This is a genomic window from Polaromonas sp., from assembly GCF_029945685.1.
GTDB lineage: Bacteria > Pseudomonadota > Gammaproteobacteria > Burkholderiales > Burkholderiaceae_C > Polaromonas.
Map to the genome: position 1 here is coordinate 1 of NZ_JAQSDA010000028.1, position 55319 is coordinate 55319.

Below are 55319 nucleotides of genomic sequence, written 5' to 3' on the forward strand. Positions count from 1 at the left end.
TCAGCACCGCGTTGGTCTCTGTCAGCGCCGCTGTCGCGCTGGTCAGCGTCGAGACCGACCCAACAACGGCAGCATCGGACGCAGGAACGACAGAAGCAACAGGAGCGCCGGTCGCGGGAAGTGCAGCGGAGAAGCCCTGATCGCCAAGCTCAGACGCGCCCGCTGCATTGTCGGATCGCTGCACGCCGCCAGTTGGCAAATACCCCAAAGATTGCCTGCCAAGTGAAGCGTATTCATACGTTAACGGCGCAAGCTCCTCGGCTGTCCGTAACAACTGCACAAAACTGTTGCCATCGTCAGCCCGTATATTGGCGCCGCCGGCGTCAGAAGCCGAACTCACCCCGGATGACGTTTCCTGTAATAACCTGTCAAGGCTGCTGCCTTCGCTAATGGCACTGAGAATGCTGGTGAGTTCTCCAACACGCGGCAAAAGGGCGCCGCTATTCACATCCGGCAGGACGTTGCCAAAGACGGTTGAGTCAAGTGTTACGGTTTCCCTGGAACGGAGAAGAAACTTTCCGCCTTGATCGAAGGCGAGTTCTACACGGCCTCCGGCCGCCGTGACAATTACTTCCCCTTCAAAAACAGGATCACCGAACTTAAGAAGGCGCTGGTCACCATCACTGTTCTGCGCAAAGGCTATGCCTTCAATCAAAACGACATTGCCGACGACGTTGGCTTCTTTTGCCATAGCGAATCCCAGACCGAGTTAGTACATTGGACTTCAATGTAGTCCGTTTGACTGGCCAGAGGAACTGTACGGAGGTACTAGGCCGAACCCGGATTCTGAGGGCGTCCGGACGCCTGGCCGTTCACGACCAGCGACAACTGAAGGCGATCCCGCACATGAAGTTTTTCAAGAATGGCGCCCACATGCGCCTTGACGGTTCGCTCTGTAATGCCAAGTGCCCGGGCAATCTCCTTATTGCTGGCTCCGGCGGCGAGCGTGGCGGCAACCTCCTTCTCCCGGTCAGTGAGGTCTTCAGACCAGCCAGGCCTTACACCGGCATCAACCCTACTAGCTTGCGCCTGCACCTGCACCCGGCTGGTGGCGCTAACCAACCGCTGCATCAATGACTCCCCAATCCAGAGCCCCCCCTGCAACACGACCGCAGCAACCTGGATCAAAACATGAGGAAAGGCGTGCGTATTGCAGTATCCCCGCGCACCGGCCGAAAAAGCGGCAATCGCCTCCTCATCTGTCGGCAGATCACTCAATACCACGCAGGGGACCAGCTTCAAACGCGGGGCAAGACGTTCCATCTGCACAGCCACAGGCACGCCCTGCTCAAGCCGCAGCCAAACGAGATCAACCCTTCCCGCCTCCCAACCGGGTCTCACAGTGTGGACTTTGCCGGCTCTTCCCATCTTGAAAGCTTCACTCCAGCGAGGAAGCATGCGTCCGTACGGGCAGAGAAATAGATGTCCGGAGTCCTGAATTCCCACTGACGTCCCGATCTAGCGCTCTGTAAAGGCGGCTTGTTTTGCCTTCAATACAGGTTTGAGAAGATAGGACAGTATGGATTTTTGGCCGGTGATGATATCCACTTCAGCGACCATCCCCGGAATGATGGGAAGACCCTCGCCCAGCTTGGATTTTTCGGTACGAACACGCACCGTATAAAACGTATTGCCGCGCTCATCAGTGACCGAATCAGCGCCAATGAATTCCAGCTTGGCCTCGAGGCCGCCATAGATGGAAAAATCATACGCCGTGAACTTCACCAGAGCCCGATCCCCCGGTCGCAAGAAAGCGATGTCTTTTGGCAATACCTTGGCTTCGAGAAGAAGGTTTTCTTCAAGCGGCACAATTTCAATAATGTCCCTTCCCGGCTGAACCACCCCTCCCACGGTATTGACAAGAAGGCGCTTGACCGTGCCCTTGACCGGGGAGCGCAGCGAGGATTTATCGACTTTGTCTGCCAATCCGACCCCGCCAGCTGAACTCACGTTTAGCCTTGCCAAGGTATCGGACAACTCCTTGCGGGCTTCGCTCTGAAAATTCAAGGTGATTTCCTGAATTTTTCGTGAGGCCTCTTCGATCGCCGACTGAGTCTTTGAAATTTGGGCTGAGGCCATTTCCCGCTCACCCAGAAAACGCCCCGTTTCCCGCTCCAGTCGGAGTAATTCGACTTCTGATACAGCGCCATCCTTGAGCAAGGGCTTGGTGTACCCCAGCTCTTTGGCCGTCAATTCGTATGCACGCGACGCCTGCTCCCGCTTCGCCCGAACTTCAACCAGTTCCTGCTGACGCTGCGCCAGTTGCTGCCGGGCGATAGCCAGCTGTGCGTTCAAGGTGGATGTGCTGGCTTCGTAGGCACGAAGCTCCTCTCCGACTGTCTTCGGCGCCTCGGCAACGGCTTCAGGGGGTGGTACAAAAGCCACCCCTTCGGCAAGCGCACGTAGTCGAGCCGCCTTGGCCAGCAGGGCCAGATACTGGACGCGGTTTTCTTTCACGGAAGAATCGAAGCGCGTCGTATCGATGTTTACCAGCACTTGCCCAGGCTCAACAACCTGACCTTCCTGGACGAGAATCTCGGAAACAATACCGCCATCCAGACTTTGCAGGATCTGCAATTGCCTCGAAGGAATGACCTTGCCTTCGCCTTTCGTAATTTCATCAACTTCCGAAAGCCCTGCCCATAAAACCGCCAGAATAAAAACCACACCGAGGCTTTTAACGAGCATTCTGGCTCGCAACGGCTCTTGGGCAAGCATGGCGCGGTCTGCATCACCGCCAAATCCCGCATCCATGCGACGATCATCTTCTCGCCACGATGAGAGCGTGCGATCCAGCCCAGGCTGTAGCACTCGCCGGACAGCCTCCAGGCCTGCTATCAAGGGTCGAGCCCACGTGATCCATCGCGGCTTCATGAGGCCTTCCCAATGCGGCCGGCTTTCAGCGCCTCGATGACCTGCTCATAGGGACCATCGGCAACGATGCGGCCCTCGTCGATAACAATGATGCGGTCAGCCAGATCCAGTAAGGTATTTCTATGCGTCACCACGACCATCGTCTTGTGTTTGGCATAACTGCGCAAGCGTTCCTTGAACTGCGCTTCTGAAGAAAAATCCATAGCGCCCGTGGGCTCGTCCAGCAACAACACAGGTGGTTCCAGCAGAGCTGCACGGGCGATTGCCACGCCCTGTCGCTGGCCGCCGGAAAGCGACTCTCCCCGTTCGCCAATGATCATGTCAAAGCCTTGAGGATGGCGATTGGCAAACTCAATCAAACCGCCCACCTCGGCGGCAGCGAGAATGGCGCCGTCGTCGGCATAGGGCGCCGCGATTGCGATGTTGTCGCGCAAGGTGCCGTAAAAAAGCATGGCATCCTGCTCAACATAACCGACGTTGCGACGCAAATCCGCGGGGTCAAGCTGGCGAAGGTCGATGCCGTCCATGGTGATCGCGCCTTCAGAGGGGGTGTAAAGGCCCAAAATCAGTCTCTGCAGGGTCGTCTTGCCCGAGCCCACCCGGCCAATCACGACCACATTTTCCCCCGGCTTGATTCTGAATGAAACTCCTCGTAACGCTTCCTGGGTACGCCCGGGATAACTGAAGTGCACATCGTCAAATACGATTTCCCCGGCGATGTCCGGCCGGTGTACGAAATTTATTTCATCGGAGCGCTCACCCGGCTTTTTCATCGTATCTTCAAGCGAGGCCAGGGCTGTTCTTGCATTCTGGTACTGCATCAACAGCGCCACAATTTGACCCAGCGGAGCCATGGCTCGCCCGGACAACATCGTGGCCGCGATCAGGCCGCCCATGGTCAGTTTGCCCTCATGAATCAGATACACACCTGCCACGATCATCACGATGTTGATCAGTTGCTGCAGGCTTGAAACGACGTTGATCACCGACGACGACAACAACCGCAGCTGAGCACTGACACGAGCGAGAAACGCTGCAGTGTCCTCGAGCTTGGCCTGCATCTGACTTTCGGCGCCGTGTGCCTTGATAGCCTCCATGGCTGTCAATGTCTCAACCAAGGTTGCATTGCGCATTGCAGAGGCTCTGAAAGTGGTCTCCGAAAGCAGATGCATCTTGTGCTGAACAATGTAGCTGTAGATGACAACAACAATGACCCCGACCAGGGGCGGTATGACCAGCGGCCAGGATATCCAGCCGAGGACGAGAAAGAAGAGCAGGGCAAACGGGAGGTCAACCACAGCAGTGACGGTGGCAGATGCGATAAAGTCGCGCACCGATTCAAATGAGCGAAGTGTCGCGGCATAGGACCCCACTGAAGCTGGTCGCTCGGAAAGCCGCATCCCCAGCACCCGTTCCATGATCAGCGTGGAGAGCTTGATATCAATACGAGAACCCGCAAGGTCCACAAAATAACCCCGCATGATGCGAAGGAAATAATCAATAACCAGCACCAGCAACAGGCCGAAGGCCAGCATCCAGAGTGTCTCGACCGCGAAGTTCGGCACAACGCGGTCATACACATTCATCGAGAAAAGTGGCAACGCGAGCGCAAACAAATTGATGAGGAGCGCCGCCGCCAGAATATCCCGATAAAGCGGAAACTGGTCCCGAAAAGCGCCCCAAAACCAATGTCGCTGGGGGATGTCAGCCAGCTCAGGCGTCCGCTGGTCAAAACGAAAGTTTGGTCGAGAGAAAATCGCGATTCCGACATATCGGCCAAGCAGTTGTTCACGTGACAGCTGCACAACGCCTTGGCCAGCTTCCGGGAAAAGCAGATTTGCAGTTTGCCCCTGTTCATCCCAACCGAGCAGAAGACAGGCGCCATCCCCCTCAAGAAGCAGCACAACAGGCAACAGCGCCGAATCTATTTTTTCAAGGGGACGTCTCAATATCTTGCATGACAGACCAGCCCGCGCTGCAGCACGGGAAAAGAGCGACGGAGGAAGACCCGCCTTGGGCAGAGGAAGGCCGGCAGACAAAGCGGCCCGGGTGCTTGGGCGGCCATGTATGCGCGTCAACTCGACCAGACAGTCGAGCAAGGGATCGTGATGCAACAAATCCTCACGCAAGCCTTGGGCCAGGTGGCTAGCCTCGCTTTTCGGACTGGTCTGCAATGGCACGTTCATGTCACTCATTTCTCGATCTGTAGGCCAGCTCTTTCAAAATTGAAGCCAACACCGCAAGTAACCAATTGTAATAAAATCAAACACTTGCCGCTACATTTGCAAGTCAGATTTTGTGAGTTGGCATCATTTTTTTGGTGACATTGGCTGCTTAGTGTGGCGGCGCGACCCCATGACAGTTAAAAATCTGTGAGCTGCCCGCCGTTCGGGAACGCTCCAAGAGTTTACGCGACAGAGAGACCTACAGATTCGTCAATTGCATCACCCAAAAAAACAAAAGAGGTCCTACCGGCGCATGTTTGCCCCTGCAAGGGATGCCCGCCCGCGTCACAAGACACCAGCTTCTCATGGAAATCCCGAGCAACCCGCCAAAAAAGCAAATCGCCATCCTGAGTCCATGGACCAAGCCGTACCGAGAAAATCCCTCACCTACGTGGCAATAGCATATGAACAGCAGAAAGCAAAACGCCCACATCAAGTGGGCGTTTTGGCACCGGCATCATCAGCCGGAGAATGGTTGCGCGGGCAAGATTTGAACTTACGACCTTTGGGTTATGAGCCCAACGAGCTACCAGGCTGCTCCACCGCGCGATATGTTCTTATTATACCCTATTCCGACTTGGCGATGTCAGAAGTAGTGGCTTCAGCGATTTCCGGACGATCAACCAACTCAACCAATGCCATCGGTGCGTTGTCGCCGACACGAAATCCCATCTTGAGGATACGTGTGTAGCCACCAGGACGTGTCTTGTAGCGAGGGCCAAGCTCAGCAAAAAGCTTGACCACCATGTCGCGGTCACGCAGACGGTCAAAGGCCAGGCGCTTGTTAGCAAGCGTAGGCTCCTTTGCCAAAGTAATCATTGGCTCGACCACGCGGCGAAGTTCCTTGGCCTTGGGCAAAGTTGTTTTGATCGCTTCATGTTGAAGAAGCGAGTTCATCATGTTGCGTAACATGGCCAGCCGGTGTGAGCTGGTGCGGTTGAGTTTACGAAGTCCGTGTCCGTGACGCATGGTGCTGTCCTTTCATTTTGTAATTCAGATAGCCGTATCAGGTACTACCTGTGCACTGCCTCGCGAAAGAGGCTTGATTTTCAATTATCGCTTGTCAAGACCAGCGGGAGGCCAGCTTTCCAGGCGCATGCCGAGTGTCAGCCCCCGGGAAGCCAAAACTTCCTTGATTTCATTGAGGGACTTGCGGCCCAGATTCGGCGTTTTGAGAAGCTCGTTCTCTGTACGCTGAATCAGGTCGCCAATGTAGTAGATATTCTCGGCCTTGAGGCAATTGGCAGAGCGAACTGTCAATTCGAGTTCATCGACGGGACGCAGCAAAATCGGATCAAATTGCTGAGAACTGCGTTGCACAGGTGCATCAAAAGCAGCCAGTTCGTTCCCTTCAAGCTGTGCAAATACAGCAAGCTGCTCAACGAGGATTTTAGCTGAGGCTCGGACGGCGTCTTCCGCAGTCACTGCACCGTTGGTTTCGATTTCCAGAACCAGCTTGTCGAGGTCGGTTCGCTGCTCGACGCGGGCACTTTCGACCGTATAGCTCACACGTTTCACAGGGGAAAACGAGGCATCCAGGACAATCCGGCCAATCGATTTGGTAGATTCGTCGCCATAGCGGCGCATGGTTCCGGGCACATACCCACGGCCGTTTTCCACCTTGATCTGCATGTCTATCTTGCCGCCGTGCGACAAATTGACAATGACATGCTCTGGATTGATGATTTCGACATCATGGGGCGTCTGAATATCGGCGGCGGTTACGGGGCCTTCACCCTCCTTGCGCAAGCTCAGTGTCACTTCATCGCGGTTGTGCAGCTTGAAAACGACCCCTTTGAGATTCAGGAGGATATTGACCACATCTTCCTGGACGCCATCAATTGACGAGTACTCGTGCAACACGCCGGCAATCGTCACTTCGGTTGCGGCGTGACCCACCATGGACGAAAGCAAAACGCGGCGCAAGGCGTTGCCGAGCGTGTGGCCGTAGCCACGTTCGAAAGGCTCCAGAGTCACCTTGGCGCGATTCGCGGCAAGCTGCTCAACGTTGATGGTTTTCGGTTTCAATAAATTGGTTTGCATGCATTCTTCCTCTCAATACCCTCGGCTCGTTACACCGATAAGGCCGGGTGAAGCGACCCTGCGCCTACAGTGCCCCGTAAGCGCAGGAACGAAAATTAACGTGAATACAGTTCGACGATCAACGACTCGTTGACGTCCGCAGCAAACTCGTCGCGATCCGGCACTTTCTTGAAAATGCCCTCGCCTTTGTCTATGCTGACATCCACCCAGGCCGGCATGCCGACTTGCTGCGCCAGTTGCAGGGCTTCCGCCACGCGGGTCTGTTTCTTGGACTTGTCACGAACGGCGATCACGTCGCCCGTTTTGACCATGTAAGAAGGGATGTTGACGGAGCTGCCGTTGACAGTGATCGCCTTGTGCGACACCAGCTGGCGCGCTTCGGCACGGGTAGAACCGAAACCCATCCGGTAAACCACATTGTCCAGACGCGATTCCAGAATAAAAAGCAGATTGGCGCCGGTGTTACCCTTGCGACGATCAGCTTCTTCGAAATAACGGCGGAACTGCTTTTCCAGCACGCCGTACATGCGCTTGACCTTCTGCTTTTCGCGAAGCTGCAGACCGAAGTCCGAGGTCCGGGTACCGGAGGTTCGGCCGTGCTGGCCGGGCTTTGAGTCAAATTTGGCCTTGTCACCGATGGCTCTGCGAGCACTCTTCAGGAACAGGTCGGTGCCTTCACGGCGGGATAGTTTGGCCTTGGGGCCGAGATAACGTGCCACTTGAATTCCTTATGTCATCTGCTGCAGAAACTGCAGGAGCCGCAGGTAGTCACCTGGCGGCGGTGGGCTTGATAAAAACTCGCCCGGCTGACCTACGTGAAAACGAGGAACAAACCGGGAAAGCAGAACTTAAATTAAATACGACGGCGTTTCTGGGGACGGCAGCCGTTATGCGGCACAGGCGTGACGTCAGCAATCGAATTGATGCGGATGCCAAGAGCTGCCAGCGCGCGAACCGATGACTCACGTCCTGGACCAGGACCTTTGATTTCGACATCCAGATTCTTGATGCCCTGTTCAATTGCGGCACGACCAGCCACCTCAGAAGCGACCTGAGCGGCAAAGGGGGTCGACTTGCGCGAGCCTTTAAAGCCCTGACCGCCAGAAGATGCCCACGACAAGGCATTGCCCTGACGATCTGTGATCGTGATGATGGTGTTGTTGAAAGACGCGTGAACGTGAGCGACGCCGTCGGCAACGTTCTTGCGTACTTTCTTGCGAACGCGTTGTGCTGCGTTACTGCTGGGGGCTTTTGCCATAACTACCTCTTACTCAATTATTTCTTCAAGGACTGTGCCGCCTTGCGCGGACCCTTGCGGGTGCGCGCATTGGTGCGTGTGCGCTGACCGCGCATAGGCAACCCGCGACGATGGCGAAAGCCACGGTAGCAGCCGATATCCATCAAACGTTTGATGTTCATCGTGGTTTCGCGACGCAGGTCACCCTCAATGGTGAATTGCGCGATCTGGTCACGAATTTTTTCCAAGTCACCGTCTGTAAGATCTTTGACTTTTTTGGAATACGCAATGTCACATGCTTCGCAAATTTTGCGAGCACGAGTGCGACCGATGCCGAAAATAGCAGTCAAGCCGATTTCGGCGTGCTGCTGCGGCGGAATATTGATACCAGCGATACGAGCCATGTGCGTCCTCTAAAACTCTTGAAATCAGCCTTGACGCTGTTTGTGGCGTGGGTCTGTGCAAATCACGCGAACAACGCCCTTACGGCGGATGATTTTACAGTTGCGGCAAATTTTCTTGACCGAAGCTGAAACTCTCATTTCTTTCTCCTAAACTTCTGAACTGTACTTACTTGGCGCGAAACACGATGCGTGCTCGCGACAAATCGTAAGGCGTTAACTCAACCGTCACCTTGTCACCAGGAAGAATGCGGATGTAATGCATTCGCATCTTTCCCGATATGTGACCCAAAACAACATGACCATTTTCCAGCTTTACGCGAAACGTCGCGTTGGGCAAGTTCTCCACGACCTCCCCCTGCATCTGGATAACATCATCCTTCGACATCCCAATCAACCACCTGGTGACGTTTTAAAGTTCGCTTTCTTCAGCAGGGATTCATACTGCTGGGACATCATGTAGTTTTGAACCTGCGCCATGAAATCCATGGTGACAACCACAATAATCAGCAACGAGGTTCCACCGAAATAGAACGGCACGTTGTACTTCAAAATCAGGAATTCCGGCAACAGACACACAAAGGTGATGTAAATGGCACCCGCCAGAGTCAAGCGCACCAGAATCTTGTCAATGTAACGCGCCGTCTGATCACCGGGCCGAATGCCAGGAATGAATGCACCGCTCTTCTTCAGGTTGTCAGCTGTTTCCCGGCTATTGAAAACCAGTGCTGTGTAAAAAAAGCAGAAAAATATGATCGCACTGGCATACAGCAACACATAGATCGGCTGCCCTGGCGTCAGCGTACTGGCGATGTCCTTGAGCCAACGCGTACCATCCCCGGTACTAAACCAACCGACCACGGTTGCCGGCAAAAGGATGATCGACGAAGCAAAAATGGGAGGGATCACACCAGCCATGTTGAGCTTCAAAGGCAGATGGGACGATTGACCGCCATAGACCTTGTTACCGACCTGACGCCTGGCGTAGTTCACCAGAATCTTTCGCTGCCCACGCTCCACAAACACAACAAAATAAGTTACCAAAACAACAACGGCAACAATCACGATGGCCACCAGAATACTCATGGCACCGGTTCGGACAAGCTCAAGCAAACCGCCAAGAGCATTGGGCAGGCCTGCTGCAATACCCGCAAAAATCAGGATCGAGATGCCGTTACCCAGACCACGCTCGGTGATCTGCTCACCGAGCCACATCAGAAACATCGTGCCCGCGGTCAAACTGACCACAGCCGTCATGCGAAAACCAAATCCAGGAGCCAGCACCAGACCTGGAGAGCTCTCCAGTGCAACCGCAATACCCATCGACTGGAACAATGCCAGACCCAAGGTCCCGTAACGGGTGTACTGCGTGATCTTCCTGCGACCAGCTTCACCTTCCTTTTTCATCTGCTCGAATGTCGGAACGACATAGGTGAGCAACTGCATGATGATGGAGGCCGAGATGTAAGGCATGATGCCCAGCGCAAACACCGTGAACCGCGACAGGGCTCCTCCGGAGAACATATTGAACAAACTCAATATGCCGCCCTGCTGCCCCTTGAACAGTTGCTGCAATTGCCCGGGGTCAATTCCAGGAACCGGGATATGCGCACCAACCCGATACACCACCAGCGCAAGCAACAAAAACACAAGCCTGTTGCGCAGATCACCGAACTTGCCGGTTTTTGCAATTTGTGCAGAGCTGGTTGCCACTGGTGTTATCCGTGTATGAAAATTAAGCGAGCACGCCGCCAGCGGCTTCGATCACGGCCTTGGCACCTGCAGTCGCACCGATGCCATTGAGCTTGACAGCCTTGGTCAACGCACCCGACTTGATGACTTTGACGTTCTTTGCCAGCTGACCCACCAGACCGGCTGTTTTGAGCGTCAACAGATCCACCTCGGCCAAACCGAGCTGCTCAAGCGCAGCCAAGGTGACTTCCGCATTGAACTTGAGGTTGTGCGACTTGAAGCCACGCTTGGGCAAGCGGCGCTGCAAAGGCATCTGACCGCCTTCAAAACCCACCTTATGGTAGCCACCAGCGCGGGATTTCTGGCCTTTATGGCCACGACCGGCGGTTTTGCCAATGCCCGAACCGATACCGCGACCGACGCGGCGTTTGGCATGTTTTGCGCCTGCGGCAGGCTTGATTCCGTTTAGTTCCATCATAAGCTCCGCTTACAGCACCTTGACCAGGTAGCTGATCTTGTTGATCATGCCGCGCACCGCGGGCGTGTCCTGCAGTTCGCTCTTGCTGTTGATACCACGGAGACCCAGACCACGCACCGTGGCGCGATGGGATTCCTTGGTGCCAATCGGGCTGCGAACCAGCGTCACCGTAAGTTTTTTCTCTGTCGTCATTGGGTATCGCCTTAGCCGAAGATTTCTTCGACGGATTTACCACGCTTGGCTGCGATGTCCGAAGCCGTCGTGGAGTTATTCAGGGCGTCCATCGTTGCACGCACCATGTTGTACGGATTGCTGGAGCCATGGCTTTTAGCGACGATATCAGTGATACCCATCACTTCAAACACTGCACGCATGGGGCCGCCGGCAATAATGCCAGTACCTTTGGCCGCTGGCATCATCATGACGCTGGCAGCACCCCAATGGCCGAACACATTGTGATGAAGCGTGCCGTTTTTCAGGGACACCTTCGTCATGTTGCGACGCGCTTCTTCCATGGCTTTTTGTACGGCTGCAGGCACTTCTTTCGACTTGCCCTTACCCATACCGACACGACCGTCGCCATCGCCAACCACGGTCAGGGCGGCAAAACCCAAAATCCGGCCGCCTTTGACAACTTTGGTCACGCGGTTCACCGCGATCATTTTTTCCTTCAGACCATCGTCTGGAGCGTCGTTTTGTTGTTTTGCTTGAAACTTAGCCATACTTAATTCCAGTCTGCTTAGAACTGCAAGCCAGCTTCGCGAGCCGCCTCGGCCAGCGCTTTAACGCGGCCGTGGTACGCAAAACCAGCGCGATCAAACGCTACTTTTTCCACACCTGCCGCTTTTGCCTTTTCGGCAATGCGCTTGCCAATGGCCTGCGCAGCAGCAACGTTGGCACCTTTGCCCGAAGCGCCAAGATCCTTGCGAACTTCGACTTCCGCGGTCGAGGCAGATGCCAGGATCTTGGTACCGTCGCCAGAGATGACGCTGGCGTAGATATGCAAATTGGTGCGGTTCACCGTCAGACGGGCAACACCTTGGGTGGCAATGCGAATGCGGGTCTGGCGTGAACGACGAAGGCGCTGCTCTTTTTTGGTCAACATGGTGCAGCTCCTTATTTCTTCTTGGTTTCTTTGATCGTGATCTTCTCATCCGAATAACGGATGCCCTTGCCCTTGTAGGGCTCGGGAGGACGGACCGCACGAACTTCGGCAGCAATTTGGCCGACGCGCTGACGATCCGACCCCTTGATGACCACTTCGGTGGGCGTCGGTGTTGCCACCTGAATGCCGGCCGGCATATCCATCACCACAGGATGTGAATACCCAACCGTCAGGTTCAGCTTGGCACCTTGGGCCTGGGCCTTGTAACCCACACCAACCAGATTCAGCTTTTTCTCGAAGCCCTTGGTGACACCCGTCACCATGTTGTTAACCAGCTGGCGCATGGTTCCGCTCATGGCGTTGGCTTCACGCGACTCGTTGGCCGGCACAAAAGTCAGTTGGCCAGCATCAATCTTGATGGTCACCAGAGAATTCTGCGTCAGCGCCAGGGTACCGAGGGCACCCTTGACATTGATCTGGTCGTCTTTCATCGCCACGTCCACACCCTGAGGCACGACGACTGGCATTTTTCCTACACGAGACATTTCAGTTACTCCTCAATGCCCGTTAGGCCACATAGCAAAGTACTTCGCCACCGATACCGGTAGCGCGCGCCTTGCGATCAGTCATGACACCCTGGGGGGTCGTGACAATGGCGACGCCCAGACCGTTCATGACCTGGGGGATAGCGCCGTGGCCTTTGTAGACGCGAAGGCCAGGGCGGCTGACGCGCTCAATGCGCTCAATCACCGGGCGTCCTGCGTAATACTTCAGGGCGATTTCCAACTGCGGCTTGCCATCGTTGGCATTGACGGAAAAGCCATCAATGTAGCCCTCATCCTTCAAAACCTGTGCGATGGCAACTTTGACTTTTGAAGACGGCACCAGCACAACAGCTTTTTCAACCATTTGTGCATTGCGGATGCGCGTCAGCATGTCGGCGATAGGATCACTCATACTCATTTGCGGTTCTCCTATTGCTTACCAGCTTGCCTTGGTGATACCAGGGATATCACCAGCAAAAGCCAACTCGCGAATCTTGGCACGAGCCAAGCCAAATTGACGGAATGTGCCACGCGGACGACCCGTGATCGCACAGCGGTTGCGCTGGCGTGTCGGATTCGCATTGCGGGGCAACTTTTGCAACTCCAGACGGGCCAGTGCGCGCTCTTCATCGGAGCGCTTGGCGTCGTTGGACGTTGCTTTGAGTTCAGCGTGTTTCTTGGCGAACTTGGCCACGAGTTTGTCGCGCTTCAGTTCACGTTGCAATAAAGCCTGTTTTGCCATGCCCGCCTCAGTTCTTGAACGGAAAACGGAAGCCGGTGAGGAGCGCCTTGCACTCTTCGTCGGTCTTTGCCGTGGTGGTGATGCTGATATTGAGACCACGCAAGGCGTCAACCTTGTCGTACTCAATTTCAGGGAAAATGATCTGCTCTTTCACGCCGATGTTGTAGTTGCCGCGACCATCAAAGGCCCGGCCGGAGATACCACGAAAGTCGCGAACACGGGGCAGGGCCACCGTGACAAAACGATCAAGGAACTCATACATCTGGACGCCACGCAGCGTGACCATGCAGCCAATCGGAAGATCTTCGCGGATCTTGAAACCGGCAATAGCCTTCTTGGCCTTGGTCACCACCGGCTTCTGGCCGGCAATCTTGGTCATGTCGCTGACAGCATGCTCCATGACCTTTTTGTCGGCCACAGCCTCGCTCACACCCATGTTGAGGGTGATCTTTGTGATGCGGGGAACCTGCATCGGCGACTTGTAGCCGAATTTCTCCATCAGCGCGGGTGCGATTTTTTCGCGGAACTGGGCCTGCAGGCGAGCCTGGGCAGGTGCAGCTTGGGTAGGTGCGGTCTTTGCCATGCTCATGCAGCCTTAATTTCTTCGCCGCTGGACTTGAAGACGCGCACTTTTTTGCCGTCAGCCAACAACTTGATACCCACCCGATCCGCCTTGCCCGTTGCAGCATTGAAAATGGCCACATTGGACTGGTGAATCGGCATGCTTTTTTCAACGATGCCGCCAGTAGCCCCCTTGAGAGGGTTGGGCTTGGTGTGTTTCTTCACCAGGTTGATCCCGTCCACCAGCACATGGCTGTCGTCCTTGCGCAGCGAAATCGTGCCACGCTTACCCTTGTCACGACCTGCGATCACAATGATCTCGTCGCCTTTGCGAATCTTGTTCATGGCGCGTCCTTACAGAACTTCAGGAGCCAGGGACACGATCTTCATGAACTTCTCGGTGCGCAACTCGCGCGTCACCGGTCCGAAGATGCGGGTGCCAATAGGCTCCAGCTTGGCATTAAGCAACACGGCTGCGTTGCCATCGAATTTGACGAGTGAACCATCGCCGCGACGGATGCCCTTGGCAGTACGAACCACCACAGCACTGTAGACCTCGCCTTTTTTGACGCGGCCACGCGGAGCGGCTTCTTTGATACTCACCTTGATGACATCGCCGACGCTGGCATAGCGGCGCTTGGACCCGCCCAGCACCTTGATGCACATCACAGATTTGGCACCCGTGTTGTCAGCAACATCGAGTTTGGATTGCGTTTGAATCATTTAAATTAGTCCCAACTTGCACCAGCGCCTTTTCCCCAGAGGGAAGACTTGCCAGTCAGTCTTGGGCCCGTCGTCCACACCGCAAACCACTTGCGATGCTTCCGTTAGGCAGAATTCTCAGCTTTTTACAGCGAAGCCCACGATTATTAACAAATTTCGTCCGCCTGTCAACACCTGGTAATGCAAATTCTTCGACAAGCACGATTCCTGGCAGGACCATATGCCAAACTGGCGTCAGGCCCCTGATGGGTGGGCGCAAGCCGCTATCAAAAACAGAGCGCCAACCAGGCCTCAGCCCGTTTCAGAACGCCCCCGGTGGCATTCATTGCGGCAAAGTCAGGTACTGATCGGCCAAGGCAAGGAAATCCGCCAGCTGGGGATCCCGCTGGTTTTCCTCCACCAACAGGTCGGCCACGGTAGCCGCCAGGGTCCTGGCCAGGGCGGCGTCCAGAAACAGGAGCCGGGATCGGCGCGCCAATACATCCTCAACCGTGCGGGCGTACTCGTAACGCGCCGCAAAACGCACCATCGCCTCCGACAGGCCGCCGCCCAGCATTCTTTCCGCTCCCGGCAGGGCCTGGACGGCTGCCGCCTCGCTTCCATACAAATGCACACCCGGCTCATCACTTATCTTGTGGACGGAGGGCTGAGCCCCCACCAACTGGAGGCTGGCCGTGACGCCACCCGGGCGGTGTGCCAGCAACTCGGCTCCAACACAACTGTCCAGCACGTCTTCCGCCATCGCCCGGTAGGTCGTCCATTTGCCGCCGGTCACGGTGACCAGGCCGCTTTTGCTGACCAGGACGGTATGTTCACGGGACAGCGCCTGTGTGCTGTCGCCATCGTCTTGCGGTGGTTTGACCAGCGGACGCAAGCCAACCCAGATGCTTTTGATGTCGGCCGGACCGGGTGCCCGGCTCAGGTAGCGAGCCGATTCGCCGAGGATGAAGTCGACCTCTTCACGAAAGGCCAGCGGTTCACGCGCCAGGTCGTTGCGCGGCGTGTCGGTGGTTCCCAGGATGGTCTTGCCAAGCCAGGGCACGGCAAAGAGCACCCGTCCGTCCGCGGTTTTCGGAACCAGCAGGGCGTGGTCGGTGGGCAAAAACGAGCGATCAACGACGATGTGAACGCCCTGACTGGGTGCGACCATGGGTTTTGCCTCGCGGCCTATGGCCTGACCGTCGAGGAGTCTCAGCTGATCAACCCACACCCCAGCCGCATTCACGATACATTTGGCACGCAGTGTAAGTGCTTGCCCACTTTCACGATCCACCACATGCAGGCCCACCAACTTGCCGTCTTCATGGACAAGGCCGGTCGCAGCACAATAATTGACCAGCAAGGCGCCGGCTCGGGCGGCACTGCGCGCCAGCGCCAGCGCGAGCCGCGCATCGTCGAACTGGCCATCCCAGTACTTGACCCCGCCCCTGAGTCCGAGCGGGCGGGCCGTGGGCTGGAGTTGCAATGTTTCGGCGCGGTTGAGGAACTCGGTGGCACCCAGACCGGCCTTGCCGGCCAGCGCGTCATACATCTTGAGTCCGATTCCATAAAACGGAGCCTCCCAGAACTTGTAGGAAGGCATCACAAAAGGCAGGGGCTGCGCCAGATGCGGCGCATTGGCCAGCAGGCGCGTGCGTTCATGCAGGGCTTCGCGAACCAGGGAAATATTGCCCTGCGCCAGATAGCGAACCCCGCCATGGACCAGCTTGGTGGCGCGCGAGGAGGTGCCCTTGGCAAAGTCGTGTGACTCGACCACGACGACGGAAAATCCGCGTGCCGCGGCATCAAGCGCAACACCAAGACCGGTGGCACCGCCGCCGATGATCGCAATGTCGTAAGTGTGGGAGGCCTTGAGGCGTTCTATCAGGTCTGCGCGTCGCGTTGGCAACGGGGGGGAATCAAAAGTCATGGGCTTCATTGTCCATCTCCGCGGCAAGCCCTGCACAGGCTGCGCATTCGTGGCCGCCTTGTTGGCAAGCACGCACGGACACGGTGGTCCGTGCGCGGTCTTGCATCAGTCAAGCAACATGCGGGCCGGGGCCCAGCTGGGCGCGGTTAACGAACCTTGCCGTCCTTCCAGGCCTGCAGCAGCTTGTCGTAGTTGATGGTCTCGCCCTTGGGCTTTTCGTTGGCCAGCTTTTTCCACGGCGCGCCAGTGTCGCTGAGGTACTTGGCCGGATCGCCTTTCGGGTTGAGCTTGGGAGCGCACCGGTCCATACCGGCGCGCTCGAGGCGGGCCATAACCTGGTCCATCTCCTCGGCCAGCGTGTCCATGGCACCTTGAGGCGTTTTTTCGCCGGTCACGGCCTGGGCCACGTTTTTCCACCAGAGCTGGGCCAGCTTCGGATAGTCGGGCACATTGGTGCCCGTCGGCGTCCACGCCACACGGGCCGGGCTACGATAGAACTCCACCAGACCGCCGAGCTTGGGGGCCATGTCCGTCATGGCCTTGGAACGGATGTCCGATTCGCGGATCGGCGTCAGCCCGACGATGGTTTTCTTCAGCGAGGTGGTCTTGGCGGTCACGAACTGCGCGTAGAGCCAGGCAGCTGCCGTGCGGTTTTCGTCATGGGCCGAGAAGAAGGTCCAGGAGCCCACGTCCTGGTAGCCGTTTTGCATGCCCTGCTTCCAGTAAGGTCCGTTGGGTCCGGGCGCCATGCGCCACTTGGGCGTGCCGTCGGCATTGACCACGGGCAAGCCCTTCTTGGTCATGTCGGCCGTGAAGGCGGTGTACCAGAAGATCTGCTGCGCGATCTGCCCCTGCGCCGGCACCGGGCCGGCTTCGCCGAACGTCATGCCGGTGGCTTCCTTCGGAGCGTACTTCTTCATCCAGTCCACGTATTTGGTCAACGCATAAACAGCGGCAGGTGAGTTGGTCGCGCCGCCGCGGGAAACTGACGCACCGACCGGTGTGCACTTGTCGGCTGCCACGCGGATGCCCCATTCATCGACCGGCATGCCGTTGGGGATGCCCTTGTCGGCCGTGCCGGCCATTGACAACCAGGCATCTGTGAAGCGCCAGCCCAGCGATGGATCTTTCTTGCCATAGTCCATGTGACCGTAGATCGGTTTGCCGTCGATGGTCTTGACGTCTTCGCTGAAGAAGGCGGCGATGTCCTCGTAGGCGCTCCAGTTCAGCGGCACGCCCAGCTCGTAGCCGTACTTGGCCTTGAACCTGTCCTGCAGGTCCTTGCGCGCAAAAAGGTCGGCCCGGAACCAGTACAGGTTGGCGAACTGCTGGTCGGGCAGCTGGTACAGCTTGCCGTCCGGTGCCGTGGTGAAACTGGTGCCGATGAAATCCTTGATGTCCAGCCCCGGGTTGGTCCACTCCTTGCCCTTGCCCGCCATGTAGTCGGTGAGGTTCATGACTTTGCCGTAGCGGTAGTGGGTGCCGATCAGGTCCGAGTCCGAAATCCAGCCGTCGTAAATCGACTTGCCCGACTGCATCGACGTCTGCAGTTTTTCGACCACGTCGCCTTCCTGGATCAGGTCGTGCTTGACCTTGATGCCGGTGATCTCCTCGAAGGCTTTGGCCAGGGTTTTGGACTCGTATTCGTGGGTGGTGATGGTTTCGGAGACCACGGAAATTTCCTTCACCCCCTTGGCCTGCAACTTCTTCGCCGCTTCGATGAACCATTTCATCTCGGCCATCTGCTGGTCCTTGGTCAGCGTTGATGGCTGGAATTCGCTGTCTATCCATTTTTTTGCCTCGGCATCGCCGGCGCTGGCGTTCTGCATCACCGTCAGGGCCGCTGCGAGAGCCAGTGCTGTGTAGCGCATCTTCATGACTTGTCTCCTCAATTGAATACCTCCCCCAGTGTTTCCATGACTCGCCCGGCTCGGGGAAGCAATGAGCCGAATCCGTACTCTCCCACTAGCCTTTGCGCATCACAAGCGCAATCCATCCCATGGAGATGAAAAAACTCACCCAGATCGACGGGTCGGTCTGCAAGCCCAGCGCCGCACCGAGCTTGCCGCTGAGACCAACAAAAATCAGATTGATATAGGCCGCCCCTAGCAGGCCGATGAACAGCCGGTCACCGCGTGTGGTATCCAGCGGCAGAAAGCCGCGACGCACGGTGGTGGGAGACTTGATCTCCCAGATCGTCATGCCGATCAGCATCAGCACAATGCAGCTGAAAAAGACCGCCACAGGCAAGGTCCACGCCATCCACTCAAACATGGTTGCTCCTCCTCATACCCGCCCCATCGCAAAACCTTTGGCGATGTAATGCCGCACAAACCAGATCACGATCGCGCCGGGGACGATGGTCAGCACCCCAGCGGCAGCAAGGGTCGCCCAGTCCATGCCCGAGGCCGAAACCGTGCGCGTCATCGTGGCGACGATGGGCTTGGCATTGACGCTGGTGAGGGTGCGGGCCAGCAACAGCTCGACCCAGCTGAACATGAAACAGAAGAAAGCCGCCACGCCGACGCCGGCCTTGATCAGCGGCAGGAAGATGCGGACGAAGAAGCGCGGAAAGGAGTAACCGTCGATATAGGCGGTTTCGTCGATCTCGCGCGGAATGCCGCTCATGAAACCCTCAAGAATCCAGACCGCCAGCGGTACGTTGAACAGCAGGTGCGCCAGCGCCACGGCGATGTGGGTGTCCATCAGTCCCACCGTGGTGTAGAGCTGGAAGAAGGGCAGCAAAAACACGGCTGGCGGCGTCATGCGGTTGGTCAGCAGCCAGAAGAACACATGTTTGTCGCCGATGAAGCTGTAGCGGGAAAATGCATAGGCCGCTGGCAAAGCCACGGTGATCGAGATCACGGTGTTGATGGCCACATAGATCAGGGAATTGATGTAGCCCGAATACCAGGAGGCATCGGTAAAAATGGTCCGGTAGTTGGCCCAAGTGAACTCCTGCGGAAAGAAGGAAAAACTCGAGAGGATTTCCGAATTTGTCTTGAAGCTCATGTTGACCATCCAGTAGATGGGCAACAGCGCAAAAACAATGTAGGCAATGAGGAACAACGTCCTCGCCTGGAAACGGGGTTTATTCACCAGTGTTCTCCTTGGTCGCGGTGCCCACCCGCTGCATCCAGTTGTAGAGGACAAAGCACAGCAGCAGGATGATCAGGAAATAAATCAGCGAGAACGCCGCCGCCGGCCCCAGATCGAACTGGCCCACTGCTTTTTGCGTGAGGTACTGCGACAGGAAGGTGGTCGCGTTGCCCGGCCCGCCACCGGTCAGGACAAAAGGCTCGGTGTAGATCATGAAACTGTCCATGAAACGCAGCAACACGGCGATCATCAGCACGCCGCGCATCTTGGGCAGCTGGATGTAGCGGAACACCGCAAATTTGCTGGCGCCGTCGATGCGCGCCGCCTGGTAGTAGGCGTCCGGGATGGACCGCAGGCCGGCGTAACAAAGCAGTGCGACCAGCGGCGTCCAATGCCAGACATCCATGACCAGCACGGTGATCCAGGCGTGCAGCGCGTTGCCGGTATAGCTGTAGTCGAAACCCATTTTCTGCAGCACCATGCCGAGCAGGCCAATATCGGCACGTCCGTAGATCTGCCAGATGGTGCCCACGACGTTCCAGGGAATCAACAGCGAGAGGGCCACCAGCACCAGAACCAGCGAGGCTCTCCATCCTTGCGCCGGCATTGACAGCGCCAGCGCGATACCCAGTGGAATTTCCACGGCCAGCACCGCAAACGAAAATGTCAGCTGCCGCCACAGCGCTGCGTGCAGGTCTTCATCGCGCATCACTGCCGCAAACCACTCGGTTCCGACAAACACCCGTCGCTCGGGCGAGATGATGTCCTGCACCGAATAGTTAACCACGGTCATCAGGGGCAGGATGGCGGAAAAGGCGACGCAGATGATGACCGGCAGCACCAGCAACCACGCCTTCTGGTTGACCGGTTTGTTGGTGGTACTCATGCCACAAGCTCCTCGTTGGCATAAAAACAGGTATGCAGACCCAGCACCTGCAGCCAGACGCCCTCGCCAGCCCGCGGAACCGCCACCTCTGGCTGCAGACGCACTTTCACAGATGTCTCGCCGACCCGCGCTGTCAACATCGTGTGGGTCCCGATGTCTTGCGCCCGTGTGACGGTAGCAGGCAAGGCCCCTGCAGTGCCGGACGCCGCCAGCGTCACATATTCGGGGCGTATGCCGAGCTTGTAGTTGCCGGGCGGCAGTTCCCGCCCGGTTGGCATGGGCAAGGTGCAGCCAGCAATCTCGAGGGAGTCGCCGGTGGCCCGGGCAAGCAAAAAATTCATCCCGGGTGAACCGATGAAGTGACCCACAAAAGTATGTTGAGGCCGCTCGAACAATGCGTCGGCCGACCCGATCTGCACGGCGCGGCCGCGGGTCATTACTACCACCTGCTGGGCAAAGGTCAGTGCCTCCACCTGGTCATGCGTGACATAGATCAGGGTGAGCTTGAGTTCGTGGTGAATCTGCTTGAGCTTGCGGCGCAGCTGCCACTTCAGGTGCGGGTCAATGACGGTCAACGGCTCGTCGAAAAGAACCGCCGAGACATCCGGCCGCACCAGGCCGCGGCCCAGCGAGATCTTCTGTTTCGCATCGGCAGCGAGGCCGGCTGCGCGCTGGTTCAGCTGGCCGCTCATCTCCAGCATCTCGGCGATCTGCCCAACCCGTTTTTTGATCTGGTCTTCCGGCATTTTCCGGTTGCGCAGCGGGAAGGCGAGGTTTTCGGCCACAGTCATCGTGTCGTAGATGACCGGGAACTGGAACACCTGCGCGATGTTTCGCTCCTGCGGCGTGGCATGGGTCATGTCCCGCCCATTAAATTTCACCGTTCCCTGCGACGGCGCCAGCAATCCGGAAATCACGTTGAGCATGGTGGTCTTGCCGCAGCCCGATGGGCCCAACAAGGCGTACGCCCCACCGTCGTCGAAGGTCATCTGCAGCGGCAGCAGCGCGTAGTCGGCGTCCTCCTGCGGATTGACCTTGTAGGAGTGCGCGAGATCCAGGTCGATGCGCGCCATCTCAATGCACTCCCGTGCGCTGCGGTGCAACCAGCAAGGCGCCGCCTGCATCAAATACATACGCATGTGCCGGTTGGAGATAAAGCGCAATTGGCTCACCCAGGTCGAAATAGTGCACGCCAGTGAGCTGCGCAACCAGTTCACCCACTGCCGTGCTCACGTGCACAAAGGTGTCCGAGCCCGAGATTTCCGCCAACTCGACCTTCCCCGGCAGGCTGACGTCCCCATCACGCGGCGTTTCACGCAAGGCGCTGGCGCGTACACCCACGGTCAGGTCCGTTGTCGCGCCCGGCGCCAGCACGATGGGCAGTTCGGCCCCGCCGAGCAGTTGCACACCGCGCGCACTCGCCTTCGCGTCGATCAGGTTCATCGGCGGATCACTGAAAGCGCGTGCAACCCGCAGCGATTTCGGCGCATGAAAGACTTCTGCTGTCGGGCCGTACTGAAGCAGTTCGCCACCGTCCAGCACGGCGGTATAGCCACCCAGCAACAGGGCCTCACCGGGCTCGGTCGTTGCGTAAATGACTGTCGAATCGCCGATGGCAAACAGCTGGGTGAGCTCTTCCCGCAACTCTTCACGGAGCTTGTAATCCAGATTCACCAGGGGCTCGTCCAGCAGCATCAGGGGCGCGCCCTTCGCCAGCGCGCGGGCCAACGCCACACGCTGCTGCTGTCCACCCGACAGCTCAGCCGGATAACGGTCCAGGAACATGTCGATGTGCAGGCGCCCGGCAATCTCGCGCACCTGCCGGTCTATGTCCTTGTCGCCGCGCAACTTGAGCGGCGAGGCAATGTTGGCGGCGACCCTGAGCGAAGGGTAGTTGATGAACTGCTGGTAAACCATGGCCACGTTGCGTTCACGTACCGGCATGCCGGTCACATCTTCGCCATCGACCAGGACCCGGCCCGCGCTGGGTACGTCGAGGCCGGCCATCACGCGCATCAGGCTTGTTTTGCCTGCCTGGGTCGCACCCAGCAATACCGTCACTTCGCCTGGCCGCGGCGCAAGGCTCATGTCATAAAGCCAGGTTTCGGGGCCGACTTTTTTGCTGATTTTGTCGAGCAAGAGCTGCATCAGACGCCTTTTCGGGCGGCAGAGCGCGTGTGAGTCGGGAAAAGAGATGCGTACAAGTTTCTGTCTACCTTGATTCGTATTTTTTCCATTTTTCTTCCTTTCTGCGCGTTTTGAATAGATGCTTTCCCTAATTTGTTTCTTTTTGTTTCGATATACAGTCGAATGACCTACAGACTTGAATACCGACTTGAAGCACGCGTGAACTCCAATCCCCGGCAACTGAAACTTCTCGACGTCGTCCGCGCCCGAGGCTCCGTCACGGTTGAACAACTTGCAGACACGCTGGAGGTCACACTGCAGACGGTGCGCCGTGACGTGCAGCGCCTGTCCGAAGCCGGCCTGCTGACGCGGTTCCACGGCGGAGTACGGGTACCGAGCTCGACCATCGAGAACCTGGCGCACCGCCAGCGCGAAAGCCTCAATGCCGATGGCAAGGCGCGTATTGCGTTGGCCGTCGCGGCAGAAGTGCCGGACAACTGCTCGCTGATCCTCAACATCGGCACCACCACGGAAGCCATTGCCCGGGCGCTGATGCACCACAAGGGCTTGCGCGTCATCACCAACAACCTCAACGTGGCAGCCATCCTGAGCGGCAACCCCAACTGCGAGGTCATCGTGGCCGGGGGCGTGGTGCGCGCGCGCGACCGCGGCATCGTGGGGGAGGCTGCTGTTGACTTCATTCGCCAGTTCCGCGTTGACATTGCACTGATCGGCATTTCAGGCATTGAAAGTGACGGTTCACTGCGTGACTTCGACTACCGCGAAGTCAAAGTGGCGCAAACCATCATTGAGCATGCGCGCGATGTCTGGCTGGCCGCCGACAGCAGCAAGTTCAACCGGCCCGCCATGGTTGAGCTCGCCACACTGTCGCAGATCGACCGGCTGTTCACCGACCAGCCTCCGCCCGAACCCTTCCCGGCCCTGCTGGCCGAGGCAGGCGTAAGCTGTGACGTGGCCCTTCCCTGAGACCCACCCAAGCACCGCACACCATGACTTACCTGCTCGCTCTGGACCAGGGCACCTCCAGCTCCCGCAGCATCGTATTTGACGAAAACGGCCACATCCTGGCCCTGGCGCAGCAGGAACTGCCGCAGATCTACCCCCGGCCGGGCTGGGTCGAACACGACCCGATGGAGATCTGGCGCACCCAGCTCGGCACGGCGCGCGAAGCGCTGGCCAAGGCAGGGCTCAAGGCGGCCGACATCCGCGCGCTGGGTATCACCAACCAGCGTGAGACGACAGTGGTCTGGAGCCGCAAGACAGGCCAGCCCATCCACCACGCCATCGTCTGGCAGGACAGGCGCGCTGAAGCCACCTGTGCCAGGCTGCGCGAAGAAGGCAAGGCCGGTCTCATTCAGGCCAAAACCGGCCTGCTGGTCGATGCCTATTTTTCCGGCACCAAACTGAAATGGCTGCTGGACAACGTGCCGCAGGCGCGCCAGCAGGCAGCGCGCGGCGAACTCGCCTTCGGCACCATCGACAGCTGGCTGATGTGGCAACTCACCGGCGGCAAGCTGCATGCCACCGACGTGACCAATGCCTCGCGCACCATGCTGTTCAATGTGCACGCCAATGCCTGGGATGCCGACCTGCTGGCGCTGCTGGACATTCCGGAGAGCCTGATGCCGCGGGTGTTGCCGTCGAGCACGCACTTCGGCGACGTGCTGCCGGACCTGCTGGGCGGGGCCATCCCGATCGGCGGCGTGGCGGGCGACCAGCAAAGCGCCCTGTTCGGCCAGGCCTGCTTCAAGGAGGGCATGGCCAAAAACACCTACGGCACCGGTTGCTTCATGCTGGTGCACACCGGCCACAAATTCCAGACCTCGCACAACGGACTGCTTACCACCAGCGCGGCGCAGGTCACGCCGCAGACCGAATACGCGCTGGAAGGCAGCGTGTTTGTCGGCGGCGCCGTGGTGCAGTGGCTGCGCGACGGCCTGCACGCGATCCAGGGCAGCGGCGAGGTGCAGGCCCTGGCGCAAAGCGTTCCCGATTCGGGCGGCGTCATGATGGTGCCGGCCTTCACCGGCCTGGGCGCCCCCTACTGGAAACCTGACGCGCGCGGCACCATCACCGGTCTGACACGCGGCACCACCGTGGCCCATATCGCGCGGGCCGCACTGGAAAGCATCGCCTACCAGAGCGCCGCCCTGCTGCAGGCCATGAGCCGCGATGCGGTGGCGGCCGGCGCCGCGCCGGTGGCCGAACTCCGGGTCGACGGCGGCGCCTGCATCAATGACCTGCTGATGCAGTTCCAGGCCGACTTGCTGGGCATCCCGGTGGTGCGGCCCGCCGTGACCGAAACCACGGCGCTGGGCGCGGCCTGCCTGGCCGGGCTGTCCAGCGGCGTCTACGCCAGCACCACGGAGCTTTCCGCCATGTGGCGCGCAGAACGCACCTTCTTGCCCACTTTGAGCGCCGACCGCGCAGCCAGCCTGATGGCGCAGTGGGAACACGCGGTGCGGCAGACCGTGGCCTTGTAAGCCCGGGCCGGCATAGGTCGGCGTCCTGTCACACCCCGTGCAACAGCGAAAGCTAGACTCGCATCATGCCCAGCCACCCTCCGCCCGCCACAGCCGCGTTCGAAATGACACGGCGCCGGACGCTCGGTTACGGGCTGGCTGCCACGCTGGGTCTGGCGGGCCTGACGAACCTGCCACTGGCGCGGGCCGCCCTGGCGCCACCCCGCCTGCGACTGATCGGCGAAGCCCGGCTGCCGCACCGGCTCCAGTTTCAGGGCACCACCGTCGGCGGCTTGTCGGGCATCGACCATGACGAGGCCAGTGGCCTTTACTACCTGCTCAGTGACGATGGCTCGACCATCAACCCGGCGCGGTTTTACACGGCACGCCTATCCCTGGAAACAAGCCATCTGGGCGAGCCCATGCTGACGGGCGTGACCAGCCTTCGCCAGGCCGATGGCAGCATCTACCCGGCGGCGTTGCAAGGCATCCAGGTCGCCGACCCGGAAGCGATCCGCTGGCGCCCGGCCAGCCAGACCCTGCTGTGGACCAGCGAGGGCCACGCCCTGACAGGCGCTGCACCGGCGCTGCGCGAAAGCCGCGCCGACGGCACGCTGGTGCGCGAATTTGCGTTGCCGGCCATGTTCAACTTTCAGCTCACCCAGGGGCCGCGCAGCAATCGGGCACTGGAGGGCCTGGCCTTGAGCCCGGACGGCCAACAGGCCTGGATTGCCATGGAAGGCGCCCTGCGCCAGGACGGTCCCCTGCCCACCGTGCAGGCGCCCGGCGGGCCCTGCCGCTTCACCCGGCTGGACCTGGCCAGCGGGAAAGCCGTACGGCAAATCGCCTATGTGCCCGACGCGATTCCACGCGCACCTGTCCCGCCGGCAACACAAGCCGACAACGGCGTCACTGAAATCCTGATGCTGGATGCCGACCGCATGCTGGTGCTGGAGCGGGCCTACATGGCGGGGCATGACGCCCTCTCGGGCAATTCGCTGCGTCTCTACCTGATAGACACGCGAGAGGCAACGGACACGCTGAACGCTCCCCAGCTGCAGCCCGGCACCTTCCAGCCGGTGGCCAAGACGCTGCTGGCCGATTTTTCGGCGTTCACCGGCGCTGGCCCCGGACCCCGGCTGCAGCGTCTGGACAACACCGAAGGCATGTGCTGGGGCCCGCGGCTTCCCAACGGCCACCGCAGCCTGCACTTCATTAGCGACGACAATTTCAATTCGCGGCAAATCACCCAATGGCTGGCCTTTGAATTTTTTGACTGAACCTTCATGACTTCACCCCTTCCCACAGACACCAGCGCCATCGCCTTCATCGGCGGTGGCAACATGGCCAGCGCCATCATTGGCGGCCTTCTCCAACAAGGCACACCCGCCGACCGGATCCAGGTCGTCGAGCCCTGGGCAGAGCAGCGCGCGAAACTCCAGGCGCAGTTCGGCATCACTGCCGAGGCAGCGCCCGGTGCGGTGCTGGCATCCGCCGCGCTGGTGATCTGGGCCGTCAAGCCCCAGACCTTCAGGGACGCCGCCCAGCAGGCCGGCCCGCACACCGGCCAGGCCCTGCATCTGAGCGTGGCAGCGGGCATCCGCTCGGACAGCATGGCCGCCTGGCTGGCGACCGAACGCATCGTGCGCGCCATGCCCAACACACCGGCCCTCGTCGGCCAGGGCATGACCGCCCTCTTCGCGCGTCCCGCCGTCACCGCGGCCGAGCGCCAGACGGTCGAGCGCGTGATCCAGACCACCGGAGAACACCTGTGGCTGGCGCAGGAAGCGCAGCTCGACGCCGTGACCGCCTTGTCCGGGTCCGGTCCGGCCTATGTGTTTTATTTCATCGAAGCCATGGTGCAGGCCGGTACCGAGATGGGGTTGAGCCGCGCGCAGGCGCAGCAGCTGGCGGTGCAGACTTTTGTCGGCGCCTCGGCACTGGCCAAAGCGTCCAGCGAACCACCGGAAACCCTGCGGGAACGCGTGACCTCCAAGGGGGGAACCACCTACGCGGCCCTTACGTCCCTGGAGCGGGACGGCGTCAAGCAGCAGTTCATGCGCGCGATCCACGCCGCCCGGCAACGCGCAGCGGAACTCGGTGAAGAGTTTGGCGCGGCCTGAAACGGAAAACGCACAGCCCGGGTCAACCGCCGGGGCGACGCAGACGTTGAATCAGGGCGCATACGCCGGTGTTCGCGCCCCCCAGGGATCCGGCTCATGCGAAAGCGAAACCGCCCTTCCAACATCCGGAGTTCACCATGAAGAAATTTCTGTCCATCCTCGCCAGTGCCGCCGTTCTCGCCATGCCCCTGGCCGTGATCTCTACCCCTGCCGCTGCACAGACCGCCGCTCCTGCGGCAGCCCCGTCCACGGCTCCCGCCGCTGCACCCGCTAAAAAGGCCACGCCCGTCAAGGCCAAAGCCAAGCGCAAGGCCGTGCGCAAGGCCAAAGTCAGGACCGTCAAAAAAGCCGTTTGAGCCTCCGCGCGAAACCTCGCCAGCCGGGCTCTGCCCGCCTCCGCGACAAGTCCGGAACTGCCCGCCCCGCGCGGGCTTTTTTTTGCCCTTGCGCCGGGCTCAGGCCCCGAGGTAGGCCAGCGCGATGCCGGCGAACACCGTGAATCCCACCCAGTGGTTCAGGCGAAAAGCCCTGAAGCAGTTGTCGCGCTCACGCCGGCGGATCAGCCAGCCGTGCCACAGCGCCTGCCCCAGGGCCACCGCGATTGCTACGAAATAAATAGCTGGCTGCGCAATATCCATAAGGGCCCAAGCCCAAATTGACAGATAAATCAGGTAACTCGCCATGACTGCCGCCACGTCGAAACGGCCCAGCGTGATGGCCGAGGTTTTCATGCCAATTTTCAGGTCGTCGTCGCGGTCCACCATGGCGTATTCGGTGTCGTAGGCAATCACCCAGAACAGGTTGCCCAGCAGCAGCAGCCAGGCCAGCGCCGGCACCCGCGACTGCACCGCCGCAAACGCCATCGGTATGCCGAAGCTGAAGGCCACGCCCAGCACGGCTTGCGGCATGGAGACAAACCGCTTGGCATAGGGGTAGACCACGGCCACCGCCAGCGCGGCAAACGACCAGGTGACGGTGGCGGTGTTGGTGGTCAGCACCAGGCCAAAAGCCAGCAACGCCAGCACGGCACCCAGGATCAAGGCCTCCCGGACCGACACCGCACCACGTGTCACCGGGCGCTGCGCCGTGCGTTTGACATGCCGGTCAAACTCGCGGTCGGCAACGTCGTTAAGGCAACAGCCGGCGCTGCGCATCAGGATGGTGCCTAGCGTGAAGACGGTGAGCAAATGCCAGCCGGGGAAACCGTGCGATGCGATCCACAGCGCCGACAGCGTGGGCCAGAGCAGCAGCAGCCAGCCGGCCGGTCGGTCCCAGCGGATGAGTTGCAGGTAAAGGGCGAGTTTGTTTTTCAAGCCCTCAATTCTGGCACCACTGCCCGAGACTGAAGGTCTGCCCCTATTCTTCCAGCAGCGAGCGCAGCATCCAGGCGGTCTGTTCGTGCACCGTCAGGCGCTGCGTCAGCAGGTCGGCGGTCGGCTGGTCGTCGGCCTTGTCGGCCACCGGGAACAGCTCCCTGGCTGTACGCGCGACGGCTTCATGCCCCTTCACCAGAATGCGCACCATCTCCAGCGCCTTGGGCGGCGTGGTCGGCACGTCCGGCACCGAGGCCAGCTTGCTGAACTGCGCATACGAGCCGGGCGCCGGATGGCCCAGCGAGCGGATGCGTTCGGCGATCGGGTCCACCGCAGCCCACAGCTCGGTGTACTGCGTCATGAACATGACATGCAGGGTGTTGAACATCGGCCCGGTCACGTTCCAGTGGAAGTTGTGCGTGGTCAGGTACAAGGTGTAGGTATCCGCCAGCAAATGGCTCAGGCCCTTCGCGATCGCGGCGCGGTCTTTTTCGCCGATACCGATGTTGATGGGTGGCGCGCCGTTGCGGCCGGCGGAAGCTTTGGGAGGTGTTTTGGCCATGGTGCGTGTCCTTGATTAAAAGAGTCCATGCGTCACTCTAAGCAATCGGCAAGCCCAAGGCAACAGTCAAACTGTATCGCCTTGATAGGCGTCATGAAACCAGCGGGGAACCGGGGCTCAGGACAGTCGTGTCACGCCCGGCAGTTCGCAGGCGTAAATCGCGTTGCGCAGGGCGGCAATCGCCTCATACCGGGTGAAACTGCGGCGCCAGGCCAGCACCACACGCCGCGTCGGCACATGACCTTCAAACGGCAGGTAGCGGATGTAGGAGGGCAACTCCGGCACTTCCCGGTTTTTGGCTTTGGCAACGGCTTTGGCCGGCGCCGGGGGCAGCAGGGCCTCCTTGGGCACGCTCAACCGAGGCACCAGCGTCACACCCATGCCGGCCGCCACCATGTGTTTGATGGTCTCCAGCGACGAGCCTTCAAAACTCTTGCGTATGCCCTCGGCATTGCTCGAAAACCGGGCGAACTCGGGGCAGACTTCGAGTACATGGTCGCGAAAGCAGTGGCCGGTGCCCAGCAGCAGCATGGTTTCCTTTTTCAGCTCTTCGGCGGTGATGTTGCTGCGCGAGGCCAGCGGATGGTTGCTCGGCACGGCAGCCATGAAGGGCTCGTCGTACAGCGGCGCAATCGCCAGGTTGGTGTCGGGAAAAGGCTCGGCCAGGATGGCGCAGTCGATCTCGCCGGTGCGCAGTTCTTCCAGAAGCTTGACGGTGAAGTTTTCCTGCAGCATCAGGGGCATTTGCGGCGTGAGCGCAATCGCCTGGCGCACCAGGTCGGGCAGCAGGTACGGGCCGATGGTGTAGATCACGCCCAGGCGCAAGGCGCCGGCCAGCGGGTCCTTGCCGCGCTTGGCAATCTCGCGGATGCTGTCGGCCTGTTCCAGCACGCTTTGCGCCTGGCGCACGATTTCTTCACCCAGCGGCGTCACCGTGATCTCGTTGGCGTTGCGCTCGAACAGCTTGACCTGCAGCTCTTCCTCGAGCTTCTTGATCGCCACGCTCAAGGTCGGCTGCGATACGTGACAAGCCTCGGCGCCCTTGCCGAAGTGCTTTTCGCGGGCGACGGCGACGATGTATTTGAGTTCGGTGAGCGTCATGGGCTTATTGTGCGGCTTTTCGTGGTGGACTTTCCAGAGCTTGCGGCTTTAGCACCAAGCCGGGTCTTGCCCGACATGCGAGGCACTTCCTGTCAGTTGTCCCAAGCCTCACGCTGCGTTTGAGGCTTGCGATGGACAGCAGGTCCGACTCCCCACTCCCTCCCCCCGCCCCTCCCTCGCCCCGCTGGGCGATGGCGGGGAGCTTCATTTGGCCGCGTGTGCTGCGCTTGCGTGCAAACATGACGATCCCGTACTCCGACGATGACGCGCAAAGCGCGTCATCGTCTCCCCGCACCCGAACCCGCATTTGTCCCCCCACCCGTCGGGCTGGGCCGAGGAGCACAGCCGAAAGCGGATCAGGGCGAGCGATTGTCTGAGCCGAAGGCGAGTTCGAGCTCGACCCCGCTTTTGGCGAGCACCGGAGGTTGCCCCGGAGCGCAGCGCAGGGGACCCAGACCATCGGGTCGCCTTTCTTTTGGGTACTTTTCTTTGGCGAAGCAAAGACAAAGTGCCTCGCCCGCCGGGGCGAGACCCGGCTTGGTCGCGCACCAACGAAGCCTGAAGCATTGAAGACGCAGGCTGCAGCAACCCGACTTCAAGCCTTCAAAAACTCCGCCTTCCCCCCCAGCCAGCGCAGGATATGCCGATGCGCCAGCTCAGGGTACTTGTCCAGCATCACCGGCGCCAGGGCCCGCGCCCAGGCCAGCAGCTCGGCATCGGTCGTCACGTCCGCAAACCGCAGCAGCGGCGCGCCCGACTGCCGCGCACCCAGAAACTCGCCGGGACCGCGGATCTCGAGGTCGCGGCGGGCGATCTCGAAGCCATCCTGCGTCTCCACCATGGCCTTGAGGCGGGCGCGTGCGGTTTCGCCCAGGCGCGGCGCGTCCCCGGTCGAGTACAGCAACACACAGGCTGACGCCGCCGCGCCGCGCCCGACCCGGCCGCGCAGCTGGTGCAGCTGGCTCAGCCCGAAACGCTCGGCGTGTTCAATCACCATCAGCGAGGCATTGGGTACATCGACGCCGACTTCGATCACCGTGGTGCTGACCAGCACGCCGAGTTGGCCGCTGGTGAACAACGCCATCACCGCTTTCTTTTCAGCCGGCGGCATGCGTGAATGCAGCAGGCCAACCTGCGTGCCGGGCAAGGCGGCGCTCAGTGCTTCGTGCGTCTGGGTGGCGTTGATCAGGTCGACCGATTCGCTCTCTTCGATCAGCGGGCAGACCCAGTAGACCTGCCGGCCCTCGGCGAGCTGGCTGCGGATGCGTTCGACCACCTCGTCGCGTCGCGTTTCGCTGACCACCCTGGTGACGATGGGCGTGCGCCCCGGTGGCAGTTCGTCGATGGTGGAGACGTCGAGGTCGGCGTAATAACTCATGGCCAGGGTGCGCGGAATCGGCGTAGCCGTCATCATCAGAAGATGGGGCTCTTCCCCGCCCTGCGTCATCTTGCTGCGCAGCGCCAGCCGCTGCGCCACACCGAAGCGGTGCTGCTCGTCGATGATGGCCAGCGCCAGGTTCTTGAAAACCACCTTGTCCTGGATCACCGCATGGGTGCCGACCACCAGGCCGGCCGCGCCGCTGGCAATCATGGCCAGGGCTTCGCGCCGATCTTTCGCCTTCTGGCTGCCGGTGAGCCAGGCGGTCTGGATGCCCAGTGGTTCGAGCCAGCCGATCAGCTTGCGAAAATGCTGCTCGGCCAGGATCTCGGTCGGCGCCATCAGCGCGCACTGCCAGTCGGCGTCCATGCAGCGCGCCGCCGCCAGCGCTGCCACCACGGTTTTGCCGGAGCCGACATCGCCCTGCAGCAGGCGGTGCATGGGCACATTTTTCTGCAGGTCGGCCGCGATCTCGGCGCCCACGCGCTGCTGCGCGGCCGTCAGTCGAAAGGGCAGGCGCTCCAGCAACTGCTCCTGCAGCGTGCACTGGGGGCCGTGCACAGGCGCCCTCAGCGCCGGCGCACGCATGGCGGCGCGTACGCGGCGTGCCTGCAGCTGCGACAGCTGCTGCGCCAGCAACTCCTCGGCCTTCAGGCGCTGCCAGGCCGGGTGGCTGCGGTCCTCCAGGGTCGCCAGCATCACATCCGGCGTCGGGTGGTGCAAAAACTGTAGCGCCTCGCGCAGACTGGACAAGGGCTGCGGCATGTTTTTACTTAAAAATTCGGTCGGAAGGGTTTCCGCCAGGTCGGCCCGTGCCAGCCCGCCCAGCACGGCCTTGCGCAGATAGGCCTGCGGCAAACCGGCCACCGTGGGGTACACCGGCGTCAGCGCGGTGGCGAGTTCACCGCCGGCAGCGCGAAAACCCGGGTGCACCATTTCGCGGCTCACAAAACCGCCACGGATCTCGCCGCGCACCCGCACGCGCGCGCCCACACTGAGGGTTTTCTGGTGCGAGGGGTAAAAATTGATGAAACGCAGCACGCAGGTGTCGCTGCCGTCGTCCACCGTCACGCGCAGCTGCCGGCGCGGGCGGAACGTGATTTCACTATGGGTGACCTGCGCCTCGATCTGCACCATGTCACCGTCGCGTGCATCGGCCAGCCGGGTGATGCGGGTTTCGTCCTCGTAACGCAGCGGCAGGTGCAGCGCCAGGTCGATGTCACGGCGCAGGCCCAGCTTTTCAAGGGCTTTCTGCGGCGGGGACTTGGGCGCCACGGCGTTGCCGGTGCCAGCCTCAGCCGGCGGCGCCTTGCGGGGAGAAGCTGCGGGGGGGGACATGGGACAATTGTGCATCCATGAAGACCTTGTTCAGCCTCAGTGACTTTGATTTCACACTCCCCGGCGAACTGATCGCCCAGCACCCCGCCGCCGAACGCAGCGCCTCGCGCCTGCTGGACGGGCGCAGCGACTCGCCCGTGGACCGGCGTTTTACCGAGCTGCCGGACCTGCTGCAGCCGGGCGACCTGCTGGTGCTCAACGACACCCAGGTCGTCAAGGCGCGGCTGTTCGGGCAGAAAAGCAGCGGCGGCCGGCTGGAACTGCTGATCGAACGGGTGCTGTCGCCCACGCCGGAGGCGGGCCACGAAGTCGCCGCCCACATGAAGGTCAGCAAGAAGCCGCTGCCGGGTGCAGTGCTGCAGATGGACGGCGGCTTCACCGCCACACTGCTGGGCCGCTGGCCGAACGAGGATGGGCCGCTGTACCGCTTCGCCATGAGCAGCGATCCGTATGCGCTGATGGCCAGCCACGGCCATGTACCGCTGCCGCCGTACATCACCCACACCGACTCGGCCGTGGACGAGCAGCGCTACCAGACAGTTTTTGCCAGGAACCCGGGCGCCGTGGCCGCGCCCACGGCCGCGCTGCATTTCGACGAATCCGTGCTGGCCCGGCTGGCCGCCCGTGGCGTGCAACGCGCCACCGTCACGCTGCACGTCGGCGCCGGCACTTTCCAGCCGGTGAAGGCCGAAAACATCGCCGACCACGTGATGCATTTCGAGCGCTTCGAGGTGCCGCAGGCCACGCTGCAGGCCATCCAGGACTGCAAGGCCAGAGGCGGCCGGGTGGTCGCGGTCGGCACCACCTGCGTGCGCGCCCTCGAGTCAGCGGCCAGGTTCGGCCCCGATTACAAGGACACCAACATCTTCATCACACCGGGCTTCGAGTTCCAGGTGGTGGACCTGTTGCTGACCAATTTCCACCTGCCCAAAAGCACGCTGATGATGCTGGTCAGCGCTTTTGCCGGTTACGAACACATCATGGCGCTTTACCGCCACGCCATCAACCGGCGTTACCGCTTCTTCAGCTACGGCGACGCCATGCTGCTGCAACGAAGCCCCTGAGACAATCCCCCCATGCTGAAATTTGAAGTCCTGACCACCGACGCGGCTACCACCGGACCCGAAGGCGCCTACCCGGGCTCCTTTGCCCGCCGCGGCACGCTCACCCTGAACCACGGCGTGGTGCAAACCCCCATCTTCATGCCGGTCGGCACCTATGGCACGGTCAAGGGCGTGATGCCGCAGTCGCTGCACGAAATGGGCGCGCAGATCATCCTGGGCAACACCTTTCACCTGTGGATGCGGCCTGGGCTGGACGTGTTGCGCCAGTTCGGCGGCCTGCACAAATTCGAGAACTGGCATAAGCCCATCCTGACCGACAGCGGCGGCTTCCAGGTCTGGTCGCTCGGCGAGATGCGCAAGATTTCGGAAGAAGGCGTGAGGTTCGCCTCACCCGTCAACGGCGACAAGCTGTTCCTGACGCCCGAGATCTCGATGCAGATCCAGACCATCCTGAACAGCGACATCGTGATGCAGTTCGACGAATGCACGCCCTACGACACCAAGGGCCATATCACGACCGAGGACGAGGCACGGTACTCCATGGAGCTGAGCCGGCGCTGGGCGAAACGCTGTGAGGACGAGTTTGCCCGGCTGGAGAACCCCAACGCGCTGTTCGGCATCGTGCAGGGCGGCATGTTTGAAAACCTGCGCCAGGAATCGCTCGATGCACTGGTCGAGATGGACTTTCCCGGCTACGCCGTCGGCGGCGTCAGTGTCGGCGAGCCCAAGGAGGAAATGCAGCGCATCATGGCGCACACACCGCACCGCCTTCCCGCCCACAAACCGCGTTACCTGATGGGCGTGGGCACGCCGGAAGACCTGGTCGAAGGCGTCGGTGCGGGCGTGGACATGTTCGACTGTGTGATGCCGACCCGCAATGCGCGCAACGGCCACATGTTCACGCGTTTCGGCGACCTGAAGATCCGCAATGCCCGCTACAAAACCGAAGAGGCGCCGGTGGACAGCACCTGCAGCTGCTACACCTGCAAGAATTTCAGCCGTGCCTACATGCACCACCTGGATCGCTGCGGCGAAATGCTGGGCCCCATGCTCAGCAGCATCCACAACCTGCATTACTACCTGAACCTGATGCAGGAGGTGCGCGACGCGCTCGACGCCGGCCGCTTCGGCGCCTTTGTGCAGCAATTCAGGCAGGACCGGCAGCGCGGCGTCTAGCCCGCTGTCAATCAGAAACAAGGAGTTCCCATGCAATACCGCCGCCTTGGAAGCAGCAACCTGAAGGTGTCCGTCCTGTGCCTGGGCACCATGATGTTCGGCCAGCAGACGCCGGACGACGAGGCGGCGCGCATCGTCGCTTCAGCGAAAGACCACGGCATCAATTTCATCGACACCGCCGACGTTTACAACGAAGGCAGGTCGGAGACCTTGCTGGGCCAATTGCTGGCCGGGCAACGTTCGCACTGGGTGCTGGCCAGCAAGCTGGGCAACCAGGCCGGCCCGGGTGTGAACCAGGGCCATTATTCGCGCAGCTGGATCATGCAGCAGACCGATGCCATCCTGGCGCGGCTGGGCACCGACTATCTCGACATCCTGTACCTGCACCGCGACTTCCATGGCGAAAATCTTGAAGAAGCGGTGCGAGCCATCGGTGACCTGATTCGCGCGGGGAAAATTCGCAGTTTTGGCCTGTCCAACTTTCGTGGCTGGCGCATTGCCGAGATCGTGCGCCTCTGCGAACAAACCGGCGCGCCGCAACCGGTGGTCTGCCAGCCCTATTACAACCTGCTCAACCGCGGCCCCGAGGTGGAAATCCTGCCGGCCTGCGGCCACTATGGCCTGGGCGTTGTGCCTTACAGCCCGCTGGCACGCGGCGTGCTCACGGGCAAGTACCCGCCGGGCCAGCCACCGGCCGAAGGCACACGCGCAGGCAGCGGGGACAAGCGCATCCTGGAAACCGAGTTTCGCGAAGAGTCACTGGTCATTGCCCAGAAGATCAAGGCGCGCTGCGAGGCCAAAGGCTGGGTCCCGGGGCAGTTTGCCGCCGCCTGGGTGCTGGCCAATCCGCTGGTCAGCTCGGTGATTGCCGGACCGCGCCTGCTCTCACACCTGGAAGACGTCTACGGCGCGACCGAGCTGGTGCTGGACCGCGACGACGAGGCCTTCATCAACGCGTTGGTGATTCCGGGCCACGCCTCCAGCCACGGCTACAACGACCCGAGCTACCCCTTTTACGGTCGCCCGGTCTGAGTCTATAACATGCTATTAAATCAGTAGCTGCTTGCGCCCTGTGCATAAGGGCTGCAGGCAGTTTTTACTTGAATTCCGGCTCAACCCTGCTTCTGGAACAGCACCAGCTTGGTTTCGGTGGCCACCATGCCGTCCTTGCCGGCGGTCATCGACACCTCGTAACGGGTGCCAGGCAGCGGAAACTGCGGCGAGAAGCTGAAGGAGAAGTTGCCGTTGCCATCGGCCTGAACCCGCTGCGTCAGCAAGTCCTGGTTCAGCCCGAAGAGGCCGGCGAGCGTTCCGACGGCGCTGACCTTGACATCGACCACCGCGCCTGGGGCGGTGCGGCCGCGCACCACCACCGGGCTGCCTTCGACCGAAGCGTTGTTGGCGTGGCTGGTGACCTGCAACAGCACGGTCGCAGGCGCGGCGCTCACGGCCGAAGCCACGTCAAAACTCCAGGTCTGACGCACGGCATTGCCCACCATGTCCTTGGCGGTCACGTCCACGGCGTAGCGGCCGGCCGGCAGGTCGGCGCGGTAGGTGAAGAACTGCGGTGTGATCTGGGCCGCGGCGGTGACATCGCGCCCGGCCAGCATGATGCGAACACTTTTGGGGTCCACGCCCACGCCGCCGGCATCGTCAAAGGTGCCGGACACCGAGGTGTTGGCGCTGCGCGTGATGGACTCACCGTCGCGTGGCGACAGGTTGCGGATCACGGGCGGCTTCGCATCGGCCATCAGAGGCTGGGTCAGGGTGGAGGTCACCGCGCGGTCGCCGACACGCAGGGTGGCAACGACAGGCCGTGAGGGTGCGAGGTTGTCCAGACGACGGATGGTGTAGGCGCCCTCATACACACCGGGCCGCACTTCGCGCATCGCGACGTTGTTGATGACACCGGGAATGTCGAAATCTGCCGTACCGCCTGGCGCGCCGTTCAGCGTGAAGCGAAGTTCAGCGCCCGGTTCGAGCTTGTCGACCGGAGCCACCGTGAAGCGGTCGATTTTCAGGCCGACCGGCGGCGCCGCAGCCACGTCCTGGCGTGCGATGCCGGCGGGAAAGGTGTAGTTGGTCGCGATGCTGCGGTTGCGCACTTTCAACGTGGCACGTATGGCGCTGCTTTCCGTGATCCGGTCCTGGCGCCGGAGGGTGTAGCTTCCCGTGTAGACCCCCCGTGCGGTTTCCTTGAGCACGATGGTGCGGGGCACACCGCGAACATTGAGGCTGACCTGGCCGCGCGGTGAGCCTTCCACCGTGAACTCCAGAGTGGCGCCGGCCCGGAGACCGTCGTCTGTTCCCACCTGCAGTGATCGCAACTCCAGGGCGGCGGGTTGTGCCAGGACCGTGCCCGGCAGGACCAGCAGGGCGGTGGCGGCGGGAAGCAGCAGAAAAAGGGCTGCCACCTGGTTGCGAATCTGTTTTTTCATGGTGTTCAAACCTGGAGTAAGGATTTGCCCACTGTGATCGCAACGAAGCGTAATACCTGTAAGAGAAGAAGGGCGCCGAGCGTAGGCGGCGAGCGAAAACCGTCAAGGACAGGACGCCGTTTTGGCATCCGCGCCGCAGGCATGACAGAACTTGGCAAACGCGCTTTTGCGCGTCGTGCAGATGCCGCAATGGTCAAACAGGCCGATGCCGCAGTGCGGGCAAAAGTCGATCTCCTGGTTTTTCAGATCCACCGCGCGTTCACAGCCGGGGCATACGCCTTTGGACAGGCGCGTCAGCGCCGTGTCGTAGCTGAGTTCCTCGCGGCGTTGTGCGTCGGGCAGCTGTTCGGCCAGTTTCTGTTTTTCCAGATAACGGTTCAGCGAAACAATCGCCTGCCGCCCGACCAGCACCGTGACGACAATGCCGACGATGTAGCGCACATAACCGCCATAACTGGGCAGATAGGGCACGAGCTCGACGAAAAAGGCGAACAACGCAAAAAAAATGAAGCCCCAGACAAAAGGCCAGTAAGTACTCTTGCGTTTTTTCGCAAACAGCCAGCCGGCCGCCACCAGCAGCGGCAGGGTCAGCGCCAGCCGGTACAGAAAAACGCGCAGCTCCTGGGCGCGCTGCGCTTTTTGCCACTTGTCCTGCGCCGCACGCTCCAGCTCGACAATGCGTTCACGCGTGCGCGTCGCGCCCTGGCTGGCATCCAGCGCCTTTTGCTGCTCGGCTTCCATCGTGGCCAGCGCCTGGCGCTCGGCCGCCTTCAGCGTATCCAGCGCACGTGTCCGTTCAACCAGCTCCGGGTCCTGTTCGGCCCGATCGGTCGCGCGCCGCGTCGCCAGCCAGTTGCTGAAGGTCTCGCCGGCCGAGCGCGAATTGGCCTGGGCCACGCGCAGCTTGAGCCGCGCCTGCTCCAGCGCTTCCTGCGCCTGGCGGCCCTGGCGCTCCGCCGTCTTGAGACTCTCGCGTGCCTCGGTGGCAGCGGGCTGCTCGATGAAATCGTCCAGGGTCAGGACCTTCTCGACCTGCGGCAGGTCGCCCACGACGGTGCTGCCCAGGCCGATCAGGAAGGCGGCGAACACCAAGGCGACCAGCCAGAGGCCGCGCTGAAACCATTTTTCGGACAGTCGTAATGCTTTGCTCATGGAGGCTCCAGTTTCAGGGAAAAGTGTGTAACGAGGCAGCCTGCAGTGTCAGGTTTTCTGCAGTGCCAAAACCCTGGCCCGGAGCATGTCCGGCTGCACCTGCGCGCCCGGAATGGCCGGTCCGGCATTCAGGCCGACCCGGCTCAGCAGGCCGCGGCGGAACGGCCGCACCATGGCGCCGCCTTGCTCGATACGGCTGAAGAAGGAACCCCAGAGATTGGTCAAGGCCATGGGAACGACGGACACGCTCAGCCCATCACGTCCGGCGTTCTCCAGGATCTTCATGATGCCGCCCTTGAAGGGTTGAAGCTCGCCGTCCCGGGTGATGCCGCCTTCCGGGAAAATGGCCAGCAGGTCGCCGTTGCGCAGCACCTTGGCAGCCGCTTCGAAAGCTGCGTCATAAGCCGCCGGGTCCTGGTCGCGCGGCGCGATCGGGATTGCCCTGGCGAGCCGGAACAGCCAGCCGAACACCGGCATGTTGAAAATGCGGTGGTCCATGACGAAATAAATGGGGCGGGGGCTGGCCGCCATCAACAGCAGGGGGTCGATAAAACTCACATGGTTGCAGGTCAGCACGGCCGCGCCCTGCGCGGGAATGTTGTCGTCGCCCTTGACCTTGAATCGGTAAATGCAGCGCGAGGCGATCAGCGCGATAAAACGCAGCAGGTACTCCGGCACCAGCATGAAAATGTAAAACGCCACCACCGCATTGGCCAGGCCCACAAACAGGAAGACCTGCGGAATGCTGAAGTCGGCCTTGAGCAGGGCGCCTGCAAGAACGGCGCTGACGATCATGAACAGCGCATTGAGAATGTTGTTGGAAGCGATGATGCGGGCGCGGTGGGTCGGCTGACTGCGCAGCTGGATCAGCGCATACATGGGCACGCTGTACAAACCGGCAAACAGGCTCAGCAGCGCCAGGTCGGCCATCACGCGCCAGTGCGCCGGCTGCGCCACAAAGGCAGCCAGGCCCATGATCGGTGAGGCCGGCAGTCCGCGCGAGGAGAAATACAGGTCGATCGCAAACACGCTCATGCCGATGGCGCCGAGCGGCACCAGCCCGATCTCCACATGCCGGCGACTCAGCACCTCACACAGCAGCGATCCTGTGGCGATGCCTATCGAGAACACCACCAGCAGCAAGGAGGCCACCTGTTCGTTGCCGTGCATCACCTCCTTGGCAAAACTCGGAAACTGGCTCAGGAAGACGGCGCCGAAAAACCACATCCAGCTGATGCCCAGCATGGAGCGAAACACCACGATGTTGCCGTACGCGAGCCGCAGGTTGTGCCAGGTCTCCGTGAACGGGTTCCAGTTGATCGTCAAGCCAGGGTCGGTGGCGGGCGCCGAAGGAATGAACTGCGCCACCACTCGCCCCGCCACGGCCAGCAACACACAGGACAGCGCCACATACAGCGGACCCACACCCGGCACGGCCACCATCAGCCCGCCGACGATGTTGCCCAGCAAAATGGCGACAAACGTGCCCATCTCCACCATGCCGTTGCCGCCGGTCAACTCGCGCTCGTTCAGGGCCTGCGGCAGGTAGGCGAACTTGACCGGACCAAACAGCGTGGAATGCAGCCCCATCAAAAAGGTGCAGGTCAGCAGCAGCGGCACCTGCAGGTTCACCTCACTGCTGAGAAAACCGGCGGCTGCCACCCCCATGATCACGATTTCCAGGTTCTTCACGAAACGGATCACGCGCGTCTTTTCGTATTTGTCGGTGAGCTGCCCGCTGGTGGCCGAAAACAGCAGAAAGGGCAGGATGAACAGCGCGCCTATCACCAGCCCCGCCAAGGCGGGCGGCAACCAACTCACGCTGAGCTGGTAGGTCACCATCACGGTGAAGGCGAACTTGAACAGGTTGTCGTTGGCGGCACCCGAGAACTGGGTCCAGAAGAAGGGCGCGAAGCGGCGCTGGCTCAAGAGGGCGAACTGATCCGGATGCCCGTGCGGCGGCGGCGGGGCTACCTCAACGACTGTTTCGGCACGCATGGTGGACTGCTCCTGATTTTTTCGGCTGGTGATGCGACCCGCGCCCGGTTGCCGGTTTGTCGGTTTGTCGGTTTGCGCGCGCAAGGCTGAAGCGGATTCTGCCCTGCTTTTCATGACAGCTCCGCGGCAGCTCCCGCCCCGGCTGCGAACCGCCGGCAGGCAATGCGCGACCGGTGCCAGGCGAAGCCTGGATGCCTAGCCGTCCGCTGAAGTGAACACCGTCAGCACGCCGGTGTAGCCATAGAGGTTGTGGCGCGCAATTTCGCCGCCCGCGAAAAAACCGACGAGCGGCACGTCGCCGAGGGCACGCCGCACAATCTGCAGCTCGGCACTGGGCGCGCCGAAGTGCGGGCCGCCGCGCCCGGCGCAGCTGATGTAGATGGCGCCCGCGATGCGCCGGGCCGGGTGCGGGGCCGATTCGGCCTCGGACGCGCTCAGCGCACTGGCGACTTCCAGCGTCAACTCTTCCGGCTCCAGTTCCTCGCGGATCTCGGCGCAGATACGCACCAGGTCGGCGCGCGCCGCCTCGGCGTTGCGTTCGCAAAAAGCCAGCCTCATGCCCGGGCTGGGCACCTCGGCAATGGCCACGCCCTGGCGCGCCGGGTCCAGGCCGATGATGTGACGCACCAGCACATCGGCCCCGAACTGGCCCGGACGCCGGATCCGGCCATCCTGCAGGGCGGCGTCGGCGCTGCTCAGGCCGACCAGCGTGGTGCGCACTTTTTCGAGCGCCTCGCGCGGCGCATCGAGCGACACGCCGAGGTCGGCCAGCATCACCTCGAGTGCGCTCTCGCCGTCCAGTTCCGTCACCACATTGGCGTCGCAGGCGGTGATCTCATGCTCCGGCGAGACCGGCTGGCAGCCTTGCGTCACGCGGGACATCAGGCCGGCGCCCTGGGCAAAGGCCACCCCGCTCAGGCCGCCGCTGAACACGCCGCCGGCGGCGCCCTGCCCCTTCACATTGCCGCTGCCGCTGAGCGCAAACTGGACCGCCTTGCTGCGGCTCGACGCCAGCCCGCCAAACACATAGCCGCTGCTGGTGCGCTGGGCCATCTCGGCGATCAGCTCGGCCACGTCGGGGGTGCCGGCGTCGGCATGCACCAGCGCGGTATGCGCCTGGAAATGGCTGGCGCCGGGCGGCGGCAGGGGCGACACGCCGGAAAACACGCGGTACTGGTCCGACGGCAGTTCGCACAGCATCACCGCCAGCGCGGGCTCGTCGAAATACTCGACGTTGTTCGACGCGATGCCAATGCCGACCGTGCCCGCCCAGTCGGTGATTTCTGGCAGCTCGGCACCGAGGAAGTCCAGGATGTCCTGCGCCTGCGCGGTGTAGTGGTCGGTGATGTAAAGCAGGCCCAGACCCGGCGAGCTGGCATAACCATGCAGGACCATCTGCGCTCGCAGCTGGGCCAGCACCAGGCCGGCCGCCATGCGCCATTGCGGGTGGGTGGCGTGGCCGTAGGGGAAAAGTTTCATGGGCTTATCAGGACAGGTCAGGACAGGTTGGCACTGGCGAGCCGCCTCACCACTTGGGCGGCAGTCGCTCTCCGGGAAGCACATCGTAAGGCGAGGCCCAGCCAGGCAGCCCGCGCAGGCGCGCAAGCCATGCCTCGATGTGAGGGTATCGCCCGGCGACCTCATAGCCGCTTTCCTCCAGCGGGTAAAAAAGGTAACCGGACAGCGAGAAGTCGGCGATGGTGGCCGCCCCGCCGACCATCCACTCGCGTGTGGCCAGATGTTTGTCGACGATGGCAAAGGCGGCGTCCATCCGCGCGCGCAGCCAGGCCATCACGGCCGGGTCGGGCGTGGCGGGGCCGAAGGCCTTCATGAAGCGGTAGGTGGCGAAGTAACTGGTGAACTTGTGGTTGTCGAAAAACAGCCAGCGCAGCACCTCCAGCCGGTCGTCTTCCGTGGCGCCGTCATACGCGCCGTGTTTTTTCGCGAGGTAGCCCAGGATGACGCCTGACTGCGTGAGGCGGCGCGTGCCGTCCTCCAGTACCGGCGCCTCGCCCATCTCGTTGGTCTGCTCCCGCCAGGGCCCGGTGCGCGTGACACCTTTCATGAAGTCCACAAAAACCGGCTCCCAGGAATGGCCCAGGGCGCGCAGCAGGAAAGCCACTTTGAAGGTGTTGCCCGACTGGCAAAAACCATGAAGACGGTACATGGGAACGCTTTCTCGCTTTCTTTCAGGTGACTGCCAGCCGGCCACCGGCGCGGCAGGGTTTCAACGCGTGGTCTTGCGCACCGGCGCCTTGGCTTTCGGCTTGGGTTTGGCGCGCGCCGCGGTTTTGGCCGCCGCCGGAGTGGGCCAGGCCTGGCTGCTGCGCAACGCGCTGTCCATCGCCGAGCGGGCGCCCCGCGCCACGGTCTGGCCTGCGGAACTGGCCATGCCCTTGGCCAGGTCGGTGGCCATGCCGGTGGCGGTTTTCATCGCATCCCTGGCCAGCCCGGTGGCCATGTTTTTCGTCGTGCTCATGGCGGTTTTTTTGGCGGCGTCCTGCATGGCCGTGGTGGCGATGTGCTGGAACTGCTGGGTCAGCGCGCCCCACCACTGCATGGGGTCGACCACGCCAGGCGCCGGCGCAGCGGCTTTTTCAGCTTTGGGCCTCGTGGCTTTGGCCTTCGCGGCCGTCTCACTGTTCTGATAACTGGTAGGGGGGACTTCCAGCCCCGAGAACGTCTTGGCCTTGCCGGCCACTTTCTGCACCCCGCTCGCCACCGTATCGGCGACCTTGAGCTTGAAGGCGTTGGCCACATCGCCCATGTTGAAATTCATGCCCTTGAGCGTGGCCAGGGTCATCTTCTGCACTTCCAGCGCCTGGATGGTGGCCTTGAGCGCCATGGCGTTCTGGTCCAGCCAGAACTGGACGGCCTTGAGCTCCTCGATGCGTTTGTCGAGCTCCTCGACATTGAGCGTCGGCGCAACCCAGTTGCCCAGGTTGGGCAGCTGGGGAATGCTTTGCGACGCGCTGCCGGCCGCCTGCTTGGCAAGGTTCTGCAGGAAATCAAAGCCCGGGACCAGTTTGCCGAACCCGGCAAAAGAAGGGTTGTCTGCGTCGCTCATGGTTGTCTCCTGATGTTGTAGGAAGTGCCCGAAGTCCTGCGGCATTGCACTGACTTGCGGTTCAAGGTGCTTTCATTGTGCAGGGTCGGGGCGGCGCGTCAACCCGTTTTTTCTGCCCCCAGCCGGCGCCTCGCATCCACCCGGGTCACCTGCCCCGCCTTGCCGCCGCAGCCAAAGCTTCAATAAAAATCAGCCGCGAGCCCTTGCCTGACATGCGCAAGCAGCTACTGATTCAATAGCAAATCAGGGTTTGGCGCCATAGGATGGTGGTCGGCGCTCACGCAGACTGGCCACACCTTCGCGCACGTCGGGGCCGGCAAAACCCATGAACTCCAGCGCCAGCGATGCGTCGAAAGCCGGGCCGGCCTGGCGCAGCCAGTTGTTGAGTGCGTACTTGGTCCAGCTGATGGCGGTTTGCGAGCCGGCGGCCAGACGGTCGGCGACCTCATAGGCCTTGGTCAACAGCTCGTTTTCGTCGACGGCCAGGGAAACCAGTCCGATGCGCTCGGCCTCCTCGCCGCTGATCGGCTCACACAGCATCAGGTAGTACTTGGCCTTGGCCATGCCGCACAGCAGGGGCCAGATGATGGCCGCGTGGTCGCCGGCAGCCACACCCAGGCGCGTGTGGCCGTCCACGATCTTGGCGCTTCTGGCGGCAATCGAAATGTCGGCCAGCAGGCCCGCCACCAGACCGGCGCCGACCGCTGGCCCGTGCAGCGCGCTGACGATGGGCTTGTCGCAGTTGATGACGTTGTAGACCAGGTCGCGCGCTTCTTTCCAGACGCGGGTGCGGGTGGCAAAGTCGTCGGCCATGTCCTGCACCAGCGCCAGGTCGCCGCCGCCGGAAAAACCCAGGCCTTCGCCGCGCAATACGGCGCAGCGCACCGAGTCGTCGCTGCCCACGTCGCGCCAGATCTGCGCGAGCTCCCGGTGTCCGTCGTGGCCGGCCGTCGGCAATTTGCCGTTGAGGGCCTTCATCTGGATGTCCAGCACCGCTCCGCCGGCACCGCGGCGGGTGATGTGAAGGGTCTGGTAGGCGCTGTAATCCATCGTCTGGGCAGTCATGGTGTCTCCGTCAGGTGGCAAAAAGGAATCCCTGAATTGTGCCCCGCACAGATCAGGCGCCGACCGCTTGACCTTCATCAACCGGGGCCATGACGCCATGGCGCATGATGGACATGAGTACCAGACAAGAAGGAACACCCCATGGACAAACAACACAGCGCACCCTATCAACAGCAATTGCTGGACATGCGCGTCGCCCTGCTCGCACAGATCTCGGCGCAGCGTGGCGGAACCGTCAGCCGCGCTGATGCCGCCGCCGACCATTTCGGCCAGCCGGAGGACTCGCGTGCCCAGGTGGCCACCGAACGTGAACTCGAATTCGCCCTGGGCGAGCGCGAAACAGCCGAGCTCACTGCAATCGACGCGGCACTGGCCCGCTTCGAAGCCGGAACCTACGGTTTATGCACCGACTGCGGCGTGACCATTCCTGCCGCCAGGCTGCAGGCCAGCCCCGAAGCCTGGCGCTGCATCGCCTGCCAGGAAAAGGCAGAGCAAACGCGTCCTGCCTGACCCCCCTTTTCTTTCTTTACCCCTCTTTTTCTACAAAGGATTTCATGAGTACTTTTCACGCCGTTGTCTGGATCGACCAGTCCGAAGCCCACGTGGTGATGTTTGACCGCGAACACATGGAAGCCCAGCGCATCAAGTCACGCACACACCACAAACACCAGGGCAAGGCCGACGACAGCGCCGCCTTTTTTGCCGATGTCGCCCGGGCACTGAACGGCACGCATGAAGTGCTGCTCACCGGCCCCGGCCTGGTGCGCAACCAGTTCCGCGACTGGTGCAGCAGCCACCTGCCGGCCGTGGCCGACGCTGTGGTGGACTCGGTGGCCGCCGACCATCCGAGCGACGCCCAGCTGGTCGCGCTGGCCCGACAGTACTTCAAGAAGTTCGACAACATGGCGGCCGATCCTTCGACCGTCTGAGCTGCGGATTTTTTCGCCGGGACAGCAACCGGCGGCGCACAGGCTGCTATCCTTGACCGGATGCGCAGCCTGTTTCATTTCGCCTTCAATGTCACCGATCTCGACGAGGCCCGCCGTTTTTACGGCGGCGTGCTCGGTTGCGCCGAAGGCCGCAGTACCGAGAGCTGGGTCGATTTCGACTTCATGGGCCATCAGCTCTCGCTGCACCTGGGCCAGCCGTTCAAGACCGAGCGCACCGGCCATGTCGGCGACACGCTGGTGCCCATGCCGCATTTCGGGCTGGTCCTGGCGCTGCCCGACTGGCAGGCCATGGCCGGGCGCCTGCAGGCCGCCGGCACCGACTTCCTGTTCGCGCCTCAAGTGCGTTTTGAAGGCCAGCCGGGCGAGCAGTGGACCATGTTTTTCTGCGACCCTTTCGGCAACCCGCTGGAGATCAAGGGTTTCCGCGACCTGGACGCGATTTACGCGTCATGAGGAGGGGCCGGTGAGCACGCCACCGCGCAGCGGGCTATCGGGTGACCTCTTCACTCAAGCAGGGACCGGCTTTGCCGGACCGCAGGCGCAGCGCCCCTTTCCCCGTGCAAGGGGCAGCGAGCGGCCGCAGGCTCGCAGTGAGTGAGCGTGGGGGCTGACATGAATTACACCTTTGCCTCGGCCACCATTTTGCTGCTCCTGATCACTGATCCGCTGGGCAACATCCCGATTTTTGCCAACGCGCTGCGTCACGTCGCGCCCGAGCGCCGCGCCTTTGTGATCCTGCGCGAGGTGCTGATCGCCTTTTTGCTGCTGCTGGCCTTCATGTTTGTCGGCGACCGCTTCCTGCGCCTGATGAACCTCAGCGAACTCTCGCTGCAGATCGCCGGCGCCGTCATCCTGTTCCTGATCGCCTTGCGCATGATTTTCCCCGGCGGCCACCCGGAAGCAGAGCCGCTGCAGGGTGAACCCCTGATCGTGCCGCTGGCGATTCCCGCGCTGGCCGGGCCTTCGGCGCTGGCCACCGTGCTGCTGCTGGTCTCGCAGGCACCGGCCCGGCGCATGGAGTGGGTGGCGGCCCTGTGCGTCACCATGGCGGTGTGCGCTGTGGTCCTGGTGCTGGCCGAACGCATCCAGCGGATGCTGGGCGACCGTCTGCTGACGGCCTTCGAGCGACTGATGGGCCTGATCCTGGTGGCGATCTCGGTCGAGATGCTGCTGCGCGGCATCCAGCTGTTCATCACGCAGACGCGCGCTGCGGTCTGAGGGGCGCGCAGCCCCGCCCCTTATTTGGCCGGTGTCGCCGGCACGATCTTCTGGTCGATCGCGCCGAAAATCAGCTCGCCGTCCTTTCCCTTCATTTCAATGCGGATGGTGTCGCCGTACTTCATGAAAGCCGTCGAGGGCTTGCCGTCCTGGATGGTTTCGATGGCGCGCTTTTCGGCGATACAGCTGTAGCCCTTGGGCCAGTCGGTCTTGCCCTTGACCTCGACACCCTTGTTGCTGACGGTGCCAGAGCCGATGATGGAGCCGGCGCGCACATTGCGCGTCTTGCAGATGTGGGCGATCAACTGGCCGAAGTGGAAGGTCATCTCCGGACCGGCGTCGCACATGCCGACCTTGCGCCCGTTCCAGGTGCTCTGCACGGTCAGGTTCAGGCGGCCATGGTCCCAGGCGTCGCCGAGTTCGTCCAGCGTGACCGCCACCGGGCTGAAGGCCGTGGCCGGCTTGCTCTGGAAAAACCCAAAGCCCTTGGCGAGTTCGTTGGGGATCAGGTTGCGCAGGCTGACGTCGTTGGCCAGCATCACCAGGCGTATGCCTTCGAGCGCCTGCTCGGGCGTGCTGGTCATGGGCACGTCGCCGGTGATGACCGCGACCTCGGCTTCAAAGTCGATGCCGTAGTCCTCGCTGGGGCAGACCACGTCGTCGCAGGGGCCGATGAAGTCGTCGCTGCCGCCCTGGTACATCAGCGGGTCCTTGTAGAAACTGTCGGGCACCTCGGAGTCACGCGCCTTGCGCACCAGCTCCACATGGTTGATGTAGGCCGAGCCGTCAGCCCACTGGTAGGCGCGCGGCAGCGGTGCCATGCAGCGCGCCGGCTCGAACGGAAACGCGTGGCGCGCCTTGCCGTTGTTCAGCGTCTCGTACAGGTCCTGCAATTGCGGGGCGAGGAAGTTCCAGTCGTCGAGCACCTGCTGCAATCTGGTGGCGATGCCCGTCGCATAATGGGCCGTCGACAGGTCGCGCGAGACGACCACCAGCTGGCCGTCACGGGAGCCGTCTTTGTAGGTTGCGAGCTTCATGGGGTTCCTTAGGAGAAGGTGGGATGCACGGCGACGGATCGCGGCAAGAAATTGGAGTTACGATAAGTGAAATCAATTTACCTAAATGTAATTTTCAATTTTAGTCGAATTCCATGAAAGAGCGCAAAACCGCCCCCCCCTCATCACCGTCCGTTCTGCCCGCCCAGCGCGCCGGCATCCAGTCGGTGGAGGTTGGTTTCAGTCTGCTGCAGGTGCTCAGCGCCTCGCCGGGCGCGCTGATGCTGCGCGACCTCGCCTTTGCTGCCGGCATGAGCGCCGCCAAGGCGCACCGCTACCTGGTGAGTTTCCAGCGGCTCGAGCTGGTGGCGCAAGACCCGGGCACCACACGTTACGACCTCGGCCCGGCGGCGCTCAAGCTGGGCCTGGCCTCCCTGTCACGCCTGGACAGCGTCAAACTTGCGCGCCAGCGCCTGGGACCGCTGATGGAGCAGATCGGCCAGACCCTGGCGCTGGCGGTGTGGGGCAACCAGGGACCCACCATCGTGCACTGGGAGGAGTCGCCGCAGGCGGTGACCGTCAATTTGCGACTGGGCGACGTGATGCCCCTGCTGTCCTCGGCCACCGGCCTGTGTTTCTCCGCCTTCATGGCGCAGCCCGCCGGCAGCCGCAGCCAAAAAGGCCCGGCGACCAGGCCACCCGCCCAGGACCGCCTGACGCCGCTGCTCAGGGACGAACTGGCACGCATGCACAAGCTCGCCCGCAAGGACGTGCCCAAAACCATGGCCGAGGTCACGGCGCTACTGGACGAGGTGCGCCGGCGCGGCCTGTCACGCGTGGTGGACACCCTGCTGCCCGGCGTGGCCGGATTCTGCGCGCCGGTGTTCGACGCCGACGGCCACCTGGTGCTGGGCATGGTGGCGATGGGCTCGCTGGCCAATTTCGACCCCGCCTGGGACGGCGCGGTGGCCAGCCCCCTGGCGGCAGCGGCGCGGCAACTTTCCGCCGATCTGGGATTCACAGGGGCATGAACACCCCGCCCGCCCGGCAGGCACCAGCGCTGCCGGCGCGCCCCCTGATCACCCTGACCTCGCTCGTGGTACTGGCCCATGTCCTGCTGCTGCAGGCGGCGCCGCTGGCCTGGGGGCCGGTGCCCGACCCGCAGGCGACCGCGCCACGCCCCTTCATCACACGAACGCTGGAGATCAAGCCCGAACCGGCGCTGGCCAGCGCCCCCGCTGCCCCGCCGGTGCGCGCCCAGCCAGTCCGGCGCCGCCCTCCCCTTTCACCGTCAAATCGGGCTACAGCCCCCGAATTGACTGCGCCACCAGCTATCGAATCAATAGCGCCTGCAACCACGGACAGCACCGCCCCGGCTGACCCGCCGGGCCAGCCGGCCGAGACCGCCGCAACACCGACAGAACCGGTCGCACCCACTCCCACTCCCACGCAAACACCACCGCCCCCCCCCCTGCCCGGCGCCAGCACCGCCCTGACCATCCCCGGCTCGGTGCGCCTCAAATACGCGATGACGGGTCGCGCCAAAAACCTGGACTACAGCGCCTTTGCCCAGCTCGACTGGTTGCAGGACGGCCAGACCTATGACGCCAAAATGGTGGTCAGCGCCCTGTTCCTCGGATCACGCAGCATGACCAGCAGCGGGCGCATCACCGCCGACGGACTCGCGCCGACGCGTTTTCTGGACAAGTCCCGCAGCGAACGCGCGGCCCATTTCCAGGCCGACAAGGGCACGATCAGCTTCAGTGCCAACACGCCAGACGCGCCCTGGCTGCGCGGCGCACAGGATCGTCTGAGTGTTTTCCTGCAACTGGGCAGCCTGCTGGCCGGCGCGCCGGCCAGCTACCCGGTCGGCGCCAGCGTGTCGCTGTACACCGCCGGCCCGCGCGAAGTCGACACCTGGACCTTCACCGTCGAATCCGAGGAAACCCTCAAGCTGCCCGTCGGCGAGGCGGCCACGCTCAAGCTCACCCGCAAGCCGCAGCGCGACCATGACCAGACCGTCGAAATCTGGTTCGCGCCGTCCATGGACTACCTGCCGGTGCGCAGCCGCATCACCCAGCAAAACGGTGACTTCATCGACCAGCAACTGCGCGCAGTCGAAAAACCCTGATGTCACACGGGCGCCACCGCGCCCCTTGTCGTCACGCTGTGATTTTTTTGGCATTTCCGGGCAATTCAGGACATTTCGGCGTGTTTCAGGGATTTACCCTGTGTGTCTTGAACTTCGCCCGGCCGTTGATATATGGGTACAAGAAGGAAACCACACCATGCACATGCTCTACGACTCCGAATCCTTCGCGGTGATGCAGATCCATGCCAACGCCCCGGAGGAGTCTGCGCCCGCTCCGGCCGTGCCCCAGCTTGCCCGCAACGGCTTCGAGATTGTCGACAAACGCTCCGGCAAGGAGGTCTATCTGGACGGCTCCTGGGCCGAACTTTTCCAGCAGCGCCTGAACGTCTGGCAAAAAAACACGCCGACGCAGGAAGAACTCGAGGACATGCTCGAAAGTTATGCCGAGCTGGCGCACACGCCAGTGGGGCTGCACTGACGACTGCCGCGCAGCCGTCGGCCCCAGAGCGGGTCCCCGACGATTCCTGAAGGTCATTGACGGCCTTAAGACAGCGTTAAGGGAGGCCATGCAACATTTGTTTACATCGGCCATCCGCCGAAGCGATGGCAAATGGGGCCTCCGCCATCACCTTGCCCCGGGACCTGACCATGACTCCTTCTTTTTCCCGACTGCTTGCCGGTTGCCTTGTGCTGTGCACACACTGGGCGCTGGCCGCCGACGGCGTATCGCCACGCCAGATCCTGGTTGGACAGAACATCACGCTGCAGGGCGGAAAAAACGACTACGGCATGGCGGTGCAGGAGGGCATCCAGACCTACCTGCAGGCCGTCAATGCCCGTGGCGGCGTCAACGGTCGGCAGGTCGTGCTCAGGACGCTGGACGATGACAACCAGTCGGCCAGGGCCGAGGCCAATGCCCGCCAGCTCGTGACGCAGGACAAGGTGTTCATCCTGTTCGGTTCGATCGAAGGCGGCCCGTCCACCGCCGTGATGAAAGCGGCAGTGGACCTCAACGTGCCGTTTTTCGGGCCCATGGCCGGTTCGCCCACGCTGCGCCGCCCGTATCAGCCGCTGGTTTTCCCGGTGCGCACCGAACACCGGGAAGAGTTCCGCGCACTGCTCGACTACGCGAAGAAAACCGGGACCACGCGCGTGGCCTTTGTCCGTTCCGACTCCGAGACCGGCCAGCAACACCTGGAGAACGTCAGGCTGCTGTGCCGGGACCTGGGCATGGAGCTGGTGGCGGATCTGCCCTTCAAATCCGATGTGAGCGACGTGCAGATCGAGCAGATGGCCCAGCGCATCGCCGCGACCGGGGCCCAGGTGGTGATCAACCACGGCGGCGCCGCCATGTACGAACGGCTGATCCGCCAGGCCCGCAAGCAAGGCGTGCGCGCCACCTTCAGCGGCGTGAATTCGGGCTCGACGCAGCTCGCCAAACACCTGGGTGAACTCGCGCACGGCATGGTGTTTTCCCAGGTGGTGCCCAGCCCCTGGGAGCGCAAGACAGGCATCACGCGCGAGTACCAGGAAGAATTCGCACGCCTGAAACCGGGCCAGGAGTTCTCCTATGGCAGCCTGGAAGGCTACCTGACGGCCAAGGCCCTGGTCGCGGCCCTTGAGCTGGCCGGCAAGGAACCGACACGCGAAAGCTTTGTGCGCGGCCTGCACAACGTCGGCAGCATCGACCTGAACGGCCTGCGGGCCAGCTACCTGCCGGGTTCGCACACCGGCATGACGCTGGTGGATCTGGCCATCGTCACACGCGACGGCAAATTCCGGCATTGAGGGCGCGGACTCAGTCCGCCGGGTAGAGCCTGCGGTACAGCGGGGCCACCAGAATGAGTACCGCCACGAGCCGGCACACCTGAAACGCGGTGACCACCGGCACACCGAGTTGCAGCACCTTGGCGGTGATGGCCATCTCGGCGATGCCGCCCGGGGAGGTGCCCAGAATCAGCGTGGCCAGCGGCAGGCCGGTGGCCCATGCCAGCAGCGCGGCAAAGCCACTGCACAGCACCAGCATGACCAGGGTGCCCAGCACCACCGAGGCCATCCAGCGCGGCGCGGCGTGCAGAAAGGTCGGGGAAAACCGCACGCCCAGTCCCACGGCAATCAGCAGTTGCGCGGTATTGGTTAACCAGGGCGGGATGCCCGACAGGTGCAGGCTGGCCATCGTCAGGCCCATGGTCACCAGCAGCGGCCCCATGAACCACGGGTTGGCCCGGCCCAGCCGAAGCATCAGCCAGGCGCCGGTGGCAGTGGCCCCGGCCAGCGCGACCAGACCCGGCCCGTTCACCGCGCGCAGCACCGGCGGGTTCAGGTCCAGGCCATGCAGGCCGCTGAACTGCATCGCAAAAGGAATCGTCACCGTGACCAGCAGCAGCCGCAGGCTGTGCGAGGCCGCCACCAGGTCGGTGCGCGCATGGGCACGTTCGGCCAGCAGGGTCATCTCGGAAGCGCCGCCTATGGCCCCCGCAAAATAACTGGTGGCGCGCATCGCCGGCGCCGGCACGCCGGGCATGCGCGGTGCGTTGACACGGTGCAGCCAGCCGCCAAAGGCCAGGCCCAGACCCAGCGCCCAGACAATCGCCAGCGCAATGGCCCACCACAGGCTGCCGACCAGCGCGGTCACCTGCGGCGTGAAGTACAGCCCCAGCGCGGTGCCGATCACCCACTGGCCGCTGTTGTTCAGCGGCCGCCAGCTGGCGGTCGGCACGCCGGCGATCGAGGCGCAGGCCGTGGCCAGCAGCGGACCGATCATCCACGGCAGGGGCGTGCCGATCCAGACACACAGCCAGGCGCCCGCCAGCGCCAGCAGCAGGGTGAACACAACATGAAAGGGCTTGAGGCGCATCGGGGGCAGAAAAACAGGAACAGGAACAGGAACAGGAACAGGAAAGGGAGAGATGCAGGGTTTTGGCTGACCGGCCGCCGCCGGTTGTCAGATAGGTCTAGTATCGCCCTGAGCATGGCCACGAACACCCCACCCCCTTCCCCTGCGAACACCTGCCGGCGCAACGCCGTCCTGGCCCCGCTGCTGCTCGTGCTGCTGGCCGCCTGCGCCAGGGTGCCCGAACCCCGGCTGTTTCCGCATGCACCCAATGACATCACGGCACGCACCGAGGCCCTGCTGCCTGCCGACGTGATCCTGCTCGGCGAGCAGCACGATGCGGCCGAGCACCAGGACATTCACCGGCAGGTCATCGAGTACCTGGCGGTACGCGGCCAGTTGGCGGCGGTGGCGCTGGAGATGGCCGAGGCGGGTACCAGCACCGCGGCCCTGAAATCGAACAGCACCCAGTTGCAGGTGCAGGCCTCCCTGGGCTGGAACAACAAAAGCTGGCCCTGGACCGCCTATGGCCCGGCGGTGATGGCGGCCGTCAAGGCCGGCGTGCCGGTGCTGGGCGCCAACCTGCCGCCGGCGCAGATGCGGGGCGCCATGGCCGACGGCCTGCTGGACCAGCCCCTGCCCGGCCCCGCGCTCAAGGCCCAGCAGCAGCTGATACGCATCGGCCACTGCGGCGTGTTGCCGGAGGACCGGATCTCCCCGATGACACGCATCCAGATCGCGCGCGACATCCGCATGGCGCGCACGCTGCAGCAGGCGGCCTTGCCTGGAAAAACAGTGGTGTTGCTGGCCGGCAGCGGCCATGTCAACCGCTCGCTGGGCGTTCCCCAGCACCTGCCGCCCGGCCTGGCCGTCAAGGCCGTGCAGCTGCGCGCCGGTCCGGCAGCGGCCACGCCGGATGCGCGCCAGGAGGCCGAAAGCAGGGCGGCGTTTGATGCCGTCTGGCCGACCCCGGTCGTGCCGGAGCAGGACTACTGCGCCAGTTTGAGGGAAACGCCCGGGGCGAAGTAGCCCCGGCCACGGTCAGTGACTCAGGCGTTCTTCCTGATGGAATCCGCCACCACACTGACGATGCGCTCAATGTGCTCTTTCTCCACGATGTAGGGCGGACAGATCACGATGTTCTCGGCCGCCGGGCGCACCAGCACGCCGTGCTTGAAGCAGTCCATGAAGATGTCGTACGCGCGTTTGCCCGGCGCGCCGGCGATGGACGCCAGCTCCACCGCGCCGGCCAGGCCCAGGCTGCGGATGCCGACCACATGGGGCAGGCCCTTGAAGCCGCTGTGCATGGCGTCACCGAGCACGGTGCCCATCTGTCCGGCGCGTTCAAACAGCTTTTCTTCCTTGAACAGGCCCAGCGTGGCAATCGCCGCGGCGCAGGCCACCGGATGGCCCGAGTAGGTGTAGCCATGGAAAAACTCGACCGCATGGGCCGGGCTGTCGGCATTGGCATCCATCATGGTGTTGTAGATGCGGTCGGAGCAGATCACGCCGCCCAGCGGGATCACGCCGTTGGTCACGCACTTGGCGAAGTTCAGCATGTCGGGCACCACGCCGTAGTAGTCGGCGCCGAAGTTGGTTCCCATGCGGCCGAAGCCGGTGATGACCTCGTCAAAAATCAGCAGGATGCCGTGTTTGTCGCAGATCTCGCGCAGGCGCTTGAGGTAGCCCTTGGGCGGCAGGTACCAGCCGGCGCTGCCGGCCACCGGCTCGACGATCACGGCAGCGATATTGCTGGCGTCGTGCAGCGGCAAAATGCGCTGCTCCAGCTCCAGCAGGATGTCCTCCTCCCAGACCGGCTCGGCGCCATGGATGTAGGCGTGTTTGACCGGGTCGTGGATGAAACGCATGTGGTCCACCCGCGGCAGCAAGGCCGAGCCGTAGACCTTGCGGTTGGCCGGAATGCCGCCCACACTCATGCCGCCGAAACCGACGCCGTGGTAACCCTTTTCGCGCCCGATGAAGACATTGCGGTGGCCCTCGCCGCGTGCGCGGTGGTACGCCAGCGCCACCTTGAGCGAGGTGTCGGCCGCTTCCGAACCGGAATTGCAGAACAGCACCTGGTTCAGGTCGCCGGGCGCCATGCCGGCAATCAGGTCGGCGGCCTTGAAGGCCTGGTCGTTGCTGGCCTGGAAGGCGGTGGCGTAGTCCAGGGTGTCGAGCTGCTTCTTGATGGCTTCGTTGATCGGCTTGCGGTTGTGGCCGGCGCCCACGCACCACAGGCTGGAAATGCCGTCGAGCACCTGCTTGCCGTCATGCGTCGTGAAAAACATGCCGTCGGCTTTCACAAAAACCCGCGGGTCCTTCT

General features: G+C 62.1%; 60 protein-coding genes and 1 tRNA gene (1 of these 61 running past the window's edge). 17 read left to right on the top strand and 44 right to left on the bottom strand.

Going from position 1 to position 55319, the window contains the following annotated elements; all coding sequences use genetic code 11:
- From PSV26_RS20520 to PSV26_RS20665, 30 genes are all read right to left on the bottom strand, one after another.
- Positions 1–691, bottom strand: a 691-nt coding sequence (locus tag PSV26_RS20520; RefSeq protein ID WP_300573651.1) for a retention module-containing protein, incomplete at its 3' end; no start/stop codon positions are given.
- Positions 692–768: 77 nt separating this feature from the next.
- Entirely contained in the window at positions 769–1263 is a 495-nt protein-coding gene (locus tag PSV26_RS20525; RefSeq protein WP_300573654.1) for a response regulator transcription factor, read from the bottom strand.
- Positions 1264–1458: 195 nt separating this feature from the next.
- A complete protein-coding gene (locus PSV26_RS20530) occupies positions 1459–2754 on the bottom strand; it encodes an HlyD family type I secretion periplasmic adaptor subunit (RefSeq protein ID WP_300517235.1) in 1296 nt (431 codons plus the stop codon).
- A gap of 116 nt (positions 2755–2870) precedes the next feature.
- Positions 2871–5069: a type I secretion system permease/ATPase gene (locus tag PSV26_RS20535; protein WP_300573657.1), complete on the bottom strand. Its 2199-nt coding sequence runs from the start codon at positions 5067–5069 to the stop codon at positions 2871–2873.
- 502 nt (positions 5070–5571) lie between these two features.
- Positions 5572–5648: transfer RNA gene (locus PSV26_RS20540), tRNA-Met, on the bottom strand.
- Positions 5649–5666: 18 nt separating this feature from the next.
- Complete coding sequence (rplQ, locus tag PSV26_RS20545; protein ID WP_300517229.1) at positions 5667–6068, bottom strand: 50S ribosomal protein L17; 402 nt, start codon at positions 6066–6068, stop codon at positions 5667–5669.
- 84 nt (positions 6069–6152) lie between these two features.
- Positions 6153–7142 (bottom strand): DNA-directed RNA polymerase subunit alpha, encoded by a 990-nt coding sequence (gene rpoA, locus PSV26_RS20550; protein WP_096669182.1) that lies wholly within the window; start codon positions 7140–7142, stop codon positions 6153–6155.
- Between the two features lie 95 nt (positions 7143–7237).
- A complete protein-coding gene (gene rpsD / locus PSV26_RS20555) occupies positions 7238–7861 on the bottom strand; it encodes a 30S ribosomal protein S4 (protein WP_096669184.1) in 624 nt (207 codons plus the stop codon).
- Between the two features lie 134 nt (positions 7862–7995).
- On the bottom strand, positions 7996–8400 hold the full coding sequence (gene rpsK / locus PSV26_RS20560; protein ID WP_077592475.1) for a 30S ribosomal protein S11: 405 nt from the start codon (positions 8398–8400) through the stop codon (positions 7996–7998).
- A 17-nt stretch (positions 8401–8417) separates the two neighbouring features.
- Positions 8418–8783 (bottom strand): 30S ribosomal protein S13, encoded by a 366-nt coding sequence (rpsM, locus tag PSV26_RS20565; RefSeq protein ID WP_096669186.1) that lies wholly within the window; start codon positions 8781–8783, stop codon positions 8418–8420.
- A 24-nt stretch (positions 8784–8807) separates the two neighbouring features.
- Positions 8808–8921, bottom strand: coding sequence for a 50S ribosomal protein L36 (gene rpmJ, locus PSV26_RS20570; protein ID WP_011481465.1), 114 nt, complete (start codon positions 8919–8921; stop codon positions 8808–8810).
- A 28-nt stretch (positions 8922–8949) separates the two neighbouring features.
- Complete coding sequence (gene infA, locus PSV26_RS20575; RefSeq protein WP_007869286.1) at positions 8950–9168, bottom strand: translation initiation factor IF-1; 219 nt, start codon at positions 9166–9168, stop codon at positions 8950–8952.
- 5 nt (positions 9169–9173) lie between these two features.
- On the bottom strand, positions 9174–10493 hold the full coding sequence (gene secY / locus PSV26_RS20580; protein ID WP_300517216.1) for a preprotein translocase subunit SecY: 1320 nt from the start codon (positions 10491–10493) through the stop codon (positions 9174–9176).
- 22 nt (positions 10494–10515) lie between these two features.
- Positions 10516–10947 (bottom strand): 50S ribosomal protein L15, encoded by a 432-nt coding sequence (gene rplO, locus PSV26_RS20585; protein ID WP_300517213.1) that lies wholly within the window; start codon positions 10945–10947, stop codon positions 10516–10518.
- 12 nt (positions 10948–10959) lie between these two features.
- Positions 10960–11142: a 50S ribosomal protein L30 gene (rpmD, locus tag PSV26_RS20590; RefSeq protein ID WP_077592479.1), complete on the bottom strand. Its 183-nt coding sequence runs from the start codon at positions 11140–11142 to the stop codon at positions 10960–10962.
- 11 nt (positions 11143–11153) lie between these two features.
- On the bottom strand, positions 11154–11672 hold the full coding sequence (rpsE, locus tag PSV26_RS20595) for a 30S ribosomal protein S5 (protein WP_096669190.1): 519 nt from the start codon (positions 11670–11672) through the stop codon (positions 11154–11156).
- A 17-nt stretch (positions 11673–11689) separates the two neighbouring features.
- Complete coding sequence (gene rplR, locus PSV26_RS20600; protein WP_077592481.1) at positions 11690–12055, bottom strand: 50S ribosomal protein L18; 366 nt, start codon at positions 12053–12055, stop codon at positions 11690–11692.
- 11 nt (positions 12056–12066) lie between these two features.
- The gene (gene rplF, locus PSV26_RS20605; protein ID WP_300517208.1) at positions 12067–12600 is read right to left on the bottom strand and encodes a 50S ribosomal protein L6; all 534 of its coding nucleotides are present in this window, start codon (positions 12598–12600) and stop codon (positions 12067–12069) included.
- Positions 12601–12622: 22 nt separating this feature from the next.
- Positions 12623–13018: a 30S ribosomal protein S8 gene (rpsH, locus tag PSV26_RS20610; RefSeq protein ID WP_300517205.1), complete on the bottom strand. Its 396-nt coding sequence runs from the start codon at positions 13016–13018 to the stop codon at positions 12623–12625.
- An 18-nt stretch (positions 13019–13036) separates the two neighbouring features.
- The gene (rpsN, locus tag PSV26_RS20615) at positions 13037–13342 is read right to left on the bottom strand and encodes a 30S ribosomal protein S14 (RefSeq protein ID WP_077592484.1); all 306 of its coding nucleotides are present in this window, start codon (positions 13340–13342) and stop codon (positions 13037–13039) included.
- 7 nt (positions 13343–13349) lie between these two features.
- Positions 13350–13925 (bottom strand): 50S ribosomal protein L5, encoded by a 576-nt coding sequence (gene rplE, locus PSV26_RS20620; RefSeq protein WP_096669196.1) that lies wholly within the window; start codon positions 13923–13925, stop codon positions 13350–13352.
- 2 nt (positions 13926–13927) lie between these two features.
- Complete coding sequence (gene rplX, locus PSV26_RS20625) at positions 13928–14248, bottom strand: 50S ribosomal protein L24 (RefSeq protein ID WP_300517198.1); 321 nt, start codon at positions 14246–14248, stop codon at positions 13928–13930.
- A 9-nt stretch (positions 14249–14257) separates the two neighbouring features.
- Positions 14258–14626: a 50S ribosomal protein L14 gene (rplN, locus tag PSV26_RS20630; RefSeq protein WP_007869247.1), complete on the bottom strand. Its 369-nt coding sequence runs from the start codon at positions 14624–14626 to the stop codon at positions 14258–14260.
- A gap of 322 nt (positions 14627–14948) precedes the next feature.
- Positions 14949–16535, bottom strand: a complete 1587-nt coding sequence (locus PSV26_RS20635; protein WP_300573659.1) for a glycerol-3-phosphate dehydrogenase/oxidase — start codon at positions 16533–16535, stop codon at positions 14949–14951.
- A 146-nt stretch (positions 16536–16681) separates the two neighbouring features.
- Positions 16682–18412 (bottom strand): ABC transporter substrate-binding protein, encoded by a 1731-nt coding sequence (locus tag PSV26_RS20640; RefSeq protein WP_300517191.1) that lies wholly within the window; start codon positions 18410–18412, stop codon positions 16682–16684.
- A gap of 88 nt (positions 18413–18500) precedes the next feature.
- Positions 18501–18809 (bottom strand): DUF2160 domain-containing protein, encoded by a 309-nt coding sequence (locus PSV26_RS20645; protein ID WP_300517189.1) that lies wholly within the window; start codon positions 18807–18809, stop codon positions 18501–18503.
- A 12-nt stretch (positions 18810–18821) separates the two neighbouring features.
- Positions 18822–19634 carry a carbohydrate ABC transporter permease gene (locus tag PSV26_RS20650; protein WP_300573662.1) on the bottom strand — a complete coding sequence of 271 codons (813 nt, stop codon included), beginning with the start codon at positions 19632–19634 and terminating at the stop codon, positions 18822–18824.
- Positions 19627–20520, bottom strand: coding sequence for a carbohydrate ABC transporter permease (locus PSV26_RS20655; RefSeq protein WP_300573665.1), 894 nt, complete (start codon positions 20518–20520; stop codon positions 19627–19629). The genes PSV26_RS20650 and PSV26_RS20655 overlap by 8 nt, the downstream gene beginning before the upstream one ends.
- A complete protein-coding gene (locus tag PSV26_RS20660) occupies positions 20517–21593 on the bottom strand; it encodes an ABC transporter ATP-binding protein (protein ID WP_300573667.1) in 1077 nt (358 codons plus the stop codon). The genes PSV26_RS20655 and PSV26_RS20660 overlap by 4 nt, the downstream gene beginning before the upstream one ends.
- A 1-nt stretch (position 21594) precedes the next feature.
- Entirely contained in the window at positions 21595–22668 is a 1074-nt protein-coding gene (locus PSV26_RS20665; protein ID WP_300573670.1) for an ABC transporter ATP-binding protein, read from the bottom strand.
- Between the two features lie 198 nt (positions 22669–22866).
- On the opposite strand from PSV26_RS20665, the gene PSV26_RS20670 reads away from it, so the two are divergent.
- The 5 genes from PSV26_RS20670 (at position 22867) to PSV26_RS20690 (ending at position 27609) form a co-directional block, all read left to right on the top strand.
- Positions 22867–23634, top strand: coding sequence for a DeoR/GlpR family DNA-binding transcription regulator (locus PSV26_RS20670; RefSeq protein WP_300518288.1), 768 nt, complete (start codon positions 22867–22869; stop codon positions 23632–23634).
- A 23-nt stretch (positions 23635–23657) separates the two neighbouring features.
- Entirely contained in the window at positions 23658–25151 is a 1494-nt protein-coding gene (glpK, locus tag PSV26_RS20675) for a glycerol kinase GlpK (RefSeq protein WP_300517178.1), read from the top strand.
- A gap of 65 nt (positions 25152–25216) precedes the next feature.
- Complete coding sequence (locus PSV26_RS20680) at positions 25217–26410, top strand: esterase-like activity of phytase family protein (RefSeq protein WP_300573673.1); 1194 nt, start codon at positions 25217–25219, stop codon at positions 26408–26410.
- A gap of 6 nt (positions 26411–26416) precedes the next feature.
- Positions 26417–27253: a pyrroline-5-carboxylate reductase gene (proC, locus tag PSV26_RS20685; RefSeq protein ID WP_300517172.1), complete on the top strand. Its 837-nt coding sequence runs from the start codon at positions 26417–26419 to the stop codon at positions 27251–27253.
- Between the two features lie 137 nt (positions 27254–27390).
- Positions 27391–27609 carry a hypothetical protein gene (locus PSV26_RS20690; RefSeq protein WP_300517170.1) on the top strand — a complete coding sequence of 73 codons (219 nt, stop codon included), beginning with the start codon at positions 27391–27393 and terminating at the stop codon, positions 27607–27609.
- Between the two features lie 99 nt (positions 27610–27708).
- On the opposite strand, the gene ubiA is transcribed toward PSV26_RS20690, so the two are convergent.
- The 4 genes from ubiA to recG all read right to left on the bottom strand — a co-directional run bounded on the left by ubiA (position 27709) and on the right by recG (position 32945).
- A complete protein-coding gene (ubiA, locus tag PSV26_RS20695; protein WP_300573676.1) occupies positions 27709–28566 on the bottom strand; it encodes a 4-hydroxybenzoate octaprenyltransferase in 858 nt (285 codons plus the stop codon).
- A 43-nt stretch (positions 28567–28609) separates the two neighbouring features.
- Entirely contained in the window at positions 28610–29128 is a 519-nt protein-coding gene (locus PSV26_RS20700; RefSeq protein ID WP_300517164.1) for a Dps family protein, read from the bottom strand.
- Between the two features lie 117 nt (positions 29129–29245).
- Positions 29246–30229: a LysR substrate-binding domain-containing protein gene (locus PSV26_RS20705; protein WP_300573679.1), complete on the bottom strand. Its 984-nt coding sequence runs from the start codon at positions 30227–30229 to the stop codon at positions 29246–29248.
- Positions 30230–30824: 595 nt separating this feature from the next.
- Positions 30825–32945 (bottom strand): ATP-dependent DNA helicase RecG, encoded by a 2121-nt coding sequence (gene recG / locus PSV26_RS20710; RefSeq protein WP_300573681.1) that lies wholly within the window; start codon positions 32943–32945, stop codon positions 30825–30827.
- Between the two features lie 17 nt (positions 32946–32962).
- Between recG and queA the strand changes: the two genes are divergently transcribed.
- The 3 genes from queA to PSV26_RS20725 are packed head-to-tail and all read left to right on the top strand — an operon-like array spanning position 32963 to position 36217.
- On the top strand, positions 32963–34009 hold the full coding sequence (gene queA, locus PSV26_RS20715) for a tRNA preQ1(34) S-adenosylmethionine ribosyltransferase-isomerase QueA (protein WP_300573683.1): 1047 nt from the start codon (positions 32963–32965) through the stop codon (positions 34007–34009).
- A 12-nt stretch (positions 34010–34021) separates the two neighbouring features.
- Positions 34022–35185, top strand: a complete 1164-nt coding sequence (gene tgt / locus PSV26_RS20720) for a tRNA guanosine(34) transglycosylase Tgt (RefSeq protein ID WP_300573685.1) — start codon at positions 34022–34024, stop codon at positions 35183–35185.
- Between the two features lie 30 nt (positions 35186–35215).
- On the top strand, positions 35216–36217 hold the full coding sequence (locus PSV26_RS20725) for an aldo/keto reductase (protein WP_300573688.1): 1002 nt from the start codon (positions 35216–35218) through the stop codon (positions 36215–36217).
- Between the two features lie 80 nt (positions 36218–36297).
- On the opposite strand, the gene PSV26_RS20730 is transcribed toward PSV26_RS20725, so the two are convergent.
- The 7 genes from PSV26_RS20730 to PSV26_RS20760 form a co-directional block, all read right to left on the bottom strand.
- Positions 36298–37623, bottom strand: coding sequence for an Ig-like domain-containing protein (locus PSV26_RS20730; protein WP_300573690.1), 1326 nt, complete (start codon positions 37621–37623; stop codon positions 36298–36300).
- A 102-nt stretch (positions 37624–37725) separates the two neighbouring features.
- Complete coding sequence (locus tag PSV26_RS20735) at positions 37726–38775, bottom strand: serine endopeptidase (RefSeq protein WP_300573693.1); 1050 nt, start codon at positions 38773–38775, stop codon at positions 37726–37728.
- 48 nt (positions 38776–38823) lie between these two features.
- Positions 38824–40773, bottom strand: a complete 1950-nt coding sequence (locus PSV26_RS20740; RefSeq protein WP_300573696.1) for an MFS transporter — start codon at positions 40771–40773, stop codon at positions 38824–38826.
- 195 nt (positions 40774–40968) lie between these two features.
- Positions 40969–42252, bottom strand: coding sequence for an FIST N-terminal domain-containing protein (locus tag PSV26_RS20745; RefSeq protein WP_300573699.1), 1284 nt, complete (start codon positions 42250–42252; stop codon positions 40969–40971).
- 46 nt (positions 42253–42298) lie between these two features.
- Positions 42299–42940 carry a glutathione S-transferase family protein gene (locus tag PSV26_RS20750; protein WP_300517119.1) on the bottom strand — a complete coding sequence of 214 codons (642 nt, stop codon included), beginning with the start codon at positions 42938–42940 and terminating at the stop codon, positions 42299–42301.
- 60 nt (positions 42941–43000) lie between these two features.
- Entirely contained in the window at positions 43001–43840 is an 840-nt protein-coding gene (locus PSV26_RS20755; RefSeq protein ID WP_300573701.1) for a PhaM family polyhydroxyalkanoate granule multifunctional regulatory protein, read from the bottom strand.
- 243 nt (positions 43841–44083) lie between these two features.
- Positions 44084–44890 carry an enoyl-CoA hydratase/isomerase family protein gene (locus PSV26_RS20760; protein ID WP_300518286.1) on the bottom strand — a complete coding sequence of 269 codons (807 nt, stop codon included), beginning with the start codon at positions 44888–44890 and terminating at the stop codon, positions 44084–44086.
- A 156-nt stretch (positions 44891–45046) separates the two neighbouring features.
- Between PSV26_RS20760 and PSV26_RS20765 the strand changes: the two genes are divergently transcribed.
- The 4 genes from PSV26_RS20765 (at position 45047) to PSV26_RS20780 (ending at position 47073) form a co-directional block, all read left to right on the top strand.
- Positions 45047–45415 (top strand): TraR/DksA family transcriptional regulator, encoded by a 369-nt coding sequence (locus tag PSV26_RS20765; RefSeq protein WP_300573704.1) that lies wholly within the window; start codon positions 45047–45049, stop codon positions 45413–45415.
- 44 nt (positions 45416–45459) lie between these two features.
- Entirely contained in the window at positions 45460–45834 is a 375-nt protein-coding gene (locus tag PSV26_RS20770; RefSeq protein ID WP_300517112.1) for a hypothetical protein, read from the top strand.
- Positions 45835–45894: 60 nt separating this feature from the next.
- A complete protein-coding gene (locus tag PSV26_RS20775; protein ID WP_300573707.1) occupies positions 45895–46308 on the top strand; it encodes a VOC family protein in 414 nt (137 codons plus the stop codon).
- Positions 46309–46467: 159 nt separating this feature from the next.
- Positions 46468–47073 (top strand): MarC family protein, encoded by a 606-nt coding sequence (locus PSV26_RS20780; RefSeq protein WP_300573709.1) that lies wholly within the window; start codon positions 46468–46470, stop codon positions 47071–47073.
- 20 nt (positions 47074–47093) lie between these two features.
- On the opposite strand, the gene PSV26_RS20785 is transcribed toward PSV26_RS20780, so the two are convergent.
- A complete protein-coding gene (locus tag PSV26_RS20785; RefSeq protein WP_300573712.1) occupies positions 47094–48110 on the bottom strand; it encodes a fumarylacetoacetate hydrolase family protein in 1017 nt (338 codons plus the stop codon).
- Between the two features lie 155 nt (positions 48111–48265).
- On the opposite strand from PSV26_RS20785, the gene PSV26_RS20790 reads away from it, so the two are divergent.
- The 4 genes from PSV26_RS20790 (at position 48266) to PSV26_RS20805 (ending at position 51948) form a co-directional block, all read left to right on the top strand.
- Positions 48266–49099, top strand: a complete 834-nt coding sequence (locus PSV26_RS20790; protein ID WP_300518284.1) for an IclR family transcriptional regulator — start codon at positions 48266–48268, stop codon at positions 49097–49099.
- Positions 49096–50199 carry a DUF3108 domain-containing protein gene (locus tag PSV26_RS20795; RefSeq protein WP_300573715.1) on the top strand — a complete coding sequence of 368 codons (1104 nt, stop codon included), beginning with the start codon at positions 49096–49098 and terminating at the stop codon, positions 50197–50199. Before PSV26_RS20790 ends, PSV26_RS20795 begins: the two co-directional genes overlap by 4 nt.
- A 157-nt stretch (positions 50200–50356) precedes the next feature.
- The gene (locus tag PSV26_RS20800; RefSeq protein WP_300517100.1) at positions 50357–50638 is read left to right on the top strand and encodes a DUF3567 domain-containing protein; all 282 of its coding nucleotides are present in this window, start codon (positions 50357–50359) and stop codon (positions 50636–50638) included.
- A gap of 170 nt (positions 50639–50808) precedes the next feature.
- Positions 50809–51948 carry an ABC transporter substrate-binding protein gene (locus PSV26_RS20805; RefSeq protein ID WP_300517095.1) on the top strand — a complete coding sequence of 380 codons (1140 nt, stop codon included), beginning with the start codon at positions 50809–50811 and terminating at the stop codon, positions 51946–51948.
- 10 nt (positions 51949–51958) lie between these two features.
- Here PSV26_RS20805 and PSV26_RS20810 read toward each other — a convergent pair whose 3' ends face one another.
- On the bottom strand, positions 51959–53017 hold the full coding sequence (locus PSV26_RS20810) for an AbrB family transcriptional regulator (RefSeq protein WP_300517092.1): 1059 nt from the start codon (positions 53015–53017) through the stop codon (positions 51959–51961).
- A gap of 114 nt (positions 53018–53131) precedes the next feature.
- Between PSV26_RS20810 and PSV26_RS20815 the strand changes: the two genes are divergently transcribed.
- Positions 53132–54022 (top strand): ChaN family lipoprotein, encoded by an 891-nt coding sequence (locus PSV26_RS20815; RefSeq protein ID WP_300517089.1) that lies wholly within the window; start codon positions 53132–53134, stop codon positions 54020–54022.
- Positions 54023–54042: 20 nt separating this feature from the next.
- Here the strand turns inward: PSV26_RS20815 and PSV26_RS20820 are convergent, their stop codons facing one another.
- Positions 54043–55319: the 3' portion of an aminotransferase class III-fold pyridoxal phosphate-dependent enzyme gene (locus tag PSV26_RS20820; RefSeq protein WP_300517086.1), read on the bottom strand. Its footprint extends 64 nt past the window's final position; only the last 1277 of its 1341 coding nucleotides appear in the window; its start codon lies off the right edge, out of view; the stop codon is at positions 54043–54045.

Bases quoted from the DNA above. Each gene is read 5' to 3' on its own strand.
- PSV26_RS20760 (WP_300518286.1), bottom strand. From the start codon at position 44,890: ATGGATTACAGCGCCTACCAGACCCTTCACATCACCCGCCGCGGTGCC.
- PSV26_RS20800 (WP_300517100.1), top strand. From the start codon at position 50,357: ATGCACATGCTCTACGACTCCGAATCCTTCGCGGTGATGCAGATCCAT.
- PSV26_RS20810 (WP_300517092.1), bottom strand. From the start codon at position 53,017: ATGCGCCTCAAGCCCTTTCATGTTGTGTTCACCCTGCTGCTGGCGCTG.
- PSV26_RS20730 (WP_300573690.1), bottom strand. From the start codon at position 37,623: ATGAAAAAACAGATTCGCAACCAGGTGGCAGCCCTTTTTCTGCTGCTT.
- PSV26_RS20705 (WP_300573679.1), bottom strand. From the start codon at position 30,229: ATGACGCTCACCGAACTCAAATACATCGTCGCCGTCGCCCGCGAAAAG.
- PSV26_RS20665 (WP_300573670.1), bottom strand. From the start codon at position 22,668: ATGCAGCTCTTGCTCGACAAAATCAGCAAAAAAGTCGGCCCCGAAACC.
- queA (WP_300573683.1), top strand. From the start codon at position 32,963: ATGAAGACCTTGTTCAGCCTCAGTGACTTTGATTTCACACTCCCCGGC.
- PSV26_RS20750 (WP_300517119.1), bottom strand. From the start codon at position 42,940: ATGTACCGTCTTCATGGTTTTTGCCAGTCGGGCAACACCTTCAAAGTG.
- PSV26_RS20735 (WP_300573693.1), bottom strand. From the start codon at position 38,775: ATGAGCAAAGCATTACGACTGTCCGAAAAATGGTTTCAGCGCGGCCTC.
- PSV26_RS20780 (WP_300573709.1), top strand. From the start codon at position 46,468: ATGAATTACACCTTTGCCTCGGCCACCATTTTGCTGCTCCTGATCACT.
- proC (WP_300517172.1), top strand. From the start codon at position 26,417: ATGACTTCACCCCTTCCCACAGACACCAGCGCCATCGCCTTCATCGGC.
- rpsM (WP_096669186.1), bottom strand. From the start codon at position 8,783: ATGGCTCGTATCGCTGGTATCAATATTCCGCCGCAGCAGCACGCCGAA.
- PSV26_RS20645 (WP_300517189.1), bottom strand. From the start codon at position 18,809: ATGTTTGAGTGGATGGCGTGGACCTTGCCTGTGGCGGTCTTTTTCAGC.
- PSV26_RS20785 (WP_300573712.1), bottom strand. From the start codon at position 48,110: ATGAAGCTCGCAACCTACAAAGACGGCTCCCGTGACGGCCAGCTGGTG.
- recG (WP_300573681.1), bottom strand. From the start codon at position 32,945: ATGTCCCCCCCCGCAGCTTCTCCCCGCAAGGCGCCGCCGGCTGAGGCT.
- PSV26_RS20660 (WP_300573667.1), bottom strand. From the start codon at position 21,593: ATGGCGCGCATCGACCTGGATCTCGCGCACTCCTACAAGGTCAATCCG.
- PSV26_RS20690 (WP_300517170.1), top strand. From the start codon at position 27,391: ATGAAGAAATTTCTGTCCATCCTCGCCAGTGCCGCCGTTCTCGCCATG.
- PSV26_RS20770 (WP_300517112.1), top strand. From the start codon at position 45,460: ATGAGTACTTTTCACGCCGTTGTCTGGATCGACCAGTCCGAAGCCCAC.
- PSV26_RS20530 (WP_300517235.1), bottom strand. From the start codon at position 2,754: ATGGATGCGGGATTTGGCGGTGATGCAGACCGCGCCATGCTTGCCCAA.
- rplQ (WP_300517229.1), bottom strand. From the start codon at position 6,068: ATGCGTCACGGACACGGACTTCGTAAACTCAACCGCACCAGCTCACAC.
- PSV26_RS20795 (WP_300573715.1), top strand. From the start codon at position 49,096: ATGAACACCCCGCCCGCCCGGCAGGCACCAGCGCTGCCGGCGCGCCCC.
- PSV26_RS20525 (WP_300573654.1), bottom strand. From the start codon at position 1,263: ATGGAACGTCTTGCCCCGCGTTTGAAGCTGGTCCCCTGCGTGGTATTG.
- PSV26_RS20775 (WP_300573707.1), top strand. From the start codon at position 45,895: ATGCGCAGCCTGTTTCATTTCGCCTTCAATGTCACCGATCTCGACGAG.
- PSV26_RS20640 (WP_300517191.1), bottom strand. From the start codon at position 18,412: ATGAAGATGCGCTACACAGCACTGGCTCTCGCAGCGGCCCTGACGGTG.
- rpsE (WP_096669190.1), bottom strand. From the start codon at position 11,672: ATGGCTAAGTTTCAAGCAAAACAACAAAACGACGCTCCAGACGATGGT.
- PSV26_RS20535 (WP_300573657.1), bottom strand. From the start codon at position 5,069: ATGAGTGACATGAACGTGCCATTGCAGACCAGTCCGAAAAGCGAGGCT.
- rpmJ (WP_011481465.1), bottom strand. From the start codon at position 8,921: ATGAGAGTTTCAGCTTCGGTCAAGAAAATTTGCCGCAACTGTAAAATC.
- rplO (WP_300517213.1), bottom strand. From the start codon at position 10,947: ATGGAACTAAACGGAATCAAGCCTGCCGCAGGCGCAAAACATGCCAAA.
- PSV26_RS20815 (WP_300517089.1), top strand. From the start codon at position 53,132: ATGGCCACGAACACCCCACCCCCTTCCCCTGCGAACACCTGCCGGCGC.
- rpsK (WP_077592475.1), bottom strand. From the start codon at position 8,400: ATGGCAAAAGCCCCCAGCAGTAACGCAGCACAACGCGTTCGCAAGAAA.
- PSV26_RS20635 (WP_300573659.1), bottom strand. From the start codon at position 16,535: ATGACTTTTGATTCCCCCCCGTTGCCAACGCGACGCGCAGACCTGATA.
- rpoA (WP_096669182.1), bottom strand. From the start codon at position 7,142: ATGCAAACCAATTTATTGAAACCGAAAACCATCAACGTTGAGCAGCTT.
- PSV26_RS20755 (WP_300573701.1), bottom strand. From the start codon at position 43,840: ATGAGCGACGCAGACAACCCTTCTTTTGCCGGGTTCGGCAAACTGGTC.
- glpK (WP_300517178.1), top strand. From the start codon at position 23,658: ATGACTTACCTGCTCGCTCTGGACCAGGGCACCTCCAGCTCCCGCAGC.
- rplN (WP_007869247.1), bottom strand. From the start codon at position 14,626: ATGATTCAAACGCAATCCAAACTCGATGTTGCTGACAACACGGGTGCC.
- rplX (WP_300517198.1), bottom strand. From the start codon at position 14,248: ATGAACAAGATTCGCAAAGGCGACGAGATCATTGTGATCGCAGGTCGT.
- PSV26_RS20680 (WP_300573673.1), top strand. From the start codon at position 25,217: ATGCCCAGCCACCCTCCGCCCGCCACAGCCGCGTTCGAAATGACACGG.
- PSV26_RS20805 (WP_300517095.1), top strand. From the start codon at position 50,809: ATGACTCCTTCTTTTTCCCGACTGCTTGCCGGTTGCCTTGTGCTGTGC.
- PSV26_RS20655 (WP_300573665.1), bottom strand. From the start codon at position 20,520: ATGAGTACCACCAACAAACCGGTCAACCAGAAGGCGTGGTTGCTGGTG.
- rplE (WP_096669196.1), bottom strand. From the start codon at position 13,925: ATGGCAAAGACCGCACCTACCCAAGCTGCACCTGCCCAGGCTCGCCTG.
- rpsH (WP_300517205.1), bottom strand. From the start codon at position 13,018: ATGAGTATGAGTGATCCTATCGCCGACATGCTGACGCGCATCCGCAAT.
- PSV26_RS20745 (WP_300573699.1), bottom strand. From the start codon at position 42,252: ATGAAACTTTTCCCCTACGGCCACGCCACCCACCCGCAATGGCGCATG.
- rpmD (WP_077592479.1), bottom strand. From the start codon at position 11,142: ATGACGACAGAGAAAAAACTTACGGTGACGCTGGTTCGCAGCCCGATT.
- infA (WP_007869286.1), bottom strand. From the start codon at position 9,168: ATGTCGAAGGATGATGTTATCCAGATGCAGGGGGAGGTCGTGGAGAAC.
- PSV26_RS20765 (WP_300573704.1), top strand. From the start codon at position 45,047: ATGGACAAACAACACAGCGCACCCTATCAACAGCAATTGCTGGACATG.
- tgt (WP_300573685.1), top strand. From the start codon at position 34,022: ATGCTGAAATTTGAAGTCCTGACCACCGACGCGGCTACCACCGGACCC.
- rpsN (WP_077592484.1), bottom strand. From the start codon at position 13,342: ATGGCAAAACAGGCTTTATTGCAACGTGAACTGAAGCGCGACAAACTC.
- PSV26_RS20700 (WP_300517164.1), bottom strand. From the start codon at position 29,128: ATGGCCAAAACACCTCCCAAAGCTTCCGCCGGCCGCAACGGCGCGCCA.
- PSV26_RS20725 (WP_300573688.1), top strand. From the start codon at position 35,216: ATGCAATACCGCCGCCTTGGAAGCAGCAACCTGAAGGTGTCCGTCCTG.
- PSV26_RS20740 (WP_300573696.1), bottom strand. From the start codon at position 40,773: ATGCGTGCCGAAACAGTCGTTGAGGTAGCCCCGCCGCCGCCGCACGGG.
- rplR (WP_077592481.1), bottom strand. From the start codon at position 12,055: ATGTTGACCAAAAAAGAGCAGCGCCTTCGTCGTTCACGCCAGACCCGC.
- rplF (WP_300517208.1), bottom strand. From the start codon at position 12,600: ATGTCTCGTGTAGGAAAAATGCCAGTCGTCGTGCCTCAGGGTGTGGAC.